This window comes from Longispora fulva, from assembly GCF_015751905.1.
Classification (GTDB): Bacteria; Actinomycetota; Actinomycetes; order Mycobacteriales; family Micromonosporaceae; genus Longispora; species Longispora fulva.
Genome location: NZ_JADOUF010000001.1, coordinates 4,518,327 through 4,574,566 on the forward strand (window position 1 = coordinate 4,518,327; position 56,240 = coordinate 4,574,566).

Here is a 56,240-nt window from a genome sequence, read left to right on the forward strand (position 1 = left end):
CTGCTCAGGGCCTTGTCGCTGATCGAGCACACCATGCCGAACCGCTCGGCCCGCCGGCGGGCGAACTCCGTCAGCGCCGGCGTGTCGGCGTAGTCGAGGGCGAACAGGTCGATGTCGAGGTGCAACAGCCGCTCGGCGTACTGCGCGTGCACCTCCAGGGTGTCCGGCGGCCAGGGCGCGTACCCCTCCGCAGTCCACCGGGCGGAGAACGACTCGAACAGCACCCCGTCGACCAGCTCCCCGAGCTGGGGCAGCAGCTCGAAGCCCCGGTTGGCGAGCAGGTACGCGTCCGGCGCCCCGGCCCGCAACGCCCCGATCAGCGCCAGGGTGTGCGGCAGGTCCTCCGGGTAGGTGAACTCGACGTTGAGGCAGTCGAGGAACAGCCCGTGGAACCCGGCGTCGAGGGCCGCGGACGCCTGGCGGAGGACGTGCGCCACCCAGCCGGGGTGCCCGACGTGCACGAAGTGCCCGCCCCAGTCCGGGTTGCGCGACGGCCGGTGCCAGGGCGCCGGGTCGAGGTCGACGTCCTCGGTGACGCTGAGGTAGCCGAGCAGCCGGACCCCGCCGGCGGCGAGCTGGGCGAGCTCGGCCGGGGAGTAGAAGTCGGGCTGCAGGACGGCGCACCGGTAGCCGGTGAGCTTGTCGAGTTCGCCGTCGCCGTAGTAGAAGACGATGTCCCGGCCGACCGCGTCGCGGCCGGCCAGCTCGTCGCTCACCCGTTCTCCCGGTACCAGTCGAAGGTGCGCCGGACGCCGTCCTCCAGGGACACCTTCGGCGAGTACCCGGTGAGGGTGCGCAGCTTCGTCAGGTCCGGGCACCGGCGGGCCACGGAACCGGCCGGCGCGGGCGCGATCTCCAGCGCGGGACTGACCCCGGCGATGCCGTGCACGATCTCGACCAGGTCGCCGATGTTGGTCTCCTGGGTGTCGTCGCCGATGTGCACGATCTCGCCCACCGCCTCGGGGGCGGCCATCAGGAGCACCATGGCCTCGACGGCGTCGTCGATGTAGCAGAAGGCGCGGTGCTGCTCGGACCCGTACACGATGAAGGGGTCCTCGCCCTTCAGGGAGCGCAGCGCCAGCTCGGGGACCACGTGGTCGGCGCCCATCCGGGGGCCGTAGACGTTGTGGAACCGGCCGATGACGTAGGGCAGGCCGGAGTGCGCGACGGCGGCCTCGCCCCACAGCTTGGAGATGGCGTAGGTGAACCGGGGCGCGGTGACGTCCTGGATGTGGAGTGGCACCGTCTCACCGGTCGGGACGGGGACCACGCCGGCGGTCACGCCACCGGCGTAGGCCTCGCTCGTCGAGGCGAAGAAGAGCTTCGTCCCAGGTTTGTCGTGCGACCGCGCGCCAGGCTGGCCCAGCCAGTCCAGCAGGTGGGACAGAGCCAGGGTGTTGATCCGGAGCACCCTGGCCGGGTCCTTCTCCACGTTGCGCACGCCGACGACGGCGGCCAGGTGGTAGATCTGGTCCCAGCCGTGCGGGATGCGCTCCCACGCGGCCGGGTCGGTCAGGTCCGCCTGGATGATGTCGTAGCCGAGGTCGTCGCGGCCCCGGGAGAAGTCGTCCACCACGGTGACGGCGTGGCCGTCGGCGACGAGCCGGCGGGTCAGGTGCGCGCCGATGAAGCCGGCGCCGCCGAGTACGAGGATCCTCATCGGGCCACCGCCGAACCGGGAGTCGAGGCGACCTCGTAGCCCAGGCCCACGTAGGACACGCCGAAGGACTCCACGACCGCCTCGTCGAGGATCCGCCACGAGTCGTAGACCAGCTTCGGGGTGCCCTCGGCGAACAGGGCCGGCAGGTCCAGGGCCCGGTACATCGGGTGGTCGGTGATCACCAGCACCGCGTCGGCGGCGGCGAAGCCCTCCTGCAGGGTGACCGGCCGGCCGCCGTACTCGATGATCACCTCGGGGGTGACCAGCGGGTCGTGGCCCAGCACCTCGACGCCCGCCGCCTGGAACACCGGCTGCATGGCCGCGATCGGCGTGCCCCGCATGTCGTCGGTGGGCGGCCAGCCCTTGTACGCCCAGCCGAGCACCAGCACCGACTTCAGGTCCTGCACGAGCGACAGCAGCCGGTGCGCGACGTGCACGGGCAACTCCTCGTTGAGGGCCCGGGCTCGGCCGATCAGGTAGGGGGTGTGCCCCTCGCGCTCGGCGGCGGAGATCAGGATGTACGGGTCCTTGGACAGGCACCCGCCGCCCACGTACCCGGGCTTGGCGATGTCGGGGCGCGGGTAGTCGAGGTTGGTGGCCCGGATGACCTCGAGCGGGTCGAGCCCGAACCGCTCGGCGAGCAGCGCGACCTCGTTGCCGAAGGCGTAGATCACGTCGGTGTGGCAGTTGTTGGTGAGCTTGACCATCTCGGCGGCCTCCATCGAGGAGACCGGCACGAGCTGGTTGGCGAGCCCGCCGAAAAGCTCCAGGCCGGCGTCCAGCGAGGCCTGGTCGAGGCCGCCGACGACCTGGGGCAGCTCGACCAGCTCGCGCAGAGCCTGACCCTGGATGGTCCGCTCGGGGGCCATCACGAGCTTCGCCCCGGCCCACAGCTCGGGCAGCACGACCCTGCGGCTGGTGCCGACCGGCACGGTGCTGCGCACGACGACCAGGGTCTCGGGGCCGCAGGACGCGGCGATCGCCCGGGCGGCGGCGGCGAGATTGCCCAGGTAGGGCTCGTGGGTCGACAGGTCAACGGGGGTGGACACGCAGATGATGGCCGCGTCGACCCCGTCGGCGGGCAGCTCCGGGCCTACGTGGATGGTCTTCCCGATGTACTCGGCGAAGACCTCCTCACAACCCGGCTCGAAGATGTGCGGCTTGCCGGCCGCGAGGGACTCCAGCACGGCCGGCTGGGTGTCCACGCCGAACACCGTGAAGCCCTTGCGGGCCAGCGCGGCGGTGAGGGTGAGCCCCACGTAGCCCATGCCGATGACGCCGATCCGTTTCATTCGCAACTCCTCGTGATGGTGTCGAGTGCTCGGGTGGTGACGTAGCCGGCGAAGTCCTCGGCCGCGTAGCTGGCGCACGCCTTCTTCACGTTCTCGGGGCGGGTCGCGTAGTCGACGGCGAGCACGGTCTTGCCGGCCTTGCGGAGCGCGCGGGTCTCCGTCAGGTTCTCGGGGCAGAAACTCTCGGCACAGGGCTTGTCGGTGGCGAGGAAGAAGAGCTCTTCCATGCCGATCCCGTCGACCGCCTCCGTGTATCCGGAGTATTTCCGCAGCTCAGGGGAGTTCTGCGGGAAGACCAACAGTGGGCTGTACTTCGCGATCCGCACGATCAGGTCGGCCATCTTCCGCCCGAGGGACTCCCGCGACTCGCCCTGCACGGTCTTGAGGTCGATCTCCTCGTACGCCAGCGGCGTGTCGAGGTAGACCCCGTCGAAGCCGGACCGGGCCGCCTGGTCGAGACGCGGGCGGACGACCTTGTCCCACCACGCCTGCTCCCAGTAGCGGACGAAGAACTCCTCGGGCCAGTCGTCCCAGCGGTTGAGGACGAGATCCTTGACCGACGGGTACTCCGGCCGGAAGTTCTCGATGGACCCGATCTCGAAGTACGCGAGGACGGTCTTGCCGCTCCTCTTCAGCGCCGCGACCTCCTCCGCCCGGAAGTAGTCGCTCCTGGCGTCGCGGGCGAGGTCGATGACGGCGAGCTGGCCGGGGGCCTTGGCGACGTCGTCGAGTTTCCCGCCTGGGTAGCCCTGGAGCTGGTACACCCAGGAGGTGATCTTTCCCGGGGCCGACGGCTTCGCCGGGCCGGGGCTCATGTTGCCCTGGTCGGACGGGTTGGCGCCGGACGCTGGCGGGTCGACCGCCGTCGGGCTCGCCCGCGGGGTGCCGCCGGCGGCGGAGGTGCACCCGGCGACGCTCAGGACGAGCAGGAGGGCGAGGCAACGGCGCATGTCACATCCCTGTGGGCGTTAACTAACCGCGACCACAGTCACACTCACAGCGTCCCCGGGCAACTCTCGAACCAGACATAAGCGCTGCAATGACCTGTCGGAAAGACGGCAGCCCGGCATTGAATAGATTGGGCACATGTGGCGTAGCTGGGAACGGGTGCACGAGACCGTCGAGCCGGTGTTCTGGCGTGACGGTCACCTCGTCGTGGCCGGACCCGCCGAGGTCAAACGGGTGCTCGCCGATCCGGACACCTACCGGCCGGACAACGCCCTGGACGCCCTCACCCCGATGTCGGTGGCCGTGATGCGGGTCCTGGCGAAGTACCGCTTCAAGCTGCCGGCCACCCTCGCCAACAACGGCACCGACACGCACCCGATGATCCGGGGCGTCGTGTTCGACGCGATGCACCCGAGCCGGGTCGAGGCGCTGCGGCCGTGGCTGACCGGCATCGTCCGCCGTCGGGTCGGCCAGCTGACCCGCCGGCTCCGGGCCGGGGAGGCCGTCGACCTGCACGCCTCGCTCACCACGGACCTGCCGCTGCTGGTCCTCGCCCGGCTGATCGACCTGCCGGTGGCCGATGTCCGCCGGGTCAAGGACTTCTCCGCCGCCGCCCTCGAACTGTTCTGGGCCCCGCTGTCCCTGGAGCGGCAGCTGGTCCTGGCGGAGAAGGTCGGCCAGTACCACCGCGAGCTGCGGGAGATCGCCCGGACCGGGCCGGGTCTCGCCCGGGACCTGCGCGAACACGGCCGCACCGAGAACGAGGTGACCGCCGCGCTGTTCTTCCTGCTCGTCGCCGGGCAGGAGACCACGTCGCAGTTCCTCACCCTGCTGCTGCACCGGCTCACCGAGGAGGGCCTGCCCGACGGGTACGACACCGCCGACGTCGTCGAGGAGGGCCTGCGCCTCGACCCGCCGATCCCGACCTGGCGCCGGCTCGCCGCCGTGCCGTCCACCCTGGGCGGAGTCGAGGTGCCCGTCGGCACGTCCGTGCTCCTCTGGCTCGGCGCCGCCGGCCGCGCCGTGGCGGCCGACCCGCACGCCATGGTCCCCGGCCAGCGGGGCTCCCGCCGGCACCTGGCCTTCGGGGCCGGGGCGCACCGGTGCGTCGGCGCGCAGCTGGCCCGGATGGAGGCGGCGGTGGTCCTCGACGAGGTGGCGCCCCTGCTCCGCCGATCGACCGTCGTCACCGCCCCGACCTTTCCGGCAAACCTCTCCTTCCGCATGCCGGACACCCTGGTCGTGCGGCTCAGCGATAGAGTCGGATAGGCGCACGAGGGGGGTCCGGTGCACGATTTCTGGCAGCCACCGTACGAGTACGAGATCACCGAACCGCACCCGGCCCGGATGCGCGACTACTACCTGGGCGGCCGGATCCACTACCAGGTGGACCGGGACGCGGCCGACGCGGCGGTCGCCGCCGGCGATCCCGAACCGCTGATCGCCTGGGAACAGCGCGAGTTCCTCCGCCGGACGGTGCCCGCCCTGGTCGACCGGGGGGTCACCCAGTTCGTCGCGGTGGGGGCCGGCATCCCCCGGCAGGACGCCGTGCACGAGATCGCCCAGCGGCACGACCCGCGGTGCCGGGTGGTCTATGTGGACGACGACCCGTTCGTGCTGGACTGCTCGCGGTTCCTGCTCGCGGACACGCCCCGGACCGCCGTCGTCGAGGGCACGGCCGCCACGCCGGAGGTGTTCCTGGCCGATCCGGTGCTCCGCGACCTGCTCGACATCGACCGGCCGGTCGCGGTGGCCCTGCTGGCGACGCCCCCGGCCCTTCTCGCGACCGATCCGGCGGTCCTGGCGACCGATCCGGCCGATCCGGCGGTCCTCGCGGCCGATCCGGCAGTCCTGGCCGCCGGCCCGGCGGTGATCGCGGCGGCGCTGGCGCCCGGCAGCCATCTGCTCGTCCCCCGCGCGTGGGCGGGGCCCGGCGCCGACGGGTGGGCGTGCGTCCCGGTCGGGCGGGTGCCCCACGAAAGTTAGGGAGTGTCTTGTGGATCTCGTCGCGCCGAGGCGGAGTCCAGAGGTCGAGATGCAAGCCGCTGATGTGTCCGAATACCGGTGTTGTATTCGGGCGGATCTGCGGCGCCGCAGGTCGGGCTCTGGGCCCGCCACAGGCCGGCGAAGATCCTCGAGACACGACCTTAGACGCGTGCCGCACCCGAGGGAGCGGGTGCGGCACGCGGCGGATTGGGCGGGGACTCCGGAATCCCCGCCCAACCCTGTGGCAACCGAGCTACACCCCTACCCCTCAGTGGAAGCGCGCTCGGTGACCGACCCGGCGACACGCAACGCCGGGCTCATCTCCGCGATCGGTCGGCCACCGGGACCGGCGGTGGTGCCGTGATCGCGGCGAAGGACGGCAACAGCCTGGCCACCTGGACCAGGGCGGGCCACAACGACACGGTGCTGACGACTGGGAGAAACGCCGGCACCGGAACTCGATCGTCCGGTGCGGAACGGGGCCACAGCATGTTCCGCCTCCTATCCGATCTTATTGGACGAACTGTCCAACGAGATTGGACACTACTGGGCCATGTCGTCCGCCCGCAAGGGGTCTACAGGAGTAACCTTTGTTATCTGCTAATCGAGTCGGCATCCCGAGGCCCCGTTGAACGCATTGCAGCAGCTCATCCGCTCAAGGATGGAGGATCGCCGATGGTCGTACGGCGATGTCGCCCAACGCGGCGGCCTGCCTCGCTCCACCGTGCACCACATCGCGACCACTGACCGACTCACCCGCCCCCCTAATCCGACCACACTCGAGCGCCTGGCCATCGGCCTGGAGGTGCCGCTCGACACCGTCCGCGCGGCGGCAGCCGACGCCGCCGGTCTGAGCACCTGGCACCAATCGGTGACCGATCCCGAGATCGACGTCCTAGTGGCAGGACTCACACAACTCAGCCCACAGGACCGCAGGCATGTCCAGGCGCTGGTGGAGTCCCTTCTGGATGACGAACGCCGCCGCAACGATCTTCCCTGACACCGATTTCACGCGGGTAACCCTTACGTAACAACCCGTTATGGGCTTACGGTAGTCGGTGTGAGCGCCGATCTCCGTTAGGGGGAGCCGATGCGGGTCGTGCGCTGTTCGACATTGCCCGTGCTGGTGCGGATCGCCGACCGGGATGACGTCCTGGTTTCCGTACCGGCATGTCTGTCGACAGAGGACGTACTGTCGCTGGCCTTTCTCGTGCTGTGCCGCGAGGAGTACTGCGAGTTGAGCCGAGAGCTCGCCCTGGGAGTGGGCGAGCTCGTGTTGGGACGGGCGTCAGAGTGACCGCAGGTCGAGGAAGTGCCAGACGAGGGACTCGTGGTCCCCTGTCGACCAGCACAGGACGCCGTCACGGACCAGAACTCCGTAGGCCGTGGACTCCACGAGCACGGCCCTGCGGCGCCCGATGTCGTACAACCAGACCTTGAGGGCGCTGCCGGTCGCGTTGGACACCCCGGGGGTCGAGTACACCTCGTAGCGGTCCAGCGGGGCCGGACCGAAGCCGAGCGGCTGCGCGTCGGGTCCACCGATCCGGCGCGCGTCCGTGCCGTCCGTCCGGCGCAGCTCGAAGTCCCCACTGCCGTCCATCGTGGTCGTCACCGACCGGCACCACGCCGGTGAGCAGGTCAACTGCCGGCCCGGGACCTCCGCCTCCGGCCGCCGCTCGCCGGTCGCCAGGTTGCGCAGCTCCATCGGCCGGCCCGGCGCCGCCACGGTCCACGGCCACGCGGACAACACCACGTTCCCAGGGACCGGCAGCCGGGTCACCGCCCCGCCGCCGACCGGCACCGACCGGATCTCCGTGTCCGCCTCGCCGACCGCCGACGCCCACCGGACCTGGCCCTCGGCGACCTGGATGTCGTAGCCCGTGCCGTAGATCAGCGGACTGCCGGTGTCGGCCGTGAGCTGCCGGGCCGGCCCCCCGGCCCGCGCGGCCGTCCACACCGTGTAACTGACCCTGCCGTCGCCGCCCGACGCGCTGCGCAGCCAGAACAGCCCCTCGGCCGTCGCCGTGACCGCGTCGACGGACGACGCCCGGTCGGCCGGGGCCAGCTCGCGGTAGCCGCCCGGGGAGCGGAGCACGAACGACGGCGCCGCCGCCTCCACGGCCAGACTCCCCACCGAGTTCTCATGATCGAGAAACAGCATCGGCGTGTACGACTGCCCGTCGGCCCCCATCGCCGGCAGCGCCCCCGTCACCGCCTTCGGCCACACGGAGGCCACGGTCGCCGGGCCGGCCGGGGCCCGCCGGGGCGACTCCGAGGTCGGCAGCGCCAGCAGCGCCCCCACGGCGGCCACCGCCGCCACCGTGCCCAGCCGCAGTCTGAGGTCGGTCACGTGCGCGAAGCCCGGTCCAGCATGCCGCCGAGATTACCTGGGAAAAAGAGTTGGCAGCGGCTGGGGCGGCGGCATAACGTAGCCATCGAGACGTTGAGAGGAGGTGGTCCAGAGTTGAGTAAGAATCGGACACATGAGGTGGCTGTTTCTTAGCCGCGGTCCTTCTGGACTCTCGATGGTCGCTGGCCGGACGCGGTGCGGCGACAGAGACAGCCATCTGATCCCCGGGGTGCCGGAGCTTGTCCTCCCGGCCCGTGCCGCAAGGCGCGGAAGCACCCCGGGGATCACCCTTTTCCAGATCACAAACTTTTTCTGTTACGGCGACACCCGGCCCGGTCTCCAGCGGCACGATCCCTACCAGAGTGGGGCATACCGCTCGGCGAAGACGCCCGGTAGCCCGCCGGTGTGCAGGAAGACCGTGGTGGCCTCCGGATCCAACTCCCCGTCCCTGACCCCGGCCGCGAGCGCCGCCATGGCCTTGCCGGTGTAGACCGGGTCGAGGATCAGCCCCGTCGTCCGCGCCGTCAGCCCGATCGCCGCGAGGGCCTCACGGGTCGGCACTCCGTAGCCGCCGCCCAGGTGGCGCTCGTCGAGCACCAGCTCCCCCGCCGGGGCCGGCCGACCCGCCAGCGCCGCCGCCTCCCCCGCGAGCCGCCGCACCCGGTCGCGCAGGTCCGCGAACTCCGTGACCCGGACGCCACCGACCAGCCCCCAGTCGCCGAACCCGGCCGCGAGCCCGGCGTGCGTCCCCGCCGAACCCGTCGCCGTCACGACCAGCCGCACGTCGGGCACCTGCGCCCGGAGTTCGTCGGCCGCCCGGACGTAGCCGAGCGCACCCAGCGGGGAACTGCCGCCGAACGGGACCAGGTAGCCGCCCCGGGCCGCCGTCGCCGCCGCGATCGCGTCCTCCAGCGGGCCGGTGGTCCACTCGACCGTGGCCCCGAGCAGCCGGTCGAGGACCAGGTTGCCGCTGGCCTGCGCCGGCGGATCCCCGGCGAGCACCAGATGACATCCGAGCCCCAGGTACGCGGCAGCCGCCGCCGTCGCCCGGGCATGGTTGCTCTGCGGGCCGCCGCCGGTGACCAAGAGAGTGTGGCCGGCCGCCTGGGCATCGGCGCACAGATACTCCAACTTGCGGGCCTTGTTGCCGCCCCCGGCCAGGCCGGTCAGGTCGTCGCGCTTGATCCACAGGGCGCCGGGGCGCATGCCGATCGCCGCGGCCAGCCGGTCGGCGCGCTGCACCGGGGTCGCCCCCGACGTGAACTCCACCCTCGCATCCATCCGCCATGTGTACCCGAAAGTCAGTCAACGGCGAGCAGAATCGCCTCCGCCGGCTGGGTCGCCGGGTCCAGCCGCCGCTGTAGCAGGCTGGCCCCGGCGGCGGCGGCCCGGAACCGCTCGGGCAGGTCCTCCCCCGGCCCGTGGTGTCCGCTGCCGGTCAGTTGCTCGGCCTCGGCGGCCAGGCACAGCGCCCCGACGCGGATCTGGGTGATCATCTCGGCCCAGACCGACCGCTTCCAGGTGAAGAGTTCCCAGGCCATGGTGTCCAGCCGGGCGGTGGCGGCGTGCACCCACGGGGACGACGTCCGGGCCGCCGCGAGCGCCCTCAGGTCGAGGCAAGCCTGCCGGGTGATGTCAGCCAGGTCCTCCAGATCGACCGTCCGGCTCTCGACCACCGGGTCCACCGCCCGGCCCATTCCCCAGAGGAACCCCATCGACAACAGCTGCTCGGGGGTGTTCACATGGCCCTCTGGTCGACTCGCCCTGAGCAGCCCTGCCTCCACGGCGCCGGCGGTGACGTGCCCCATCGCCCCGACCCGGGCGAGGCCGAGCAGGCGGTCCACCTTCCGGGTCCGGACGGCGTCGAGTTCCTCCTCGCTGACGGGGTGGGCCAGGGCCTGACCCAGTTCCTCGAGGTCAGGGGCGAGGACCGCCGCGAGTGGCGAGGGCAGCCGCACGATCTCCGCGTAGGCCGACAGGAGGTCGAGGACGACCGTGTCGCCGAACCGTTTCCAACCCTGCGACCGGATGTCGCCGTACGCGTCCCAGACCCGGGTGGAGATCCGCTTCAGGGCGTCCGTCTCGGACCGGGCGCTCTGCGGCAGGACTCTTCGCGCCATGGAGAGGGCGAAGCCGAGACCGAGGTTCCCGAGGAGCGCGTCCGTGACGGGCCACACGGAGGCGTCGTCGGTCTCCTCGGCGTGGGCCAGGATCCGCAGGTCCGAGAGCACCCGCACCAGCACGAGTCCGGCGATCGCGATCTCGGGGTCGGCCAGATCCGCGTCCCAGTCTGCGCGCACCAGCTCGCGCGGGACCGCCCAGGGGTGCGACAGCCGCGGTGACGTCCACAGCGCCGGCCGACGCGCACCGGGCTCGGAAGTCCACAGGCTCGGCGGACCGACCGGATCTCCCGTGCCGCCGGACCACGCGCCGGACAGCAGCTCCTGGACCATGCCGTCGGCCACCTCGTCGCCGGTGGGCAGGCGGCACGACGTTCCGCCGGTCACCGCGTTGACCCACTCGACGAACTCGGCCGCGCGACCACCGAGGACGCCACGAACCGGCTTGTCGGTGGAGCCGGACGAGAGGATCACCATCGCGGGGTCGGGCGACATGTCCTGCAAGGCCTCCAGCTGGAACATCCGGTAGAGCGTCGCGGGGACCAGCCGCGCGCAGATCGCCTGGTCACGGGCGGTGTGCACCACGTTCCGCAGGTGTCGGGTGGCCATCACCCCGGCGAACAGCCGGCGTTGCGCGGCATACGCGTCCCCCACCATCGGCGTGACCAGGAGCAGTTCCAACCGTGCGGCGAGTCCGCGGTCGAGTGGCCGGGTGGGCGGCGCGTCCTCGGCGCAGTCGAAGGCCAGATTCCAGGCGGTGACGGTGTCGCGCGCCAGGCACGCGCGGACCACCTGGTCGGGGCCGGTGATCAGGGCGTAGAAGAGCAGGGTCTCGTGCCACCAGGGGTCGTTCACCGGAAGCTCGTCCGGGGCCGACGCGGCCAGGGCGACGGCTGACAGGTACTCCTGGAAGGTGCGGTGGGTGAAGGCGTAGCGGCCGATGCCGCTCTCCACGAACAGACCGTGCAGGCCGACCAGGTCGAGGAAGCTCTCGGCCGCGACCGGGAGCGCCACCATCTGTGGCCGGAGCTGGTCGAGGACCTGGGCCCGAGTCCAGGTGGTGGCGCTGCCCTCACGGGTCATGGCCAGGGCCAAGCCGCTGAGCAGGGCCTCGGACCGCTCGATCGGGAGCGGGACCACGATCCGCTTGTCCTTCTGGCGGTCCTCCAGGACCGTGCGGCAGATCTGCCGGTACAGCTCCAGCCGGCTCGCCGGCAACGAACCGTGGTCGCGGTGCACGAAGAACAGCATGGTCAGCAGCAGCGGGTTGCGGGTCAGCGGCCGGAGCCGGGACGCCGCGCCGAGCTGTCGGGACAGGTCAGCGGCCCGCTGGGCGGCCTCGCGCGAGGCCAGCGCGTCGTACGCGTCGACGACGAAGGCGTTCACCTGGTCCGTGGTGAACGGTTCGACCTCCAGGACGTCGGCGTCGTCGAGGCCGCCGGCCCGGTAGCCGTCGGGGCGGGAGGACAGCAGGTAGTCGTTTCCGTGGTAGCGGAGGATCTGGGTGTTGGCCCAGGTCACGATCGCTGATCGTTCCTCCTCGGTGGCCACCTCGTCGAGGCCGTCGAGGAGGACGACGCACCGGCCGGCGAGCAGGAGTCCCTCGAACCAGTCCACCAGGGCGTCGACCCGGCGCGGTTCCGGGGCGAGGAGGCCGGGCACCGTCCCGCCGGTGAGCAGCGGGGCCTTGGCTCGGCCAACCAGGGTCGACAGCCGGATGGCCGGGTCGGCGGCGATCGTGGCGGCGTGTTCGCGCAGCGCGAGGAAGAGCGGGGTTCTGCGGCCGCGGGCACCGGGGTTCAGGTACGCCTGGCGCGCGATCCTGCGGAGCAGCGTGCTCTTGCCGCTGCCCGGGCCGCCGAGGACCACCAGGACCGAGGGGCCGTCGGTGTTCAGGAAACTGGTGATGTCCTGGCGGCGGTCGCCGTCGGCGCGGCCGTCGCGGACCAGGTGCGGGGAGGCGCTGCGCGGGGCGCGGGAGACGAGGCTGACGTCGACGTACACCCGGTCGAGGTCCAGGCCCCGGGCCACCAGGCCGCCGAAGCCCTCGCGGCCCATGGAGCGGGAGTCGGTGAGGACGACCCGGCGGTACCACGGGCCGAAGCGGGAGAACCAGCGCACCAGCAGCAGTTCCAGCCACGCGGCGAGCCGGGGCCGCACGTGGCCGAACCCACCGGCGGCCAGCTTGCCGAGGCCGGTCACCGCGAGGGCGACACCAGCCACCACCGTGGGGCCGAGGTAGCGGTGGTGCACGGTGACGTTGATCCAGGGGCCGACCACTGGGACCGAGGTCAGCCCCGCGCCCAGCGCGACCAGCCAGGACGGGAGACTCTTGGGACTCGCCACCCCAGCATTATGCGCCGGCCAGGCCATCCACTAGGGACACCGACGTTTGACGGAGAGCCGACAGGACGGTGGGGCCGCGACGGCCGGCGCTGCCGGGTCGGGCCCCTCCGTAACCGTCAAGGTCTTATGGGGTGAACCAGGTGGGGGCGGCGGTGCGGAAGGCCGTCGGGCTCAGCGACCCGGCACCCTCCGGGACGACGCCGGTCACCGGCGGCAGGTCGTCGCGGTTCGTGCGGTGCGCCAGCTCGGGTTCGCGCGGCCAGGAGCCGATCACCACGTCGGCGGTCAGGCTCCGGCGGGCGATCGCCTCCAGGGTCAGGGCCGTGTGGTTGAGGGTGCCCAGGCCGGCGCGGGCGACGACGACGAGCGGGGCGTCGAGCGCCGCGGCGAGGTCGGCGATGGTCCAGCCGTCCTCGCCGAGCTGGACGAGCAGGCCGCCGGCGCCCTCGATCAGGACCAGGTCCCCGTCGAGGTCGGCCACGGCGTCGACGACGGTCCGCATGGCGAGTTCCGGCAGGCCGGAGGTGCGGGCGGCGGTGCGCGGGGCGAGCGGGTCCGGGTAGCGGACCAGTTCCACGGTGCGCACCCCGGCGAGCCGGGCCACGGTCTCCGCGTCGGACTCCTCGCCGGGGGTCAGGCCGGTCTGGGCCGGCTTGACCATCACCACCCGCTCGCCCCTCGCCACGGCCGCCGCCGCGAGCGCGGCGGTCACGATCGTCTTGCCGACACCGGTGTCGGTCCCGGTCACAAGGACGGTGCGCACGCGGTCACCACCTCCAGAGCTCGATCGAAATCATGCCGGGGTACGCCGGCGTTGATCGTCAACCGCAGCCGCGCCGTGCCGTCCGGGGTGGACGGTGGCCGGAAGCAGCCCACGGCGACGCCCTTGTCCCGGCACGCGGCGGCCCAGTCCACGGCGGCCTGCGGCGAGGCGGCCGGCACGGACAGGACCCCGCCGGCCGGTACGCCCGGCAGGTCCAGCGCCTCCGACGCCGTGGCTGCCCGGGACCGCAGCTCGTCGCGGGCGAGGTCGAAGCCCCGGGCGAGTCCTACGGCGGCCCGCGCGCCCGCCATCACGGCCGGCGGCGGGGCGGTGTCGTAGATGAACGTGCGGCCGGTGTCGACCAGGTGCCGCCGGACCGCGGCCGGGGCGAGGACGACCCCGCCGGCCGCGCCCAGCGACTTGGACAGCGTCGCGGTGACGATCACGTCGGGTTCGCCGGCGATCCCCGCGTCGGCGGGGCCGCCCGCGCCGCGCGGGCCGATCACGCCGAGGCCGTGCGCGTCGTCCACGAGGAGGATCGCTCCGGCGTCCCGGCAGGCGCGGTGCAGTTCGGCGAGGGGGGCGAGGTCGCCGTCCACGGAGTAGATGGACTCCACGATGACGAGCGCGCCGGCCCGCAGGTTCGCCGCGATGTACGCGACGTCGTTGTGCGGCGCGACCAGCGGGGTCAGGCCGGTGGCGCGGACGCCGTCGATCAGGGAGGCGTGCGCGTGCGCGTCGATGACGAGGTGGGTGTCCCGGCGGGCCAGGGCGCGGATCACGCCGAGGTTGGCCAGGTAGCCGGAGGAGTAGACCAGGGCCGTCTCCGCGCCGGTCCAGGTGGCCAGCTCGGACTCCAGGCGCTCGTGCTCCGGGGTGCCGCCCCGGACCAGGCGGGAGCCGGTCGCGCCGAGGCCGTAGTCGGCGAGGGCCTGGGCGGCGGCCTTGAGCACGACGGGGTGGCGGGACAGGCCGAGGTAGTCGTTGCCGGCCAGGTCCACGGCCTGGGGGTCGCGGGCCGTGGCGGTGCGGCTGAGGCCGGCCTTGGCGCGGAGTTCGGCCTTGCGGGTGAGGCGGGCCCAGGTCACTCGGGGTCCCCTGACGGGCCGCGCCGGACGCCGTCGGCGCGCACGCGTCTACCGGCGAGCGGGCTGGCGGCGTGGGCGGTGCGCCGGGTACCGCTGTGGGTGTGGCCGGGCGTGCCCCGCAGCGCGACGGGGATCTCCGCGAGCGGGGTCACGTGGTCGCCCGCCCGGGGGCGGGGCACGGCCTGACCCGTGGCCGCGTGCGTCGTGCTCATCGGACGACCTCGTCGATCGCCTCGGCGAGGGCCTCCACCATCAGGTTCTGTTCCGCCTCGCCCAGGGTCAGCGGCGGCATCAGGATGACCGTGTCGCCGAGGGGCCGCAGCCACACGCCGCGCTTCCGCGCCGCGCGGCACACCTCGAATCCGGTCCGGTGCCGCACATTGGCGACCTCGACGCCGATCATCGCACCGAGCTGGCGGATCTCCACGACGCTGTCGCGGTCGCCGACCGGCTTGAGCAGGTCCGCGAGCCGCGCGCCGAGGACGGCCACCTGGCCGGGCAGGTCGCGCTCGACGGCCAGGGTGAGGTTGGCGTTCGCGGCGGCGCAGGCCAGGGGGTTGGCGGTGTAGGTGTGGCCGTGGAAGAAGGTCTTCTCGGGGGCGCCGAGGAAGGCCGAGTACACCTCGTCGGTGGCGAGGACGGCCGACAGCGGCAGGTACCCGGCGGTAATGCCCTTTCCGCAGGTCAGCAGGTCGGGGGTGATCCCGGCGTGCTGGTGCGCCCACATCGGGCCGGTCCGGGCGATGCCGGTGGCGACCTCGTCGACCATCAGCAGTGCGCCGTACTTCGTCGCCAGCTCACGGGCGGCGCGCAGGAACGACGCGTCGTAGGTGAGCATGCCGGCGGCGGCCTGGACCATGGGTTCGAGCACGATGGCGCACACCTGGTCGCCCTGCGCGGCCATGACGGCTTCGAGCTCCTTGATGACCTCGGCAGCCCGCTCGACGGGCGTCTGACCGGGGGCCCGCAGGCCCGGCGAGCCGACGGTGGCCGTCTTCAACAGCAGTGGGCGGTAGGTCGCGTGGAACAGCTTCATGCCCCCGACGGACACCGCCCCGAGGGTGTCCCCGTGGTAGGCCTCGGACAGGTGCACGAACAGCGGCCGGGGCTGCCCGGACTGCACCGAGTACTGGTAGGCGATCTTCAGCCCGGCCTCGACGGCGGACGAGCCGTCGCCGGCGTAGAAGACCTTGTCCAGGCCCGGGGTGAGCGCGAGCAGCTTCTCGGCGAGCTCGATGCCCGGGGTGTGCGTGGCGCCCAGGAAGGTGGAATGGTCGAGTTTGCCCAACTGCGCGATGATCGCGGCGTCGATCTCCGGGGTGCGGTGCCCGAAGGTCGTGACCCACAGCGACGAGACGCCGTCGAGGTATTTCCGGCCGTCCGTGTCGTACAACCACGGACCCTCGGCCCGGTCGACTACGGTCGGTTCATCTTCCAGCCACATTCCGTGCTGAGTGAAGGGATGCCAGACGCTCGCGGCATCGCGACGGAGCCAATCAGACACAGGTGCCCCCAGTTGTGTGCTCCCCACAGGATCGCTTGTAGGGTAACGCCATGTCTGATGTCCTCGCGCGGGCCCGCCGCGAAGTACTGCCCACCGGCGTCGGCCTGGACGAGGCCGGTGTCCTCGAGGTCCTCGAGCTGCCCGACGACCAGCTCCCCGACGCCCTCCAGCTCGCGCACGAGGTGCGGATGGCCTGGTGCGGCCCGGAGGTCGAGGTCGAGGGCATCGTGTCCCTCAAGACCGGCGGCTGCCCCGAGGACTGCCACTTCTGCTCCCAGTCGGGGCTGTTCCAGTCCCCCGTGCGCAGCGTGTGGCTCGACATCCCGGAGCTCGTGAAGGCCGCGCAGCAGACCGCCGCGACCGGCGCGACCGAGTTCTGCATCGTCGCCGCCGTGCGCGGCCCCGACGCGAAGCTGATGAAGCAGATGCGCGACGGGGTCAAGGCCATCAAGGAGGCCGTGGACATCCAGGTCGCCGCCTCCCTGGGCATGCTCAACCAGGAGCAGGTCGACGACCTGGTCGACATGGGCGTGCACCGCTACAACCACAACCTCGAGACCTGCAAGTCACACTTCCCGAAGGTGGTCACCACCCACTCGTGGGAGGAGCGGTGGGACACGCTGAACATGGTCCGGGCGTCGGGCATGGAGGTCTGCTGCGGCGGCATCCTCGGCCTCGGCGAGTCCCTGGCCCAGCGCGCCGAGTTCGCGGTGCAGCTCGCCGAGCTCCAGCCGCACGAGGTGCCGCTGAACTTCATCAACCCGCGCCCCGGCACCCCGCTCGAGGAGTTGCCGCTGGTCGAGACCGCCGATGCGCTGCGGGCCATCGCGGCGTTCCGGTTGGCGCTGCCGAAGACCATTCTCCGGTACGCCGGCGGGCGCGAGCTCACCCTCGGTGACCTGGGCACCCGCGACGGCCTGCTCGGCGGCATCAACGCCGTGATCGTCGGCAACTACCTGACGACGCTCGGCCGGTCCGCCGACGAGGACCTGAGCCTGCTCGTGGACCTGAACATGCCGATCAAGGCCCTGAACACGACGCTGTAAGGGGTGACCATGTGGTGTGACCACTGTGGCGGTGACCTGGCGCTCGGGGAGCACGACTCATGCCGGGCGGCCCGGACCATGGAGCCACCCCGGTTCTGCCCGGAGTGCCGGCGGCGGATGAAGGTCCAGGTGCTACCCACCGGTTGGTCCGCATCCTGCGTGGAACACGGCGTGACCAGCGACACTGGCGTTTCCTGAACGACGCACGAGGCGTGGCGGCTCCCCTAGGATGACGTCATGCCTCGTGCCCGTTTCGCCCTCGCTGTGGGCTCCGCCGCCCTGCTCGCCCTCGCCGGCTGCGGTACCGCCGCCGACAAGAAGTCCGACACCAAGCCGGACGCGTTCGGGTGTACGGCGGACAAGCTGCCCACCCTCGCCAAGGGCAAGCTGACGTTCGGCACGGACAACCCTGTCTACGGCCCGTGGTTCGTCGACAACAAGCCGGAGAGCGGCCAGGGCTTCGAGTCGGCCGTGGCGTACGCGGTGGCCGACAAGCTCGGCTTCCCGAAGGACCAGGTCGTGTGGACCAGGGTCACCTTCAACGCGGCGATCGCGCCCGGCCCGAAGGCGTACGACATCGACATCAACGAGTTCTCGATCACCGAGGACCGCAAGAAGGCCGTCGACTTCTCCACCGGGTACTACGACGTGAAGCAGACCGTCATCGCCCTGAAGAGCTCGAAGATCGCCGGGGCGACGTCGATCGCGGCGCTCAAGGGCGCCAAGCTCGGCGCGCAGGTCGGCACGACCAGCTACAAGGCCATCACCGACGTGATCAAGCCGACGGACAAGCCGGGCGTGTACAACAACAACGACGACGCGAAGGCCGCGCTGGCCAACGGCACCCTCGACGGCCTGGTCGTGGACCTGCCGACCGCGTTCTACATGACCGGGGCCGAGATCAAGGACTCCGTCATCGTCGGCCAGCTCCCGCCGCTGCCGGGTGTGCAGCAGGAGCAGTTCGGCCTGGTGCTGGACAAGGGCTCGAAGCTGACGGGCTGCGTGAGCCAGGCCGTCGACCAGCTGCGCAGCAACGGCAAGCTCGCCGAGCTGGCCAAGCAGTGGCTGGCCGGCGCGGACGGCGCCCGCGAACTGTCGTGACGTACCAGCCCAGCGAGCTCCAGCTCGAACGGGTCGCCTACAAACGCTCCCGGGCGGTCCGTTCGGTGCTGATCGCGGCGGCGTCCACGGCCGTGCTCGGCACCGTCCTGGTCGTGGCCGTCACCGGCTCCCCCGGCTGGCAGAAGGTCAAGGAGACGTTCCTCGACCTCGACACCGCCCGGTCCTCGCTGCCGGCGATCCTCGACGGCCTGGTGCTCAACCTGTGGCTGCTGCTGTTCTGCGCTCTGGGCGCGCTGGCGCTCGGGCTGCTGGTCGCCGTCGTGAAGACCCTGCGCGGGGCGGTGTTCTTCCCGGTCCGGGCGCTGGCGACGGCGTACACCTACGGGTTCCGGGGCATGCCGCTGATCATCGTGCTGTACGTGCTCTGCTACGGCGTACCGGGCCTGCGGTTCTCGTGGACCCCGCCCGTCGTGGTGCTCGGCGGGATCGCGATCGTGGTGACGTACGCGGCGTACATCGCCGAAGTGTTCCGGGCCGGCATCGAGTCGGTGCACCCGAGCCAGCGGGCCGCCGCGCGCTCCCTGGGCCTCACGTACTGGCAGACGATGCGGCACATCGTGCTCCCGCAGGCCGTGCGCCGGGTGACGCCCGCGCTGCTCAACGACCTGGTCGCGTTGCAGAAGGACGTGGGGCTGGTGTCCATCGCCGGGGTGATCGACGCGGTCCGCGCCGCCCAGATCGAGGTCGCGACGAGCTACAACTTCACGCCGTACATCATCGCGGGTCTGATCTTCGTTCTGCTGGCCATCCCGCTGATCGCCGTCACCGACTGGGTGACGCTGCGGGCCGCCCGGCGGCAGTCGGCGGGAGGCACGTCGTGAACCCGGTGCTGAGCTGCGTGGACGTCCGCAAGACCTTCGGTGCGAACGTGGTCCTCGACGGCCTGAGCCTCGACGTCGGCGAGCACGAGGTGGTAGTGCTGATCGGCGCGTCCGGCTCCGGAAAGTCCACCCTGCTGCGGTGCGTGAACCTGCTCGAGGACATCGACGACGGCGCGATCCGGCTCGACGACGAACACATCACCGACCCGCGGGTGAACCCGGACAAAATCCGGCAGAAGATCGGGATCGTGTTCCAGTCGTTCAACCTGTTCCCGCACATGAGCGTCCTGGACAACATCACCCTCGCACCGGTCCGGGTGCACGGCCTGTCCCGGCGCGACGCCGCCGACAAGGCCCGCGAGCTGCTGGCCCGGGTCGGGCTCGCCGACCGGGCGGGCGAGTATCCCGACCGGCTGTCCGGCGGCCAGCAGCAGCGGGTCGCGATCGTCCGCGCCCTGGTCAACGCGCCCCGGCTGCTGCTCCTCGACGAGGTCACCTCCGCGCTCGACCCGGAGCTGGTCGGCGAGGTGCTGAGCATGGTCCGCGACCTGAAGAACGACGGCATGACCATGGTGATCGCCACCCACGAGATGGGTTTCGCCCGGCAGGTCGCCGACCGGGTGTGCTTCCTGCACCAGGGCCGGGTGCTGGAGTCAGGGCCGCCGGCGCAGGTGTTGGGCGCGCCGACCGAGGAGCGGACCCGGCAGTTCGTGCGACGGATCATCGAGGCGGGAAGACTGTGAAGCTGAAGCTGGATCTGCACGACATCTTCAACAAGGGCCGCGACATCGAGCGGTCGCTGCAGGACATCATCAACCAGGCCGTCGAGAAGAAGGCCACCAGCGTCGAGATCATCCCGGGGAAGGGTTCCGGGGCGCTGAAGAAGACCGTGCTGCGGTTCCTGGAACGCAAGGACATCAAGGCGCTCTACCACCGGGTGGAGAAGGACTCCGACAATTTCGGTCGGCTCTTCGTCCATTTCAAGTGGAAGGGCAAAGGCCACTAGCCAGGTACGACCCGAGCGGCGTCAGCCCTGGATCCGAGTCACGACCACGGCCGTGCCCATCACGCAGAGAATCCTCTCGCTCGTGGTGAGCTTGACGTCGATGATGGCGTTCGCCCGGAAGCCGTTCGCCTGTTCGATGATGGTCTGGATCATCGTGGGCAGGTTACCGCCGCCGATACTGCCCGGGAAGCAGTCGGCGAAGACCAGGCCCCGGATCTCGAACGTGTGGCCCGGGACGTCCGGGAGACTCGACACCAGCATGCGGTGATCCTAGATCGCCGGGGCCCGCGCGTGGGGCCCCGTCGCGCCGGCTAGCGCAGGGCGCCCCGGCGGGCGGCCGGGGTGCCGATCCGCAGGGTCTCGCTGATCACCTCGCGGAGCACGGCCGGTGCCGGGGCCTCGGCGAACACGGTCACCGTCTGGCTCGTGCCGTCCAGATGGGCGACCGTGACCTCGTAGTTGAACCGGTCGCAGCACAGGTCCGGGCTGCTGTAGCTCGGGGCGAGCGCCTGGAACTCACGGCCGCCGGCCAGGTCGAGGACCCGGGGCGCGTCGAGGTGCGGGGTCCAGCGGCTGACGGTGACGGTGCGGTCGACGCCGCCGAAGCCGCCGGTCTGGCGGACGGCGACCTGGAAGGCCACGGTCTCCCTGGCCACGGGGCGCAGCGGCGAGGCGGGCGCGGGGGCGGCGACGCCGATCAGGAGCAGGGCGGCCACGGCGGTCACGATACGGGCGATCATGCCCGGTATAACCGGATTACTGCGGCGGGGACACGGCCTCGGACGCGGGTGCCAACGCCGATCGATCCTTGGTCATGGCGTGTGGGTGCTGGCATGATCGGCCGATGCGCCGGGTCCTCCTCCTCTCCGCCACCGTCCTGGTGACCCTGCTCGCCGGGCTCGTGAACCTCCGGCTGTACAGCCCCAGCCCGCTGGAGCGGCGGTCCGACGACGTGGCGGCCGAGGCGGTGTCCCGGCTGGAGCACCTGAGGGACACGTTGGACGGCGGGGCGGCCGAGGAGGCCCAGGGGCTCTTCCCGGAGGGCTACTTCTTCTCCTACGAGCTGTACGGGCTGAGCTGGGTCAACGTCGGCCTGCGCTCGCCGGCACACCAGAAGAGGGCGCTCTCCGAGGCGCGGTGGGCCCTGGAGCACGTGGACTCCGACGCCGGCCGGGCACCGTTCTCCGCCAGCCTGTCCCCCGCGTACGGCGCGTTCTACGTCGGCTGGTCGAACTGGCTGCGCGGCGGGATCGTGAAACTGTCGGGTGATCCCTCGGCACCGGAGCGGCCGAAGCTGAGGGCCGAGACGAAGAGCCTGTCGGAGGCGCTGCTGGCGAGTCCGACGCCGTTCCTGCAGTCCTATCCGGGGCAGGCGTGGCCGGTGGACTCGGTGGTGGCCGTGGCGTCCCTGGCGCTGGCCGAACAGGTCGGCGAGGGCGACTACGCCGGCGTGGTCGGCCGGTGGCTGGCGGCGTCCGACGAGCACCGCGACCCGGCGACCGGGCTGCTGCCGCACCGCACGTACCCGGCCGACGGCCGGCCCGTCGAGGGCGCGCGGGCGACGTCGCAGGTGGTGGCGCTGCGGTTCCTCGCCGAGCTGGATCCGGCCCGGGCCCGCAGGGACTGGACGACGTTCCGGGACCTGTTCGCCTCGACCCTGCCGGGTGCGCCCGGGATCCGGGAGTTCCCGCGCGGGGCGTCCGGCGGCAGGGACGTGGATTCCGGGCCGCTGGTGTTCGGGCTGTCGGCGTCGGCGAGCGCCGTGGGGCTGGGGACGGCCGTGCTGTTCGGGGACCAGCGCACGGCCGCGGAGCTGTCCGGGCTGGCGGAGGCGACCGGGTTCCGGGTCGGGGACAGCTATCTCGGCGGGCTGGTGCCGATCGGGGACACGTTCATGGTGTGGTCGCTGACCACGACCGGGTGGGTGGCCGGGGGCGCAGCGGTCGAGGAGCGGCCGGAGCGGAACTGGCGGTGGCCGTGGCAGCTGGTGTCCGTGCTGGTGGTGGGACCGTTGTCCGTGCTGTCGTGGCGGTCGGTGCGCCGCCGCCGGGCCGGAGGCGGGGCCGGCCCGACGCCTGGGCCGTCAGCGGATGTTGCTGGTGTGCCCGAGTGAGTAGCGCCCCGGCTGCGGCCAGTACGTGAGCCCGTGCGGCCCCGAGCCGACCGGGATCCGTTTGACCAGCTCACCACTGGTGGTGTCGAAGACGTACACCTCGTTGTGGTATCTGCCGGAGACCCAGAACCGGGTGCCGTCGGCCGACAGCGAACCCATGTCCGGACTGCCCCCGCCGGGGATGGTCCACTTGCCGGTCTTCGCTCCGGTGACCGGGTCCAGCACCGTGATCGTGCCCTCGCCCCGGTTGGTGACGAACATCCGCTTGGAGTCGCGGGAGAAGTAGACGGCGTGCGCGCCCCGGCCGGTGGGGATGAAGCCGATCTGCCTGTCGGCGTTGCCGTCGAAGACGTACACCCCGTTGGCCATCATGTCGGCGACGTAGAACCGTTTGCCGTCCGGGGACAGCCGGGAGTCCTGGGGCATGCCGTTGGCCACCTGGTCGAGGGTGAAGCTGCCGACCTGCTCCATCGTGGCCACGTCCACGACGATCATCTTGTTGGCGAACTCGCACGTCACCAGGGCCCGCTTGCCGTCGGCCGTGAAGTCCATGTGGTTGACCCCGGCGCACTCGGGCACGGAGAGCTTCTTGTTCGGCTTCCACGACGGGTACTCGTAGAAGTCGAGCCGCTTGTACGCCTCCGCGACCACGATCGCGAACCGCCCGTCCGGCGTGAAGTACAGGTTGTACGGGTCCTGCACATGGATCACCTCGCCGGGCTTCCCCGTCTTCGGGTCGATCGGCGTGAGGCTGCCGCCGGGGATCTCGTCGGCCGTGGCGTAGAGCGTCCTCATGTCGTACCCGGGCACCACGTGCTGGGGTTCCTTGCCCCCGTCGAACTTGTCGATCACCTGGTACGTCTTCGGGTCGATCACCCAGATGTCGTGGCTGCCGTTGTGCGGGACGTAGACGAGTTCGCGCGCCCCGGCGACGGCGGCGCTGAACGTGTTCGTCGCGGCGTACACGTCGGCGGTGTCGATCGGCGGCGGCATGCCCGGCAGCAGGTCCATGGTCGGGGTGGGCGGGGCGCTGGTCACTGCCGGGGTGGGCACCGGCTCCGGCTGGGCCTGAGGTTTCGGATCGGCCTGGCCGCAGCCGGCGAGGGCGGTGACGGCCACCAGCATTACCCCAAAAATACGCTTTTTACCCACATTGCTCAGGGTACCCGGACGACTACCCAGCTCGTGCGCCGCCCGCTACCGTGAACGCCATGGCTCTCGGCATAGCGCTACTCATCGATGTGTTGCGGGTGTGGCTGCCCTCCCTGATCACGGTGTACGGCGCGGCCGGCAGCACCCCGGCCGAGCAGATCGGCCTGTTCGCGCTCCTCGTGTTCAGCGCGGCGTGGCTCGCCGTGCCGCTGGCAAGGAAAGCCGGACCGGACCGGTTCGCGATGACGTCGGTGATCGGCCTCGTCGCCGCCCGGGTCCTGTTGCAGGCCACCCACGGCGGCACCGGCCAACTGGTGCTGGCCACGGCCGGGCTCGTGTTCGGACTGTGGTGGATCGTGGCCCTCGCCGTCGGCGGACTCGACGGCCGGCGGGCCGTGACCGGGATCGTCGGCGGCTTCGCGATCAGCACCACCGGGCACGCCCTGCTCGGCGGCGTGGACCTGATGTGGCGGCACGGCTGGTGGGCCTGGGCGGTGCTGGTCGTCGTCGGCCTCGGGACGCTGGCCGCCGCGGTCCGCACGGACCTCGACTCCCCCGCCGCCGCCCCCGCCCCCGACCGGTTCTGGTTCGCCGTCGGGCCGGCGCTGCTCGTGTTCGGCGTCCTCACCGGATCGACGGCCCGTGCGGGAGCGCTGACCGGGGTGTGGGGCGTGGCGCTGGTCGCCGGTGCCGGCATCCTCGCGGTCCGGCTGGCCAGGGTCGGACACGAGGCCAGCGCCTGGTTCGGCAGGTCGGCGTGCCTGGTGCTGGTCGTCGGCGTGGACGCGGTCACGCACGGGGGTTGGCGCGGCGTGCTCCTCACCGTGGCGACCACCCTGGCCCTCGGCCCCGCGCTAGGCCTGGCGGCCCGGCCCGCGCGGAACCGCCACCCGGGACAGCTGGCCGCCGCCGGACTGCTCGTCTTCGTGGTCCTGTTCTTCCTGTACTACGCGGCCTACGACCTCGACCTCCCGTTCGGCAACGACATGGTGCTCCTGGCCGCCCTCGCCTGCGTCGGCGTCGCCGCCCTGCTCGGACGGGACGGCGGCCCGGTCCAGCGCGACCGGCGGCCCTGGTCCCTGTTCTGGGCCGTGACGCTCAGCTTCGACGCCGTCCTGTTCGGAGGGCTGGCGCTGCTGGTCGCCGTCAACGGGCAGCCGGTCGTGGCGGACGCGACGCCGCCGGGAACGGTGCGGCTGGTGTCGTACAACATCAGAATGGGTTTCGGGCTCGACGGGCGGTTCTCCGTGGACGCCCTCGCCGACACGATCCGGAGCCAGAATCCCGACGTGGTGCTCCTCAGCGAGGTCGACCGGGGCTGGTTCCTCAACGGCGGCCACGACACCCTCGGCCTGCTCGCCCGGCGGCTCGGCATGCGCTACGTCTTCGCCCCGGCCGCCGACCAGGTCTGGGGCGACGCGATCCTGACCAGGGCCACGATCGTGTCCTCTCGGTCCGTCACGTTGCCGCGGGAGGGTCCGACCGGGGCGCAGGCGCTGGGCGTCGTACTCCGGGTGGCCGGCGGCCGGGAGCTGGCCGTGGTGTGCACCCACTTCCAGCCGGCCGGCGACTCCCCGGCCCTCAGCCAGGCGGTGGTCGCGGCCCGGCTCGTCAGCCAGCTGGCCGCCGGCGGCCGGCCGGTCGTCCTGGCCGGGGACCTGAACATCGAGCCGGGCGCGCCGGCCTTCGCGCCCCTGACGACGGCCGGGCTGACCGACGCGCTCGCGCCGAGCCGGCCGGTGCCGACGTTCCCCGCCGACAGGCCGACCCAGCAGATCGACCACGTGCTGATCACGACGGGGCTGACGGCGATCGGGGTGGTGACCCCGGACAGCCGGGCGTCGGACCACCGGGCGGTGGCGGTGTCCCTCCAGGTGGGATAGCCCGGCGGGTGGCGGCCCGGTCGCTCGCCTCAGCGCGGTCCGGGCGTCCCGGGCAGGGTCGCGGCGACGCCGTCGAGGAGTACCCGCAGGCCGAACTCGAACGCCCGGGACGGATCGTGCGCCGCCTGGTACTCCTCGCCGGACGCCGAGCCGACCCTGGCCGCCAGCGGAAAGCGCTCCGCGTCGAACACCCGCTCCAGCAGCGGCCCGTTCGCCTCCCACCACTCCTGGTCGGTGATGCCCGTGCTGCCGAGGGCCTGGGCGTCCTCGACGGCGCCCCGGACCGCGCCGTGCACGTAGTCGTTGACGAGCTGGACGAGCAGGTCCATCTCGATGTCCGTGAGCCCGAGCCCGTCGACGGCCCCCAGCTCCCGCTCGTACTTGGCGATGGTGTGCGGGCCCAGCACCGGCCGGCTGGAGGCGACCCGCAGCAGCCAGGGGTGCCGCAGGTAGAGGGCCCGGTTGTCGCGGGCGACCCGCTCCAGCCGGGTCCGCCAGTCCCCGGCCGCGCCGGGAGCCGTCCCCGCGCCGCCCGGGGCCGGCTCCGCGCCGACGGCGACCCGTTCGTCGTCGCCCGTGGCCAGCTCCGCGTACACGGAGTCGAGCATCAGGTCGAGGAGTTCGCCCTTGCCGGGGACGTAGTTGTACAGCGACATCGCGGTCACGCCCAGCGCGTCGCCGACCTTGCGCATCGTGAGCACGTCCAGGCCCTCCGCGTCGGCGATCGCGACCGCCGCCGCCGTGATCCGGGCGACCGTGAGCTTGGGCTTCGGGCCCCGGCGCGGCTTGTCCTGGACGCCCCAGAGCAGTTCCATGCTGCGGGCCGGGTCGCCGGTGCCGCTGTACTCGATGCTCACCCCGTCATTGTGCACGCCGGACCGTGCGAGCAGGGCCACAACTCCATACCTGGTAAACTATTTACAGCGTATGGATATAATCGGGCTCTGACGAGAGGAGCACAGGTGACCACATTCGACGCGGGCGCCGAGTTCGACCGGCAGGTTCAGGGGCTGCTCGACCTGGGGTATCCGGCGCTGGCCGGGCTGACCGCCGGGGAGTTCGCCACGCTGGTCGCCCCGGCGCGCGAGACCGTCCTCGCCCGGGGGCCGATGGGGCCGGCGACGGCATCGGCCGTGCCGTTCGCGCTGGTGGTGCGGGTGGACCCCTACCGGTCCGTGCCGCTGCTCACCCTCGCCGGGAAGAAGAAGCCGGGCGTGGTGGACCGCAACTACGCGGAGGGGGAGGTGGCCAGGTTCGTACCCGTCGAGGATCTGGGGGTCCCGGACGTGGCGGCCTATGTGGTCTTCGACGTCGAGCGCGGCGAGGAGTTCTGCGACGTGCGGCCGCAGGAGGCGATGGAGACGATCGCCGGGCGGGGGCGGACACCGCTCACGATCGAGGAGGGGATCGCCGTGGCCACACACTTCCCGGCGACGCTGGAGAAGAACAAGTGCTTCATGCTGGGCGGTTCGCGGTGCGGCGACCGGCGGGTGCCGGCGCTGTGGATCAGTGCGGGCGCGCCCAAGCTCGGCTGGTGCTGGGCGGGCAATCCGCACACCTGGCTGGGCACCGCCTCGGCCGGGGCCCGGGCCTGACCCCTGAGGCCCGGGCTGGCCTGACGGCGTGCCGGGGAGGCGTCCCCTCCCCGGCACCTTCCGTTACGGCAGGGGCAGTCGGACGATCTGCGGGTCGTGGTCGCTGACCTGCACGGCGAACTCGGAGTTCACGTGCACGACGTCGTACCCGTAGGACTTCGCCGCCAGGTACGGCGACACCAGGATGTGGTCGAGGAACTGAGAGTTGCCCTCGTACACGTAGGAGTAGCGCTCCGCGTCCGGCAGGGTCGACGGCAGGTCCGTCATCCCGGCCGTGATCAGCTTGCCGACGGCGACGGAGAACTCGAAGTCGTTGAGGTCACCGGCGACCACGATCCGGGCCTGGGAGTCCACGGCCAGGATCTGGGACACGAACGCGGCCACCACGTCGCCCTGCTGGCCACGCTTCACCTCGCTGGAGTGCACCGGCGGCTGGTTGCGGCCGAACAGCGGGTCGTCGCCGCCCTTGGAGCTCCAGTGGTTGGCGATCACGAACAGCGGGGCACCGGCGTACCGGAACTCCCCGACCAGCGGCTTGCGGGTCGCCGCCCACGCCGCGTTGCCCGGGTCGACCCGGCCCGGGTTGAGGGTCAGCCCAACCTTGTCGGCACCTCCGACGTTGACGACCCCGACGGCCGTCGTCGAGTCGCCGGCCGTGCCGGGCACGAAGGACAGCCCGATGTCGGTCCGGAACAGGAAGCCGACCCGGATGTTGCCGCCCGGCTGGCCGCCGTCCTGGTCGTCGACCGGGTTGATCGACCGGTAGTCGTACGTCGGGCCGCCGGCCGTGCTGATCGCCGCGATCAGCTTCGCCCAGGTCTGACTGGCGTCGACCACGGCGCTGTTCGTCGCGCCGTCGTTGTCCTGGACCTCCTCAACCACGAGGATGCCCGGCTTGGCCAGGTTGTTCACGATCACGTTGGCCAGTCCGTCGTACTTGGACTGCGGGTCCGACGGGGCCAGGTTCTGCACGTTGAACGTGGCCACCGACAGCTGGCCGGCCGGGGTCGCCGCCGTGGTCTCCGGGGTGAGCCCTCCGGACACCCGGGTCAGCGCGCCGGTCAGGTCCAGCTTGTAGTTGCCGGCCGAGTAGTCCATGATCCCGACCGCGGGGCCGGTGAACGTGTCGCCCACGTTCACCCCGGTCGGGGTGGACCCGGCGAGGATGTAGTCGTCGAGGATCACCCGCTCGGGGTTGAAGTCACCCGACCGGATCATGATGCCGCCCCGGTTGGTGCGGACCGTGCCGGTGTCGCCGATCACCGGGATCTCGCCGTTGCTGTTGGACGGGCCGACGGCCTTCGGCGCGGTCACCTGGACCCGCATGCCCTCCATGGACTCGTAGAAGTCGATCCCGTCGGTGGTCGCGTCGAACGTGCCGGACGTCTCCACGTCCCCGTTCGCGTCGTCGTCGATCACGGTGGCCGGCGGCACCCGGCCACCGGAGCCGATCACGGTCGCGGCCGGCACCGGCTTGCCCGAGGCCACCACGCTCACCGTCGGGGTGGCGATCTCGGTGACGGTCAGATTGGTGCTCGACGCGCCCCCGGACCGGTACTCGCTCACCGTGCCGTCCACGGCCACGTCCTGGCCGACGACGGCGGAACCGGCGGCGTTGGTGAACACGTACAGGCCCTCGGAGGTGGCCGGGTTCGCGTCCGGGCACGGGTCCTGGAACCAGAAGCCCTTGCTGCCCACCGCGGTCACGACGCCCCGCACCCCGGACACGGCCTGGCCGTTCTTCGGGGAGATGTGCGCGGCGCCCTGGATGTCGCGGATCCGCGGCGACGGGTACCCGCAGGTGTCGCCCCCGCCCGAGGTGGTGTTCTTCGGGCTCGGCGCGGCCGTCGCGAACTCGGTCGCGTTGTTGTCGGCGTCGGCGGCCGGGTTGGTCCGGTTCACCGACACGGTGTTGCTGCCGGCCGGGGCCGGGGAGGTCTCGGAGTCGTTCGCCGAGCCGTAGCCGAGGAAGTCGCGGACGCCGGTCGCCGTCGCGCAGTTCGACCCGCAGGTCAGGGCGCTGGTCGAGGTCACGAGGGCGACCTTGCCGGAGGTGGCCGACATGTTCGTCGTGCCGGTGGCGTCCGGGGTGGGCAGGGCCGCGCCGCCGCTGGTGCCGGCGGCGAGCTTCACCAGGTAGTAGCCACCGGGGGCGACGCTGCCGGTCAGCGCGGTGGTCAGCCAGGTGGTGCCGGACGCTGAGGCGTACTGCACGCTCCAGCCGGCGACGCTGACCGCGCTGGTGCCGCGGTTGTACAGCTCGACGAAGTCGTTGGCGTAGGGGGCGCCGGTGTTGCCGCCCCCGCCGTACACCTCACTGAGGACGATGTTCGGCGACGCTGCCTGGACGGGACTGGCGACGGCCACCGCCGCGAGGCCGAGCCCCACGGCCAGCGCGCCGGCTATCCGGTATCTCATCACTTGGTCTCCCAAAGGGTGGGATGGGCGGGTCCGGGGCTGACTGTAGCGTCCGGACACCCGACCACGGGGAGAATCCAAGATGAACGGCAGTGGCCCGCCCCGATACCGGGGCGGGCCACTGTGGAGCGGTGACTAGGCGACGTTGAGCGCCACGTCGTCGATCACGAAGCTGGTCTTGAGGCTCGAGTCCTCAACACCGGTGAAGGAGAGCGTCACGGTCTGACCGGCGAAGGCCGACAGGTTGAAGCTCTTCAGGACGTACCCGGCCGCCGCGTTGGCGTTGCTGTAGGTGGCCAGGGTGGTGGTGCCGACCTTGACGGTCAGCTTGTCGTACGCGGTGGTGCCGGTCTCCGCGGTGTCGATGTGCACGTAGAAGCTCAGCGTGTACGTCGAGCAGCCCGCCGGCACCGTCACCGACTGGGTGAGGGTGTCGGTGTGCGAGGAGCCGTAGCCGTTCAGCCAGGCCTTGTAGGAGCCCGCGTGCGCCGGCTGCGAGGTGCCGTTGTCGATCACGCCGGAGGACGCGGTCCACGAGGCGGCGCCGGACTCGAAGCCGCCGTTGGCGACCTTCTGCGCGGCGGTGCAGCCGCCACCGGTGCCGTTGATCGTCCAGGTGAAGGACGCGGTGCCGGAGGCGTTGGTCTGGTCCTTGACCGTGACGACGACGTTGTAGCTGCCCGCCGTGGTCGGGGTGCCGGAGATCAGACCGGTGGTGGAGGCGATCGACAGGCCGGTCGGCAGGCCGGTGGCCGAGTAGGTCAGCGTGGCGCCCGACGCGGAGTCGGTCGCGCTGATCTGCAGGCTGGCGGCGGTGCCCACGGTGCCGGTCTTGGCGCCCGGGTTGGTGACGGTGACGGTGTTGGTGCCCGTGCCACCGGTGGCGCAGGCGGCCTCGCCGGTCTGGACGGCGACACCGACGGCGAGCCACGCGGCCTTGACGCCGGCGCACTCGGCGCCGTTGCCGGTGCCGTACAGGTCGTTGGCGGCCTTGATGGTGTCCTTACGGGCCATCGGGTAGGTCTCGGTCGACGTCATGTAGGTCGACAGCGCCCGGTACCAGATCTTCGCAGCGGTCGTGTGGCCGATACCGGTCACCGCGGGGGCGCTGTTGCAGACCGGGCTGTTGTACGACACGCCGTTGACGGTCGAGGCGCCCGAGCCCTGGCTGGCCAGGAAGTACCAGTGGTTACCCACGCCGGAGGAGTAGTGCGGGTCGAGGTTCTTGGTGCTGGTCGTCCAGCAGTCCACCGAGCCCCGGCCGTCCTTGGACGGCTTGTCCATGTACCGCAGCGGCGTGCCGTTGGCGTTGATGTCGATCTTCTCGCCGATGAGGTAGTCCGGAACGTCGCCCGGGATGTTCGCGTTGAACTCGACCTCGGTGCCCATGATGTCGCTGTTGGCCTCGTTGATGCCACCGACGTCACCGGAGTAACCCAGCGCGGCGGTCGCGGCGGCCACACCGTGGCTCATCTCGTGACCGGCGACGTCCAGCTCCGTGAACGGCTTGGAACCGACGTCACCGTCGCCGTAGATCATGCACGAGCACGTGTCAGACCAGCCGGCGTTGCCGTAGTTGACGTAGTAGTGCACGTAGGAGATGACGCCCACGCCGTCGTTCTTGATGCCGTTACGGCCGATCACGTTCTTGTAGTAGTCCCACGTCGCCGCGATACCGAAGTGCGCGTCAACGCCCACCGTGGCCCGGTTGTTCAACGTGTTGTCACCGAACGTCGTCGTGGTCGACGTGAACGCCGCCGAGGACGCGACCGTCGGGTCGGTGTTGCCGTTCGCGTCGCCCTTGTTCAGCGCGTCGCGGGTCTCGCCGTTGCCCCGGTTCGGGTCCTTCATCTCGTAACCGCCGGAGATCGAGTTCACTCCGATGGTGACGTCGCCGACCTGGTAGCCCTTGCCATTGCCGGACGTGGCGACCGGGGTGACAGCGGTGGCAGCCCCGGGCTTCGTCTTGCCGCGCGCGATGAACGTGCGCAGGGTGTCCTCGGCGTTGCGGATCGCACCGGTCTGCGCGTCCACGAGCACGGTGAGCCGGTTCGGCGTGTTGTCGGACGCGGTGCCGAGCACCGTGACCTTCCAGGCCAGCGCCGCGGACTCCTGGGTGGCGTCGACGACGAGGGCCGGGGATGAGCTCGCCGGCTTGCCTGCGAAGCCGCCGGCCGCCAGCTCGGCCGCCCGCTGCGCGGTGACCTTCGGGCTGGTCGACACGTTCAGCGGGGCCTGCAGGCCGACGCTCGCGTCGGAGAACTGTCCGTTGGCGGCGCTGTGCACGACCACGTCACCGCCGAGGACCGGCAGGCCCTTGAAGGTGCGGTTGAAGCGCACGTGCCGGTTGCCGTTGGCGTCCACGCTGCTGCCGGTCGCGGTGAACGCGTCGGAGCCGGTGGCCCGCAGGGCCGCACCGTGCGAGGACAGGCTGGCCTGGGCGTCCGCGACGGCCAGGGCCGGCGAGGCGTGCGGGGCGGTCTGGGTGGTCGAGGCGGTGGCGGCGACGGCCGGGAGGCCGAGCAGCCCGGCGACGAGCGCGAGCCCGGCACCCGCCTTGACAGCGCGCTTTGGATCGAAGGGGACCATTGTCAATCCTCCGGAGGGGTGGGGATACCGCTGTAGCGGTAGTGCGGAGTATTGAGATCAACGACTCAAGGGGAACCCAAGGTTAAAATAAAACTTACTTAAATCACGTGTTATGTTAACTGCCCTTATCAATATCTTTACCCGTGAGTAACCCCATGATGTCCTGCGGTGATCATTCCACAGGCGGCAGGGTCAGGGTGACCACCAGACCACCCTCGGGCCGGGCCTCGGCCTCCACCGACCCGCCGTGGGCCCGCGCGACCGACCGCACGATGGACAGCCCGAGGCCCACCCCGTCACCCCCCAGTCGGGTGCGACTGCCCCGATGGAACGGCTCGAACAGCTGCCCGAGCAGCTCCGGCTCGATCACGGCTCCGTCGTTGACGACCCGCAACCCGCCGGCCCCCGAGGTGACCCGGACCGAGCCGCCGCGCACGTTGTGCCGGACGGCGTTCTCCACCAGGTTCTCCACGGCCCGCGACAGCAGCGCCACGTCGCCGCGCACCGGCACCGACCCCAGGTCGGCCGTGATCGTCACGGCGTGCCGGGCCGCCTCGCGGCGCACGGCGTCCACCGCCTCGGCAGCCAGGTCCCCCAGGTCGTCCAGCTCGCCGCCCCGGACCTCCTGCTCGCTGCGGGCCAGGGTCAGCAGGCTGTCGATCAGGCTCTCGGCGCGCAGGGTCGCCGCGCGCACGTCCTCCCCCATCGCCCGCAGCTGGGCCTCGGACGCCGACTGCTTGGCCAGGGTGACCTCGACGGCGGTCCGGGTCACGGCCAGCGGGGTACGCAGCTCGTGCGACGCGTTGGCCACGAACCGCCGCTGCCCCTCGAAGGAGGCGTCCAGCCGGGCGAGCATCGCGTCGAACGTGTCGCCCAGCTCCTTGATCTCGTCGCGGGGTCCGGGCAGGTCCAGGCGCTCGTGCAGGGTGTTCTCCCCGGCCCGCTTGGCGGCGTCGATGACCTGGCGCAGCCGGTTCAGGGTCCGCCCGGCGATCCACCAGCCGGCCCCGCCCGACAGCAGGACGAGGACGCCGAGGACGCCGACGGAGTTCAACGCGAGCTGCTCGAGGTCGTCGTCGCGCAACTGCCGGCGGATCCGCTCCTCGGCGGCCACGGCGGCGTTGTCCGGCGGCGCCGGCGTGCCGGCCTGGGTGCTGGCCTGGTCGTGCAGCTGCTCGGTGGTCGGCTGGTTCAGGATGTCCGAGCGGACGGAGAACACCATGATCGCGATGAGCATCAGGCCACCGAGCAGGAACACCGTCCCGTAGAGCAGGGTGAGCCGCGAGCGGATCGTGAGCCGTCCGCTCACGGCAGCCGGTATCCGGCCCCGACCAGGGTCTCGATGACCGCAGGGTCACCGAGCTTGCGGCGCAGCCGGTTCATCGTCACCCGCACAGTATTCGTGAACGGGTCGGTGTTCTCGTCCCAGACCCGCTCGAGCAGGTCCTCGGTGCTCACCACCGCGCCGTCGGAGACCATCAGCGCCTCCAGGACGGCGAACTCCTTGGCCGTGAGCCTGATCACCCGGCCGTCCCGCCACACCGCCCGGCGCAGGGTGTCCATCTCGATCGAGTCGCGGCGCAGCAGCGCCGACTGGCTGCGGCCCCGCCGCCCCAGGGCCCGGACCCGCAGCACCAGCTCGTCGAACGCGAACGGCTTGCCCAGGTAGTCGTCCGCGCCCATCGCCAGCCCGTCGAGCCGGTCGGCCAGCTCCACGAACGCCGTGAGCATGATGATCAGCGGCGCGTCGGCCCGGCCGGCCAGCGCCCGGCACACGTCGTCGCCGTGCAGGACGGGCAGGTCGCGGTCGAGGACGAGGACGTCGTACGCGTTCACGCCGACCTTGGCCAGCGCGTCGGCGCCGTCGGGGGCGACGTCGACAGCCATGCCGGCGTCACGCAGCCCGTCGGCGATGTGCTCGGCGAGTGTCGGTTCGTCCTCGGCTATCAGTACGCGCATGATGACTACCCTGCCTGGTGGCGCATAACACCAAGGTTACAGATCCCCGCCGTGGATACAGTGCGAAGCATGAGTACCGAGCGCGTCACCGCCGATATGTGGTTCGACCCGTCCTGCCCGTGGGCGTGGGTCACCTCCCGCTGGTTGCTGGAGGTCGAACAGGTCCGCCCCGTCGACTTCCGGTTCCACGTCATGAGCCTGTCCGTGCTCAACGCCGGCCGCGACCTGCCGCAGAGTTACACCGACTTCCTCGCCAGAGCCTGGGGCCCGGTGCGGGTGTGCGTCGCGGCCGAGCAGCGGTTCGGGAACAAGGTCCTGCTGCCCCTCTACACCGCCCTCGGCAACCGGATCCACACCCCGGACAAGGGCACCCAGGAGGAGATCATCCTCGGTGCGCTGGCCGAGGCCGGGCTGCCGGCGGACCTCGCGGAGGCCGCGCACTCCGACGCGTTCGACGCGGAGCTGCGGGCCAGCCACCACGCCGGCATGGACCTGGTCGGCCAGGACGTCGGTACCCCCGTGATCCATGTGCCCGGGGCCGACGGCGAGACGATCGCGTTCTTCGGGCCGGTCGTCACGCCCGTGCCGCGCGGGGAGGCCGCAGCGCGGCTGTGGGACGGCGTGCTGCTGGTCGCCGGCACGCCGGGCTTCTTCGAGCTCAAGCGGTCCCGGGGCGACGAATCCCCCCGGCTGTTCTAGAACCTTTTTTCACCGGTTACGGTGGTTCCTGTTCCGGTTTCCAGCGGTTGTCCGGGGCGCGCGGAGTTCGGGGCGCGTTCCGGGCGGCCGGCGGGTGCGCGGGTCGCCGCCGGTCGCCGGCGCGGATCGTTCCCGGCCGGCGCACCGGTGGCGGTCGCCGGTGGTGTCAGCTGACATTGCCGTCGACGTCCGGCCAGAGTGGTTTGGGCCAGGTGTCGACGTAGAGCAGTTGGGCGCCGCCCAGGGCGTGCTTGTAGATCCGGCGGGCCGCCGGTCCGGTGTAGAGCCAGTCGTCGCAGTCGTCGTAGACCACCCGGTGCCGGCCCGACGCCTCGTCGACCCCCAGGTCCGAGGTGGTCCAGCCGACCAGCGCCGCCCGGCGGAGCAGCAGACCCGGCCGGGGCAGCACCCACCACACGCACCACCAGGACACGTTGCTGCCCCGGCCCTCGTACGCCCAGTAGCTCAGGAGGCGGGGGAAGCGGGTCTCGTGGCGGTACCGCAGGCCGGTGGCTCTCTCGTCGCCGGTGAGCAGTGCCCGGAGGTGTTCGTACCGTTCGTCCACCTCGCTCGACATCACCCCACGAAACTAGTCCCTCACGGCCAGTCGGGGCAACGCCGTGCGCGAGGCGGCGCGGTCGGCTTTCCGGCGCGGTGGCGTCAGACGTGGACCGGCTTCTTCTCGGCCAGGGACCAGACCCGCGCCCTCGGGCCGAGCGCCTCGGCGAACAGCTCGCGCCAGCTGGTGACCCTCGGGTGCTGTTTGCGCAGGGCGCGGCGCTCCCGGTCGGTCATTCCTCCCCATACGCCGTGTTCGTCCCCGGCGTCGAGCGCCTCGGCGAGGCAGCGGTAGCGGACCGGGCAGTGCTCGCAGATCCGCTTGGCCTCGTGCTGGGCGGCCCCGTCGACGTACAGCGCCTCCGGGTTGCTTCCCCGGCAACTGGCCCGCAACGTCCATTCCATGTCGATCGTCATGTTCGGCCCCCTTAGCCATCGGGGACGGGGCCGGGCGCGCCACCCCCTGGCGCTACCCGTGGCCCCTCCCCGCCGGCGCCGCCCTCAGACCCCCCTCGGGGGCGCCGTAGGACATCGACGCTAACGATGTCAACGCCTGGTGTGAATACGTCAACCTCCCCATTTCTTGTAAGAACTTCGTCGGATCGACGTCCTTGACACCGGGGGCCTGACCTGGGCACTCTTGCCGCACAGCACAGGGGGGAGGCGCCCGTGTGGCAGGACGCGCTGGTCGAGATCGGCTGCGTGACGGGTGGGACAGCCGACCCCGCGCAGGCCGCCGCCGAAGCCCTGCGCGTGATCCACCGGATCGTTCCGTACGCGGCGGCGTGCCTGAGCCGGTACGACCCGCTGACCGGCGAGCACCACACCCTCGCCAACGACGGGTACTCCGACCAGGTGCTGCGTTTCCTGGACACGCACTTCGTGGACGACGACGCCGCGTACAGCCTGATGCGGGGCGAGGACACCACGCCGATGCGGTGGCGGGACTTCCCCGGCGCGGTGCCGTACCGCGAGACCCGCTCGGCCGTGGAGACCTTCGCGCCCAACGGTTTCGTCGAGGGCGTGACCGTGTGCCTCTACACCCGGTCCGGCCGCTACACCGGCAGCCTGCACCTGTCCACGGACAGCACGGAGCATCCGTCCGACGACGCGGTGCCGGCGCTGGTGACCCTGCAGACGATGCTCGCCGGGGTCGCCGACGTGATGCGCACCGCCACCGACCCGCTGACCACGCTGGGACCCGGCGACAACGCCGCGATCGTGAGCCGGGAGGGCCGGGCGGTGCCGGTCCCCGGCTGCGAGATGGGGCCGCAGCTCGCCCGGGGCGAGGGACTCGTGGCCGACGTGGCGCACCACCTGGCCGGCGGGTACCTGCCGCCCCGGTTCTGGTGGCCCGACGACAACGGCGGCTGGCACCAGGTCCGGATGTACCCGGTGGCGGGCGGGGCGGTCGTGGTCGAGAACCCGGCCCGGCTGCCGTACGAGCTGACGGCCCGGGAGTTGGACGTGCTGCACCTGATGGTCGCCGGCTACACCAACCCGCAGATCGCCGTCGCGCTCACCGTCGCGCCGAAGACCGCCGCCAAGCACGTCGAGCACCTGCTCGCCAAGCTCGGGTGCGGCTCGCGGACCGAGGCGGCGGTGCTGGCGATCCGCGAGGGCCTGATCCGGCTCCCGGACGAGCGGATCCCCCGGCTGCGCGCGGCCGCCTGACCACCGGGGTGATACCTGGGGGCTAGCTTCCAGGACGGATGTGGGCGGCCCGGGTGGTCCGTAGGCTGCGACACCATGAGGGAGTTGTTCCAGGAGGCCGGCCGGGCGCTGCTGCGCGCGGTGTGGTCCGGCAACGAGGGCCCGGTGCCGAACAACCGGTCCCGCGGGGCGCTCCTGACACTGTCGGTCATCGGGGCGGTCCTGGGCGCCTGGTCCAGCTACGCCGTCCTCGCCTCGGACACCGCCGGCGGCGAGTTCCGGATCACGGTGGCGGCCGTGCTCGGCGCGCTGCCGCTCGTGCTCGTGACGCTGAGCCCGCTGTGGGCGTGGCGGCTCGGGCTGGTCGGGATGGTGTTCGGCGGGCTGGCCAAGACGTACCTCGGCGGCCAGCCCTGGCCGTGGACCCCGGTGCAGATCATCGCCATGATGATCGTGCTGTTCGTGGTGGCCCTGCGCAACACGGCCGGCGTGGTCGGCTGGATAGCCCTGCTGACGATCGTCCCGATCGGTGTGTACGTCCGGCCGCAGAACGGGCCGGGCGCCTCGGTGGCCGTGTTCGTGCTCCTGCTGCTCGGACACCAGATCGGCCGCCGCCGGCAGGCCCAGCGCCGGCTGAAGGTCGAGGAGGGCCGCACGGAGGTCGAGCACGCCCGGCGCGCCGTCCTGGAGGAGCGGACCAGGATCGCCCGCGAACTGCACGACGTGGTGGCGCACCACCTGTCGATGATCACGGTGCGGGCGCAGACGGCGCCGTACCGGATCCCCGATCTGCCGGAGGCAGCGACCACCGAGCTGGCCGAGCTGGGCGACGCGGCCCGGGAGGCGCTGAACGAGATGCGCAGACTCCTGGGGGTACTGCGCAGCGAGGACTCCGCCGCCGAACGCGCCCCGCAGCCGGGCCTCGACGCGCTGCCCGGGCTGCTGGACACGGCACGGGCGGCCGGGATCCGGGTCGACGCGACCGTGCTCGGCGACGCGGCGCTGCCGGCGGGGGTGAGCCTCACCGGGTACCGGATCGTGCAGGAGGCCCTGTCGAACGCGAGCCGGCACGCGCCGGGTGCCGCGGTGCGGGTCGAGGTGCGCAGGGAGGCGCGGGCACTGGTGCTCGACGTGCACAACGGAACGTCCCCGCACGGCGCCACGACCCACGCCGGACCGGGGCACGGTCTGGTCGGGATGCGCGAACGGGTCGGCATGCTCGGCGGCGAGCTGGCGGCGGGTCCGACAGTCGACGGGGGGTGGCGGGTGAGCGCCCGGCTACCGTGTACCGATGATTAGGGTCATGATCGTCGACGACCAGGCGATGGTGCGGCAGGGCTTCGGGGCGCTGCTCGCGGCACAGCCCGACATCGAGGTTGTCGGCGACGCGGAGAACGGGGCGGCGGCGGTGGCCGTGGCGAAGCGGACCCTCCCCGACGTGGTGCTGATGGACGTGCGGATGCCGGTGATGGACGGCATCGAGTCGACCCGGATCATCCTGGACCAGACCGACCGGGGCGGCGCCGGTGGCCGGGCCGCCGGTCGGGCCGGGTCCGGCGACCCGGAGACGCACCGTGTGCGGGTGCTGATCCTCACGACGTTCGACCTGGACGACTACGTGTACGAGGCCCTGCGCGCCGGAGCCAGCGGCTTCCTCCTCAAGGACGCCCCTGCCGCCGAGCTGATCGCCGCCGTCCGGGTGGTCGCGGCCGGCGACGGGCTGCTCGCGCCCCGGGTGACGGGCCGGCTGATCGCGGAGTTCGCCCGCCGGCCGAGCGGTCCGCCGCCGGCGGCGCTGGGCGCGCTGACCGCCCGGGAGACCGAGGTGCTGGTGCTGATCGCCCGGGGGCTGTCCAACGGGGAGATCGCCGCCGAGCTGGTGATCGCCGAGCAGACCATCAAGACGCACGTCGGGCGGATCCTCGGCAAGCTGGGGCTGCGCGACCGGGCCCAGGCGGTGGTCGTCGCGTACGAGAGCGGGCTGATCACCCCGCAGGGCCAGGCCTGACGCCCCCCGCCCGCCGGGGTGCGTGAAGATCACCGTGCCCGGGCCAGGCGTGTGCGCGGCTCCACAGTGGGTGGACACCTATCACGCCCGGGGCCGGAGCCGTAATGGCCGACTCGTTCCATCTTCGTCATGGCGAATTGGTTGACGTCGACCACTCGGCCGACCCCCGTCACGCGACATCCATGGATATGATCCGGCTCAGTTATCCGTGCGCCGCAAGCATTGGACTCTCCAATCATGATCGACCATGACGAGATCATTGCCATCTCCCGCATCGTGATCGCTGCTGACCTGGCGAAACGTCCGACCATGAAAGAAGGCTCGACGAAACGGGGAAATTGGTTGGCACAAGCTGAGTTGAATGTTCCCCACGGCTCCCGATATTTACTTCCCGATGACAAAACATTGTCCTCTCCTGAATATCCGCCACCATTGGGCGACGAAGTCGTGACCTCCACCGGCGAACTCGCCCGACTGCGGGGTGCCGCCTGATGGAGGTGATCGGCATCGATCTCGGCACGACGTACTCGGCCGCGGCAGTGGTCACTGGCGACGGCCGGCCCGAGATCCTGGTCAACCGGGACGGCGAGCGGCTCACCCCCTCCGTCGTGCTGTTCGACAACCCCGACGCCGTGCTCGTCGGCACCCTCGCCCGGCGGTCCGCCACCAGCCGGCCCGGCGACTGCGTGCGGTTCGTCAAGCGCCGGATCGGCGAGGCCGCGCCGGTGCACGTCGGGGCGGACGGCCGGGAGTACCGGGCGGAGGAGGTGTCGGCGTTGCTGCTGCGCCGACTGGCCGAGGACGCCGGGGCAGCGCTCGGCCGACCGGTCCGCGACGTGGTGATCACGGTCCCCGCGTACTTCGACGACGCCCGGCGCACCGCCACCCGCGACGCCGGCCGACTCGCCGGGCTCACCGTGCACCGCCTGGTCAACGAGCCCACGGCCGCCGCCGTCGGCTACGGGCTGCGGTCCGGCGCCGACGGGCACTACTTCGTCTACGACCTCGGCGGCGGCACGTTCGACGCGACGGTGCTGCGCGTGGTCGACGGCGACTACGAGGTGCTGGCCACCGACGGGGACCGCAACCTCGGCGGCTACGACTTCGACAACCTCCTGATCGGGTACCTGGCCACCAGGATCCACGAGCAGGGCGGCCCCGACGTCACGGCGGACCCGGTCCTGTCCGCCGAACTCCGCGAGCGCTGCGAGGCCGCGAAGCACCAGTTGTCCACCGAGGAGGTCGCGCCGGTCCGCCTCGTGGCCCGGGGCCGGACGTACGCGTTCCAGGTGACCCGGACCGAGTTCGAGGACCTGGCCGCCGGGCTGCTGTACCGCACGGAACTGCTCGTGGAGTCCGTCATGGACGAGGCCCAGCTGTCCTGGCGCGACATCGACCGGGTGCTCCTCGTCGGCGGCTGCACCCGGATGCCCATGGTCCGCGAGCTGATGGGCCGCCTCACCCACCGGGTCCCGGAGCCGGGCGTGCACCCCGACGAGGCCGTGGCGCTCGGCGCGGCGGTGATCGCCGCGGCGCTCACCGAACAGCACCCGGCCGTGACGGTCTCCGACGTCACCTCCCAGGCGCTGGGCACCATCGCCCTGGACGCCGACACCGGCCAGCTCACCAACTTCGTCATCATTCCCCGGAACAGCCCGGTCCCGTGCCGGTACGAGGAGACCTTCGTGACGGTCCAACCGCGACAGAGCCGCCTGCACGCCTCGGTCACCGAAGGCGAGGACTCCGATCCCGACCACGTCGCCGTCCTGCACCGCAGCGTCCTGGACCTGCCGCCGGGCCTGCCCGACGAGGCCCCGATCCGGGTGGTGATGTCCTACGACGCCGACGGCGTGGCGCACGTCGAGACCATCGACGCCACCCACGGCCGGTCCCTCGGCGCCGTCGCCCTCGACCGGCCGGCCAACCTCGACGGCGACCGGCTCGCCGCCAGCCGGGCGGCGCTCGCCCACCTGGGGGTGCGGTGACCGCCCCCGCCGACGTACTCGCCCGGCTGGAGGAGCTGCGGTCGCTGGCCAGGATCGTGCACCGCCTCGACCGGTACGACGGGCCCGACCGGGGGTTCGTGGGCGCCGTGCGCGACGAGTTGGTGGAGGCGCTCGCCGGGCGCGGGGTGGGCCGGGTCGACGTGGTGCCACGGGGCGATCGGCCGTTGGCGGAGCGGGCTGTGGCGTGGGGGTGGGGTTTCCTGCCGGTGCAGGTGGCGGTCGGCCGGGGGGAGGAGTCGTCCGGGGAGGACGTGGTCGGATCGGGGTGACGGCTGGCTGGGGACTGCGGGCGCTGGTCGGGGCTCCGGGGAGCGGGTGAACGTGTCGGGTCGTAGGCTCGGCGGATGTCCGTGATCACTGTCCGGCCCGACGATGTGCCCGGGTGGCCCACCCGGGTGAGGTACGGCCATGCGTGAACTGATCGTGCTGGGCACCGGTTCCCAGGCGCCGACCCGGACCCGCAACCACAACGGGTACCTGCTCCGCTGGGACGACCAGGGCCTGCTGTTCGACCCGGGCGAGGGCACCCAGCGGCAGATGCAGTACGCCGGGGTGGCCGCCAGCGACATCACCCGGCTGTGCGTCACCCACCTGCACGGCGACCACTGCCTCGGCGTCCCCGGCATCGTGCAGCGGCTGTCCCTCGACCAGGTGCGCCACCCGGTGACCGCGCACTACCCGGCATCGGGCGCGGAGTACTTCCACCGCCTGCGGTACGCGTCGGCCTTCCACGAGCGCGCGACCCTCGTCGAGGCGCCGGTGCACGCCGACGGCCCGCTCGGCGGCGGCCTGTCGGCGGTCCGGCTGGACCATCCGGTGGAGGCGTTCGGCTACCGTCTCGTCGAGCCCGACGGGGTACGGATGCTCCCGGAGAAACTGGCGGCGAAGGGCATCGCCGGGCCGGCGGTGGCCGCCCTGATCCGGGACGGCGGCCCGCTGCTGGCCGAGGTCAGCGAGGTGCGGCGCGGCCAGCGGTTCGCGTTCGTGATGGACACCCGGCTGTGCGACGGGGTGTACGCCCTCGCCGAGGGAGCCGACATGCTCGTGATCGAGTCGACGTTCCTGGACGACGAGGCTGGGCTGGCGCACGAGGCCGGGCATCTGACGGCCCGGCAGGCCGCGCGGGTCGCCGCGGAGAGCGGTGTGCGGACGCTGGTGCTGACGCACTTCTCCCAGCGGTACACCGAGTTGGGGTTGTTCGAGGAGGAGGCGCGCCGGGAGTTCTCCGGGGAACTGCACATCGCCCGGGACCTGGACCGGATCCGGGTGCCGTCGCGGGCGACGCCCACGGCCTGACGGCCCGGCGGAGGGCCCCTCATCGCCGGCGCGTTGCCGGAGGTGTTCGACAAGGACACCGACGCGGCGTTCGAGACGGGTCTGCGTGTCGTTCTCACCGGCCTACGGGCCGTCCTCAACGGATAGAATGCGGCCCATGGTCACGCTGCACGGCTCCGGCGAGCACAAGGTCATCGCGCTGCACGGCTGGTTCGGCAGCGGCGACGAGTGGGGTTCGCTCCCCCGCTACCTCGACGGGACGGCGTTCAGCTACGCCTTCCCCGACTACCGGGGCTACGGCGCCCGCCGCGACGAGACCGGCGACTACACCCTCGCGGAGATCTCCGCCGACGTGCTCGCCCTCGCCGACGACCTCGACTGGGACACGTTCTCCCTGATCGGGCACTCGATGGGCGGCGCGGCGGCGCAGCGGATCCTCGCCGACGCCCCCGACCGGGTCCGCAAGCTGGTCGGCGTCGCGCCGATCCCCGCCTCGGGCTTCCCGTTCGACGAGGCCGGCTGGGCGCTGTTCTCCGGCGCGGCCGACTCCCCCGACAACCGGCGGATCATCATCGACTTCACCACCGGCAACCGCAACACCGGCACCTGGCTGGACGCGATGGTCGCCCACTCGGTGGCGAGTTCGTCGCGGGACGCGTTCGCGGCGTACCTCGCCGAGTGGGGGCGGGCGGACTTCGAGGCGGAGATCATCGGGAGTCCGGTACCCGTCAAGGTGATCGTCGGCGAGCACGACCCGGCGGTCGCCCCGGCTCTGATGGAGGCCACGTTCCTCGCGCACTACCCGAACGCCGAGCTGTGCGTGGTGCCCAACGCCGGCCACTACCCGATGCACGAGACCCCGGTGCACCTGGCGACGGAGCTCGAAGCCTTCCTCGCCTGAAAACCTCAGACGGCTACGGAGAAGCCTGACCCCGCCCCGTCGGCCGATCGGCCGGGGGCGTCGGCGTGCCCCGACCCAGATGATGGGTTGGTCTGAGTCTGTGCAACCGGGCGGGGCGTGCCGTGTGTATGACTGCGTAGACCGACAACAGGACGGCGCGCATGAGCGGAACGGAAAGCTTCGACCAGTTCTACCGGGACACGCACCGACGGGTCCTGACCTATCTGTACGCCGTGTGCGGCGACCTGAGCACCGCCCAGGACGTGACCCAGGAGGCGTACGCGCGGGCCTGGCAGCGCTGGGGCCGGCTCGCCGGCTATGACGACCCCGAGGCGTGGGTCCGCACCGTCGGCTGGCGGCTGGCCGCCGGGAACTGGCGGGCGGCCAGACGGTGGCTCGTCGCCCGGGTCCGGCTCGCCCAGCCGGACGTGAGCGCCGGGCCCTCGCCCGACAACGTGGCCATCATGGCAGCGCTGGCCCAGATCCCGCCGGCCCAGCGCGAGGCCGTGGTGCTGCACCACCTGTGCGGGCAGTCCGTCGCCGAGATCGCGCTGGCCACGTCCTCGCCGGCCGGCACGGTGAAGGCCCGGTTGTCGCGGGGCCGATCGGCACTCGCCGTCCTGCTCACCGACTCATGGGAAGCGACCGAAAATGTCTGAGAACCTGACTGATGCCCTCGGTGGCCTCGCCCACGACACCGAGTCGGTACTGATGCCCGGGGCCGCGGCGATCCGCCGGCGGGGAACGCGACGGACCCGGCGGACGGCGATCGCGGCGGGGGTCGCCGTGCTCGCGCTGGTCGGCGGGGTGGCGTTCGGGGTGACGTCGTTCTCCGGCGGGAACGCCCAGGTGCCGACGCCACCGGGGACCTCGGTCGCCCCGTCACCGAGTGCGAGCCCGACTCCGACTCCGACTGCGAGTCCCACGCCTTCGGTGGACACGTCGTGGATCCCGGACGCCGCGATGCTGCGGGTGGCCGACCTGAAGCTGGGCTCGGCGGCGGCGGGGATCGACCCCAAACCCATCGACGAGTACGGGGCGATGGACCTCGCCATGTGCGCCGGCGGACTCCCCAGCAGCGCGCAGGTGGCGCGGGCCCGGCGGGACTCGGGGCACGCCTCACTGCCCGACGCCCTGGAACGCCAGGGGCAGGGCACCGTGACCTCGGTGCAGGAACGCGTGCTGGTCCACGCGCAGGGCGGGTCCGTCGCGTTCATGGCCGAGGTGCGCGACCAGGTGGGACGCTGCCCGGGTGACGCCGCCTCGACGTCCGGCGCGTGGCGGAACCTGGGGTCGGCCGGGCTGGGCGACGAGTCGGTGGTGCTGAGCAACACGCGGCAGGTGCGACCGATTCCCTCCATGCCGGCCGTGGAGCAGCGGACCTACGCCGTGGTGGTCCGGATCGGGGACGTGGTCGTGATCGTCGCCGATCTCGGCTGGGAGTCCGGGAGCGGGCACGAGCAGGTGACCCGGCAGCTGGCGAAGGTCGCGGTGCAGCGGGCGGGGGTGCTGCGCTAGCCACGCTGCGGCCCGGGCCGTCAGTGCGGGGGCGGCGACTTCGGTGAAGTCGCCGCCCCCGCGCCGTCAGAGCGCGAACCGCGCCCCGTGCCGTTCCGCCAGCTCCGCCGCGCGGGCCGCGAACTCCGGCGTCTGGTCGCGGAACCGCAGCGGCCCGCCCGTCCACGGCGGGAAGCCGATCGACAGGATCGCCCCCACGTTGACGTCCGGCCCCGCGGCCACCACCCCCTCCTCGACGCACCGGATCGTCTCGATCGTCTGCGCGTACAGCAGCCGGTCCGCGATCTCCGCGAAGTCGCAGCCCGGGCCGGTGAACGCCGACAGCCCCGGCCACAGCGTCTTCGTCTCGTCCTCGGGGTAGTCGTAGAACCCGCCGCCCGTCGAGCGGCCCTTCCGGCCGAACTCCTCGACCATCCGGGTCAGGACCGCCTCGCCCGGGTGGTGCGGGTAGTCGAACCCGTCCCGCTCGGCGGCCTTCAGGGTCTCCTGCCGCAGCTTGTACGGCAGGCTCAGCGTCACCTCGTCGAGCACGGCGAGGGGCCCGACCGGGTACCCGGCCTGCTGGGCGGCCTGCTCGATCGTCGCGGCCGGTACGCCCTCGCCGAGCAGCGCGAGCCCTTCGAGCACGTAGGCCCCGAACACCCGGCTGGTGAAGAAGCCGCGCCGGTCGTTGACGACGATCGGGGTCTTCCTGATCTGGAGTACCACGTCGTAGGCGCGGGCCAGGGCCTCGTCGCTGGTCTTCTCCGCCCGGATGATCTCCACGGTCTGCATCTTGTTCACGGGCGAGAAGAAGTGCAGGCCGACGAAGTTCTCACTCGCCCGCACGGCCGTGGCGAGTTCCGTGATCGGCAGCGAGGACGTGTTGGAGGCGAGCAGCGCGCCGGGCGCGACGATCGGCTCCAGCTCCGCGAACAGCCGCTGCTTGAGCGCCGCGTCCTCGAAAACTGCCTCGATGACCAGGTCGCAGCCTGCGAGGTCGTCCAGGGAATCGGTCGCCAGGACCCGGTCGAGGATCTCCGGGGTCCGCCGGGCCATCTTCGCCACCGCGTCCCTCCCCCGGGTGGCCGCCTCCAGGGTCACGTCCTTGAGGACGACCTCCATCCCGGCCTTGGCACACGAGAACGCGATGCCCGCGCCCATCATCCCGGCCCCGAGGACGGCGGCCTTCGTGGCCTTCCAGCGCGGCGGGCCCGCCGGACGCGAGGCCCCGCTGTTGATCGCCCGCAGGTCGAAGAAGAACGCGCCGATCATGTTCCGGGCGATCTGACCGGTGGCGACGCTGACCAGGTACCGGCTCTCGATCCGCAGCGCGGTGTCGACGTCGACCTGCGCGCCCTCGACGGCGGCGGCGAGGATCGCCCGGGGCGCGGGATAGTCGGCCCCCTTGAGTTCGCGGCTCAGCGTCGCCGCGAAGGCCGGCAGGGTCGCGGCGAGCTTCGGGTCGGCCGGGGTGCCGCCGGGCATCCGGTAGCCGGGCCGGTCCCAGGGCTGGGAGGGCTCCGGGTCGGACAGGATCCACTCCCGGGCTTTCTGGGTCACCAGAGCGGCCGGGGCCAGTTCGTCGATGATCCCGGCCTCCAGGGCCGCTTCCGGCCGGTGCCGCTGGCCACGCAGCAGCACCTGCATGAGCGCGTCGGCGAGCCCGAGCATCCGGACCGTCCTGGTCACCCCGCCGGCCCCGGGGAGCAGACCGAGCATGACCTCGGGCAGCCCGTACTCGGCGCGCGGGTCGTCCGAGGCGATCCGGTGGTGGCACGCCAGGGCCAGCTCCAGGCCGCCGCCGAGCGCCGTGCCGTTGACGGCCGCGACGACGGGTTTACCCAGGGTCTCCAACCGGCGCAGGTCGGCCTTGACCTCGGTGAGCATGTCGAACAGCGTCTGCGCGGTGCCGCCGCCGAGGAACTCGGTCAGCTCGGCCCCGGCGAGGAACGCCTTCTTGCGGGAGGTGACGATGACGCCGCGCAGGTCCTCCTCGGCGACGAGCCGGTCGAGGGAACCGCGAAGCGACGCGCGGAACTCGGCGTCCATCGTGGGCACCGGGCCGGCGTCGTCCAGGGCCAGGGTGACGATGCCGTCGGAGTCGCGGTCGTAGTGGAAGAAGGTCATCCGTCAGATCCGTTCGATAATCGTCGCGACGCCCATGCCGCCGCCGACACAGAGGGTGATCAGTCCGAAGCGCTGGCCGCGCCGTTCCAACTCGTCCAGGACCGTGCCGACGAGCATCGCGCCGGTCGCGCCCAGCGGGTGGCCGAGCGCGATCGCCCCGCCGTTGACGTTGACCTTGTCGGGGTCGAGTTTCAGATCCCGGATCACCTTCATGGGTACCGCGGCGAACGCCTCGTTGATCTCCACCAGGTCGATCTGGTCGATCGTCATGTCCGCCTTGGCGAGGGCCTTCTCGATGGCGGGGATCGGGCCGGTGAGCATGATGACCGGGTCGGCTCCGCTGACCGCCACGGACACCACCCGGGCGCGCGGGGTCAGGCCCAGTTCCTGGCCGGCGCGGGCGCTGCCGACGAGGACGAGGGCAGCGCCGTCGACGATGCCGGAGGAGTTGCCGGGGCCGTGCACGTGGTTGATCCGCTCCACGTGCGGGTACCGCTGCAGGGCCACCGCGTCGAAGCCGCCGGCCTGGCCCATCACCTCGAACGATGCCGGCAGGTTGCCGAGGCCCTCCAGGGTGCTCTGCGGCTTGATGAACTCGTCGTGGTCGAGGATGGTGAGCCCGTTGCGGTCGAGCACCGGGACCAGTGAGCGGTCGAAACGACCTTCGGAGCGGGCGAGAGCGGCTTTGCGCTGGGACTCCAGGGCGAAGGTGTCCACGTCGGTGCGGGAGAACCTCTCCATGGTCGCGATCAGGTCCGCGCCCACCCCTTGGGGGACGAATCCCACCTGGTGGCTGGTCTCCGGGTCCGCGTACCAGGCGCCGCCGTCCGCGCCGATCGGCACCCGCGACATCGACTCGACGCCCCCGGCGAGGATCAGCTCGTCCCAGCCGGAGCGGACCTTCTGGGCCGCGATGTTGACGGCCTCCAGGCCCGAGGCGCAGAACCGGTTGAGCTGGGTGCCGCCGACGGTCACCGGCAGCCCGGCGGCCAGCGCCGCGATCTTCGGCAGCACGCTGCCCTGGTCGCCGAGCGGGGAGACGATGCCCATGATGACGTCGTCGATCCGGGCCGGGTCGAGCCCCGGGTTGCGTTCCAGGGCCGCCTGGAGCAGGCCGACCGCGAGGGTCACCGGCTTGACCTCGTGCAGGGAGCCGGACTTCTTGCCCCGGCCGCGCGGGGTGCGCAGCGCGTCGTAGATGAATGCCTCGGTCATCACAGAAACCTCGCTATGAGTTCTTTCATGATCTCGTTCGTCCCGCCGTAGATCTTCTGCACCCTGGAATCAACATAAGCCTGGGAGATCGGGTACTCGGCCATGTAGCCGTAGCCGCCGAACAGCTGGAGACACGCGTCGACGATCGTGCACTGCTGCTCCGTGGTCCAGTATTTCGCCATCGCCGCCGTCTGCAGGTCCAGCTCGCCGGCCAGGTGCGCCCGGACGCAGTCGTCGACGAACACCCGGGCGATCCGGGCGGCCGTGGCGCACTCGGCCAGGGTGAACCGGGTGTTCTGGAACGTGAAGATCTTCCGGCCGAACGCGTCGCGCCCCTTCGTGTAGTCGATGGTGACGGCGAGCACCGCCTCGATGACGGCCACGGCGCTCACCGCGATGATCAGGCGTTCCTGGGGCAGCTGGGTCATCAGCTGGGCCATGCCGTCGCCCTCGTCGCCGAGGAGGTGCCCGACCGGCACCCGGACGGCGGAGAAGGCCAGCTCGCAGGTGTCCTGGCCGTGCATCCCGATCTTGCGCAGCGGCTGGCCCCGGGTGAACCCCGGCAGCGGCGCGCCCTCGGTGCACGTGCCGGGCGACTCGACCACCAGCAGCGACAGGCCGCCCTCGCACTGGGCCACGACGATGACCAGGTCGCACAGGTACCCGTTGGTGATGAACATCTTCGAGCCGTCGAGGACGTACTCATCCCCGTCCCGAACGGCCCTGGTCGCCACGGCTTGGAGGTCCGAGCCCGTGCCCGGTTCCGTCATCGCGATCGCGCCGACCAGCTCCCCGGACGCCAGCCCCGGCAGCCACCGCAGCTTCTGCTCCTCGGTGCCGTACGCCAGTAGGTAGTGCGCCACGATCCCGCTGTGCACCGCGTTGCCGAAGCTGGAGTCCATGGCCCGGGCCTGCTCCTCGAGGACCACGGCCTCGTGGGCGAACGTGCCGCCCCCGCCGCCGTAGGCCTCCGGGACGCTCAGGCACAGCAGCCCGGCCGCGCCGGCCCTGCGCCACAGGTCGCGGTCGACGTGCCCCTGCTCGGCGAACCGTTTCTGGTGCGGGGTCGACTCCCGGGCGAAGAACTCCCGGGCGAGGTCCCGCAGCTGGTCGAGGTCAGACACAGAGCGCCTCGACCACGATCCGCGGCCCGGCGTGGGCCTCTTCCGGTTCCATCCACGGTCTCCTCATCGATTTGCAAACAGTCTAGACTGCATGTGTTTTCTAGCACAGGCCGAGCCACGGAGGAAGACATGCCAGGACCCCTCGCCGGATTGAAGGTCGTCGAACTCGCCGGGATCGGCCCCGCGCCGTTCGCCGCGATGCTGCTCGCCGACCTCGGCGCGGAGGTGCTCCGCCTGGAGCGGCCCGAGGGCGGCCTCCGCCTCGGCGAGCCCGAGCACGACCTGCTCAACCGGGGCCGGCGGTCCGTGGCCGTGGACCTCAAACACCCCGACGGGGCCGCCCTGGTCCTGGGCCTGGCCGCGAAGGCCGACGTGCTCCTGGAGGGCTTCCGGCCGGGCGTCGCCGAACGGCTCGGCGTCGGCCCCGACGCGTGCCTGGCCGCCAACCCCCGGCTCGTCTACGGCCGGATGACCGGCTGGGGCCAGGACGGGCCGCTCGCGCACACCGCCGGGCACGACATCACCTACCTGGGCCTGACCGGGGCGCTGTCCGGGATCGGCCGGGCCGGCGGGCCGCCCCAGGTGCCGATCAACCTGCTCGGCGACTTCGGCGGCGGGGCGATGTTCCTCGCCGTCGGCGTCCTGGCCGCCCTGTTCGAGGCGGGCCGCTCCGGGCGCGGCCAGGTGGTCGACGCCGCGATCGTCGACGGCTCGGCCCTGCTGACCACGATGGTGTACGGCCTGCTGCACGGCGGCTTCTGGCAGGACGAGCGGGGTGCCAACCTCATCGACACGGGCGCGCCGTTCTACGACGTCTACGCGTGCTCCGACGGCGGCCACGTGGCCGTGGGCGCCCTCGAACCCCAGTTCTACGCGGCGTTCGTCGCCCGGCTCGGGTTGCAGGACCCGCCGGACCGCCACGACCCCGCGGAGTGGCCGGCGTTGCGCGCGGCGATCGCCGCCCGGTTCGCGACCAGGACCCGCGACGAGTGGGCGGCGGTGTTCGCCGACACCGACGGGTGCGTGGGCCCGGTGCTCACGTTCCTGGAGGCCCCGGAGCATCCGCACCTGGCGGGCCGGGGCACGTTCGTGGAGCACGACGGGGTGCTCCAGCCGGCCCCGGCGCCCCGGTTCTCCCGCACGCCAGGCGCGCTGGGGCTCCGCCCGGCCCGCCCCGGCGAGCACACGGTCGAGGCCCTGACGGAGTGGGGCGTCCCCGACATCGAGGGGCTGCTCACCAAGGGCGCGATAACCCAGACCTGACGGTTACGAGTGGGGCCCGACCCGGCAGCGGCGGTCGTCCGGAGCACCCGGCGGGGTCCGCCCCGGCCGCGGTGCCCCCGTCAGGCGTCGAGCGCCGCCACCGCCATCAGCTTCCACGTCTCCAACAGGTGCGCCCGCCGCTTCGGATCCCCGCCGAGCAGCTCGTCCACCGCGATCCCCCGGTGCAGGTCGATCGTCAGCCACCCGATCGTCTCGACCACCTTCGGGTCGGCCCCGCCCGAGTACTTCCGGCACAGCTCCAGGGTCGCGTGCGCCAGCGTCCGGTCCACGGGCAGCATCACGGCCCGCAGCTCCGGGTCGTTGGCGCACGCCACCCACAGCTCGATCGACGCCTTCGCCAGGGGGCCGGAGAAGCCCTCCCACATCAGGTCGATCAGGGCCGCCATCCGCCCCGGCCCTTCGGGCAGGTTCTCGCCGACGGCGAGCACCCGTTCCGTCTGCTTGCGGGTCAGGTGCGCGATGGCGGCGGCCATCAGGCCGGCCTTCGTCGGGAAGTGGTGGAGCTGTGCCCCGCGCGACAGCTCCGCGCGGGTGCACACCTCCTGCATGGACGTGCGGGCGTACCCGATCTCGATCAGGCTCTCGACGGTGGCGTCGAGGAGCCGTTCGCGGGTCCGCTCGCTGCGTTCCTGCCGGTTGGACGTCATGCCCGTCAGTATTACGCGGCGACCGCCGAGCGCACCCGCCGCGCCGCCACGTCGTCGGCCGGGCAGCGCCCGCGCACCGGGTACCGCTCGGCGAACTCGGCCACCGCCGCCATGATGTCGCCGGGCGCACCGAGGCGCTCCAGGCCCTCCAGGGCGAGCGAGAAGCAGGCGGTGGCCGCCTCGGCCAGGCCGGGCTCGCGCAGGCCGCGCCGGGCCGCCGTCACCCAGTCGTGGTGCCGGCGCAGCGACCGCAGCGGCGCGACGACGGCCGCGGCCCGCTCGGCGGTCACCGGGTCGTCCATCAGGCCGGTGACGAGCGCGACCGGGACCACCCAGTTCTCGCCGTCCTGCTGGTCGATCATGCGGAACTCCAGGTAGCCGCGCGGCCGGACCGGCGGCACCAGGGTGCCCAGGTGCATCTCCAGGTCGATGTACGTGACCGGGCGCGGCCCGCCGCCCCGCAGCCAGTCGCGCATCGTCAGCCCCTCGGGGGCCGTCCAGTCCTGGCCGTCCTCGGACGCGACGACCGACACCTTCGCGGCGAGCGCGTAACGGGCCCACTCCTTGCGGGGGTCGTCGGTCATCCGGGGCGCGCGGGTCCGGCTGGGGTCCATCGCGAACCGGAGCACCTGGCGGGTGGAGCGCCACCGGTGCCCGCCGGCCGTACCGGGCGAGTTGGCGAAGATGGCCAGCAGCAGCGGGCCCATCGCGTCGGCGAGCCACCAGCGCCGCTGGTAGCCGAGCCAGCCGTCGGAGTCGTCTCCGGAGTCCAGGCACACCTGCACCGAGGCGGAGTTGCACGCCACGACCCTGCCCTCGGGGCCCGAGCGGTCGTTGAACCGCTCCAGGGCCTCGTACCGGGGAGTGTCCAGCACCCGGAACGCCGGCCGCAGCATGTCCAGCCCGCCGCCCTCGAGGCGCAGCCCGGCGGTCTCCACGGCGGCGGTGAGCAACGCCATGTCCGCGCGGGTGTCGGCGACGCACTCGCCGAGCGAGGCCCCGACCCCGGAGCTGAGCTCCAACTGGCCGCCCGGCTCGATCGTGATCCTGCCCCCACCGGGCAACGGATCGGGCAGGTCGCGCACCGCCTCACGCAGCCGGTCGGGCATCGGCCGGGACAGCGGGGCCGCGGGGTCGCGTACCACCCATTCCAGCTCGGTGCCGACGGAACCCACAGAACCGGCGCGGAACCCCGCGCTGGCCACATAGGCCGTAGCTTCTTTCTCGGACAGCATGTTCTGAATGAGCACTGCGTTCACCGCCCCCTCCTGCGGACCGACCTGATGCGACGACATGACGCCTCACGGCACACGACGTGAGAGGTGTGCTCTATTAGCGGGCTCGGAAGCCATTTTGTCCAGCGACGCCGCCGATTACGGCGCGTCCCCGGTTCGTGCCCTCAAGAGTCGCTCGGTTGGCACTGCCCGGCCACCGTCACGCCACTAAGAAAGAACCACGAAACTGTAAACACCACGTGCCTGGCCGCCGCCCCGGAGGTGTCCCCGAGGAGGCGTCACCGACCAACCCACAACGATCCAGCGGACCGAACGGCACGGCTGCCGGATGAGTCCGATTCGCCGGCCGACCGCCGGACATCGAACCTGTCGACCGTTCCTGGCCCTTGGGATAGTGTCACCCCAATGCCTCCGCCCGACAAAGATCGAGTCGGCCGATTGGTTATGTCGGCGCGCCAGCGTACCTTGCCAGAATGAGACGCAGGTTCGTGCTGGTGGCTCTAGCGGTGGGGGCTCTCGTCACCCTCGCCTGGGCTGTGCCGCTCGCGGCCGTCGCGTACCACTCGACCCGCACCCAGGTGCTGTTCCAGGCCGAGCGGGATGCCGACGCCCTGGCACAGTACGCCCAGACCACGACAGATCCTGCGGAACTCCGCAAGGCGCTCGCCGCGGTGCCCGCCGAACGCCAGTCCCGGCTCGGCCTGACCCTGCCGAACGGCACCACGATCGGCGGTGGCCGGCACGCCTCCGAGGAGGACTTCCTCCGGGCCCGGGTCAACCACGGCGCGATCACGGTGTCCACCCCGAAGGGCACGTCGTATCTGACCGCCGCGGACGGCGTCGTCATCGAGGGGTACGTGCCCTCGGCCACCCTCACCCACGAGATGCGCACGGCCTGGGGCCTGCCGGCCCTCCTCGGCCTCGTCCTGCTCGTGATCGCGTGCTTCGTGGCGTCCTGGATGGCCCGGGGCGCTGTCCGGGCCAGCGAGGAGCTGGCGTTCGCCGCCCGCAGGCTCGGGGCCGGCGACACCCATGTCCGGGTGGTCCCGGGCGGGCCGCCGGAGATCGCCACCGCCGGGGCGGCGTTCAACGAGATGGCCGAGCGGCTGCGGATCCTGCTCGCCAACGAGCGCGAGCTGCTCGCCGACCTGTCGCACCGGCTGCGCACCCCGCTGACGGCCCTGCGGCTGAACGCCGAGGCGCTGCCCCCCGGCCTCGAACGAGACCGGGTGCTCGACGCCGCCCGGCAGACCGAGCACGAGCTGTCCTCGATCATCGAGGAGGCCCGCGAGCCCCTGCACGACGTGGAGCCGGCCCGGTGCGACATCGCCGCGGTGGCCGCCGACCGGACGAAGTACTGGGCGGTGCTCGCCGCCGACCAGCACCGCGCCTGGCGGGGCAAGGGCCTCACCGGACAGGTCCCGGTGGCCGTGGGCCGGGCGGACGCCGCCTCGGCCCTGGACACGGTCCTCGGCAACGTCTTCCAGCACACGCCGCCGGGCACGGCCTACCAGGTGTCCGTGCTCGCCGGGGAGGACCGGGTCCGCCTCGTGGTGGACGACGCCGGCCCGGGGATCGGCACCCCCGACGAGGCGATGCTGCGCGGGGTGAGCGGCGGGGAGTCGACCGGGCTGGGCCTGGACATCGCCCGCCGGGTGGCCGAGTCGACGGGCGGGGCGCTGACCGTGGGCCCGAGCCCGCTGGGCGGCACCCGGATCACCCTGGCCTTCCGCCGCTAGCGGCTACTCCGGAGCCACCAGCTTCACGCCCACGCCGCGCACCGTGTGCAGGTACTTCGGCTGGGCAGCCGACTCCCCCAGCTTCCGGCGCAGCCACGACACGTGTACGTCGATGGTCTGGTCGTCCCCGCCGTACGGCGTGTGCCAGACCTCGGTGAGCAGCTCGCGCCGCCCCACCACCCGACCGGGCCGGGCCGCCAGGTACGCCAGCAGGTCGAACTCGCGCTTGGACAGCCGCAGCGGGGTGCCGTCGAAGCTCGCGTCGCGGGCGCCGAGGTCCAGGCGGAGCCCGCCGACCTCGATCAGCTCGGCGGCGTGCTCACGGGGCGTGGCCCGGCGCAGCACGGCGGAGATCCGCGCGGCCAGATGGTCGGCGGAGAACGGTTTGATCAGGTAGTCGTCCGCTCCGGCGTTGAGCATCCGGATGATTTCATACTCTGTGTCACGGGCTGTCGCAATCAGCACCGGCACCCTCGACACCGCGCGGATCATCGAGAGCGTGACGGAACCGTCGAGATCGGGCAGCCCCAGGTCCAGCACGACCACATCGGGATCCCATCCGGTCACCTCCCGGATGCCCGTCATGGCCTCACCGACAGCGCGCACAACGTGATCACGCTGAGTAAGGGCACGAACCAGCGCCACGCGGATCTCCGCGTCATCCTCAACCAGCAGCACCCGGGCCATAATGTGACCGTAATCTAGGGTTGCCTTTGGGCCAAGGTTCGGGAGAATAACGACGTGCGTCGTGCTCTCGGCATTGTCGCCGCCTGGTCCTCCGTCACCATCGTGGCGGTGACCGTGGCGTGGCTCGGCGTGCGCGCATCCCGACCGGCCACCCTGGCAGATGTCCCGAATTTTCCGATTCCGGCCGCCAGGCCTTCACTTAAAGTAGTCACAACACTTCCACCGGTAACGCCTCCGGATGCGAGGATCGCGCCCACCGGGCACCCGACGCGGACTCCCGGACCACCGTCCGCGTCCGCTGGCCGGACGCCAGGATCGACCGGTGGCCCGCAGCCGACCCCGAACATCATGATCGACACGGTGCCGACCCCCGAGCGGCCCATCGTCCCGTCGCCCACGCCGACCCCGACGAACCCTTCGCCGCCCACGAACAAGACGACCCCGACCGCCGAGGCGACCGTCGGGCCGAACCGGGCGACCACCGCCCCGACGTCCACGGCCCCGAAGCTGCGCACCGCGACCGCGAGCGGCGGCCAGGCGATGTTCTACTACACGGCCGGCCAGGTGGACCTGCTCGACCTGTCCCCCTGCTACGGGTACAGCTACGAGGCCTACCGCCTGGAGAACGACTACATCGTCGTCCGCTTTGTCGGGTACGGCCACGTAAGTACGATATATGCGTATTGGTCGAAGTCGCGCCAGCCGACCCTTTCAGTGTACGAAGAGGACTATTAGTCCAGTTTCTCAGCCAGTGATGTTTTTGCCACGCCCCGTGACTTCCCCGGGTGCGGCCCGTTGGTCCCCGTGATCAACAATCGCCTGCCCTGGAGGTCTGTCCCATGTCGACGGTCCGCGTCCGTCGTACCGCCCCGGCGCTGCTCGTGCTCCTCAGCGGTGTGATCGCGACCCCGGCCTCCGCGCACGCCGCCACCCCGGTGTGCCACCCCGCCCCCTACACGGCCTCGGCCGACGCCACCCTGCTCCGCCTCGGCCTACTCGACCTGCGCCCGCTGGGCGTGGGGCTGCCGCCCCTGCTCGACGCGCGGGTCGGCCTCGCGCACGCCGACGTCGACAGCACCCGGCGGACCACCACGACCGCCGAGGCCCGGTACGCCGACGCCGCCCTGCTCGGCCTCGCCGTCCCCCTGCCCGGCTCGGTGGCCCGCCAGACGGCCCCGGCGGACAACCCGACACCCGCCACCACGGTCGCCAGGACGCTCGACGCCGGTGGGCTCGTCGGCGCGACGGTCGGGGAGTCCACCGCCTCGGCCCGCTGGCAGGACCGGTACGGCTGCGGCGAGGTCGCCCGGCTCAGCTCCGCCGACACCGCCGTGACGAGCGCCGAGGTACTGCCCGGCGACGCGCCGCACCTGCCGCTGGTCGAGAGCCTGCTCGGCGGGACGACCCGGGCCACGCCCCTCGTGCGGGTCGCCTCGGTGGCCAGCGCCCGGGCCGGCACCGAGACCGTGCGGCTCGACGGCGGCCGGGTAGGGGTCGCGGCCACCGCCGCCGCCGGGATCGCCGACGTGGCGCTGTTCGACCAGATCCGGGTCCGGGTGCTGCACCAGCCGAGCCTGACCGTCGTGTCGGCGGCCAGCCGGGCGGACGCCGCCGTCCGGTACGACGCGCCCCTGCTGGAGGTCACGCTCCCCGGCGGGCGGGTGCAGCGGCTCGACACCCCGAAGGCCGCGGTCGACGCCACGGTGTACGCCCGCGCGCTGCCCGGTCGGATCGACTCCGGTCGCGCACCGGCGGCGCTCGGCGTGCGGCTGAGCATCGGGGAACTCTCCGCGACGGTGACCGAACGGGGCGCGGTGCGCG

At 71.9% G+C, this 56,240-nt stretch carries 55 protein-coding genes (2 of these 55 cut by a window edge); 28 read left to right on the top strand and 27 right to left on the bottom strand.

Annotated features, from left to right (window positions below; translation table 11 throughout):
- The 4 genes in view from IW245_RS20005 to IW245_RS20020 are tightly spaced (each overlapping or abutting the next) and all read right to left on the bottom strand, a layout consistent with a single transcriptional unit that may run on beyond the window.
- Positions 1-716, bottom strand: partial view of a putative glycoside hydrolase gene (locus IW245_RS20005; RefSeq protein WP_233473027.1) — the 5' portion only. Its footprint begins 7 nt before the window's first position; only the first 716 of its 723 coding nucleotides appear in the window; its start codon is at positions 714-716; its stop codon lies off the left edge, out of view.
- Positions 713-1,660 carry an NAD-dependent epimerase/dehydratase family protein gene (locus IW245_RS20010; protein WP_197004700.1) on the bottom strand — a complete coding sequence of 316 codons (948 nt, stop codon included), beginning with the start codon at positions 1,658-1,660 and terminating at the stop codon, positions 713-715. The genes IW245_RS20005 and IW245_RS20010 overlap by 4 nt, the downstream gene beginning before the upstream one ends.
- Complete coding sequence (locus IW245_RS20015; protein ID WP_197004701.1) at positions 1,657-2,952, bottom strand: nucleotide sugar dehydrogenase; 1,296 nt, start codon at positions 2,950-2,952, stop codon at positions 1,657-1,659. Before IW245_RS20015 ends, IW245_RS20010 begins: the two co-directional genes overlap by 4 nt.
- Positions 2,949-3,902, bottom strand: coding sequence for a glycoside hydrolase family 191 protein (locus IW245_RS20020; protein ID WP_197004702.1), 954 nt, complete (start codon positions 3,900-3,902; stop codon positions 2,949-2,951). Before IW245_RS20020 ends, IW245_RS20015 begins: the two co-directional genes overlap by 4 nt.
- 136 nt (positions 3,903-4,038) lie before the next feature.
- Here IW245_RS20020 and IW245_RS20025 point away from each other — a divergent pair, with 136 nt between their 5' ends.
- From IW245_RS20025 to IW245_RS20040, 4 genes are all read left to right on the top strand, one after another.
- Positions 4,039-5,169, top strand: coding sequence for a cytochrome P450 (locus tag IW245_RS20025; RefSeq protein WP_197004703.1), 1,131 nt, complete (start codon positions 4,039-4,041; stop codon positions 5,167-5,169).
- A gap of 18 nt (positions 5,170-5,187) precedes the next feature.
- Positions 5,188-5,886 carry an SAM-dependent methyltransferase gene (locus IW245_RS20030; RefSeq protein ID WP_197004704.1) on the top strand — a complete coding sequence of 233 codons (699 nt, stop codon included), beginning with the start codon at positions 5,188-5,190 and terminating at the stop codon, positions 5,884-5,886.
- A gap of 628 nt (positions 5,887-6,514) precedes the next feature.
- Entirely contained in the window at positions 6,515-6,886 is a 372-nt protein-coding gene (locus IW245_RS20035; protein WP_231398873.1) for a helix-turn-helix domain-containing protein, read from the top strand.
- A 90-nt stretch (positions 6,887-6,976) separates the two neighbouring features.
- The gene (locus tag IW245_RS20040) at positions 6,977-7,183 is read left to right on the top strand and encodes a hypothetical protein (protein ID WP_197004705.1); all 207 of its coding nucleotides are present in this window, start codon (positions 6,977-6,979) and stop codon (positions 7,181-7,183) included.
- Here IW245_RS20040 and IW245_RS20045 read toward each other — a convergent pair.
- The 7 genes from IW245_RS20045 to bioA form a co-directional block, all read right to left on the bottom strand.
- Positions 7,175-8,236 carry a hypothetical protein gene (locus IW245_RS20045; protein WP_197004706.1) on the bottom strand — a complete coding sequence of 354 codons (1,062 nt, stop codon included), beginning with the start codon at positions 8,234-8,236 and terminating at the stop codon, positions 7,175-7,177. The genes IW245_RS20040 and IW245_RS20045 overlap by 9 nt on opposite strands.
- Positions 8,237-8,590: 354 nt before the next feature.
- Positions 8,591-9,517, bottom strand: a complete 927-nt coding sequence (locus IW245_RS20050; protein ID WP_197004707.1) for a pyridoxal-phosphate dependent enzyme — start codon at positions 9,515-9,517, stop codon at positions 8,591-8,593.
- Between the two features lie 20 nt (positions 9,518-9,537).
- A complete protein-coding gene (locus tag IW245_RS20055) occupies positions 9,538-12,702 on the bottom strand; it encodes an NACHT domain-containing protein (protein ID WP_197004708.1) in 3,165 nt (1,054 codons plus the stop codon).
- 124 nt (positions 12,703-12,826) lie between these two features.
- Complete coding sequence (gene bioD, locus IW245_RS20060; RefSeq protein ID WP_197004709.1) at positions 12,827-13,465, bottom strand: dethiobiotin synthase; 639 nt, start codon at positions 13,463-13,465, stop codon at positions 12,827-12,829.
- Complete coding sequence (locus tag IW245_RS20065; protein ID WP_197004710.1) at positions 13,447-14,553, bottom strand: 8-amino-7-oxononanoate synthase; 1,107 nt, start codon at positions 14,551-14,553, stop codon at positions 13,447-13,449. The genes bioD and IW245_RS20065 overlap by 19 nt, the downstream gene beginning before the upstream one ends.
- Entirely contained in the window at positions 14,550-14,765 is a 216-nt protein-coding gene (locus IW245_RS20070) for a hypothetical protein (protein WP_197004711.1), read from the bottom strand. The genes IW245_RS20065 and IW245_RS20070 overlap by 4 nt, the downstream gene beginning before the upstream one ends.
- Complete coding sequence (bioA, locus tag IW245_RS20075) at positions 14,762-16,084, bottom strand: adenosylmethionine--8-amino-7-oxononanoate transaminase (protein ID WP_307788899.1); 1,323 nt, start codon at positions 16,082-16,084, stop codon at positions 14,762-14,764. The genes IW245_RS20070 and bioA overlap by 4 nt, the downstream gene beginning before the upstream one ends.
- Before the next feature lie 23 nt (positions 16,085-16,107).
- Between bioA and bioB the strand changes: the two genes are divergently transcribed.
- The 6 genes from bioB to IW245_RS20100 are packed head-to-tail and all read left to right on the top strand — an operon-like array spanning position 16,108 to position 20,052.
- The gene (gene bioB, locus IW245_RS20080; protein WP_197004713.1) at positions 16,108-17,103 is read left to right on the top strand and encodes a biotin synthase BioB; all 996 of its coding nucleotides are present in this window, start codon (positions 16,108-16,110) and stop codon (positions 17,101-17,103) included.
- A 9-nt stretch (positions 17,104-17,112) separates the two neighbouring features.
- On the top strand, positions 17,113-17,301 hold the full coding sequence (gene bsaP, locus IW245_RS42810) for a biotin synthase auxiliary protein BsaP (RefSeq protein WP_231399925.1): 189 nt from the start codon (positions 17,113-17,115) through the stop codon (positions 17,299-17,301).
- 39 nt (positions 17,302-17,340) lie between these two features.
- On the top strand, positions 17,341-18,204 hold the full coding sequence (locus IW245_RS20085) for an ABC transporter substrate-binding protein (RefSeq protein ID WP_197004714.1): 864 nt from the start codon (positions 17,341-17,343) through the stop codon (positions 18,202-18,204).
- On the top strand, positions 18,201-19,046 hold the full coding sequence (locus IW245_RS20090; RefSeq protein WP_197004715.1) for an amino acid ABC transporter permease: 846 nt from the start codon (positions 18,201-18,203) through the stop codon (positions 19,044-19,046). The genes IW245_RS20085 and IW245_RS20090 overlap by 4 nt, the downstream gene beginning before the upstream one ends.
- Positions 19,043-19,789 (top strand): amino acid ABC transporter ATP-binding protein, encoded by a 747-nt coding sequence (locus tag IW245_RS20095; RefSeq protein WP_197004716.1) that lies wholly within the window; start codon positions 19,043-19,045, stop codon positions 19,787-19,789. Before IW245_RS20090 ends, IW245_RS20095 begins: the two co-directional genes overlap by 4 nt.
- Positions 19,786-20,052, top strand: coding sequence for a Smr/MutS family protein (locus tag IW245_RS20100; RefSeq protein WP_197004717.1), 267 nt, complete (start codon positions 19,786-19,788; stop codon positions 20,050-20,052). Before IW245_RS20095 ends, IW245_RS20100 begins: the two co-directional genes overlap by 4 nt.
- A gap of 21 nt (positions 20,053-20,073) precedes the next feature.
- On the opposite strand, the gene IW245_RS20105 is transcribed toward IW245_RS20100, so the two are convergent.
- The gene (locus IW245_RS20105; RefSeq protein ID WP_197004718.1) at positions 20,074-20,313 is read right to left on the bottom strand and encodes a hypothetical protein; all 240 of its coding nucleotides are present in this window, start codon (positions 20,311-20,313) and stop codon (positions 20,074-20,076) included.
- 50 nt (positions 20,314-20,363) lie between these two features.
- Positions 20,364-20,792 (bottom strand): protealysin inhibitor emfourin, encoded by a 429-nt coding sequence (locus IW245_RS20110; protein ID WP_197004719.1) that lies wholly within the window; start codon positions 20,790-20,792, stop codon positions 20,364-20,366.
- Positions 20,793-20,896: 104 nt separating this feature from the next.
- On the opposite strand from IW245_RS20110, the gene IW245_RS20115 reads away from it, so the two are divergent.
- Entirely contained in the window at positions 20,897-22,165 is a 1,269-nt protein-coding gene (locus IW245_RS20115) for a hypothetical protein (protein ID WP_197004720.1), read from the top strand.
- Here the strand turns inward: IW245_RS20115 and IW245_RS20120 are convergent.
- Entirely contained in the window at positions 22,136-23,290 is a 1,155-nt protein-coding gene (locus tag IW245_RS20120) for a YncE family protein (protein WP_197004721.1), read from the bottom strand. The genes IW245_RS20115 and IW245_RS20120 overlap by 30 nt on opposite strands.
- Positions 23,291-23,376: 86 nt before the next feature.
- Here IW245_RS20120 and IW245_RS20125 point away from each other — a divergent pair, with 86 nt between their 5' ends.
- On the top strand, positions 23,377-25,200 hold the full coding sequence (locus IW245_RS20125; RefSeq protein WP_197004722.1) for an endonuclease/exonuclease/phosphatase family protein: 1,824 nt from the start codon (positions 23,377-23,379) through the stop codon (positions 25,198-25,200).
- A gap of 29 nt (positions 25,201-25,229) precedes the next feature.
- On the opposite strand, the gene IW245_RS20130 is transcribed toward IW245_RS20125, so the two are convergent.
- On the bottom strand, positions 25,230-26,057 hold the full coding sequence (locus IW245_RS20130; RefSeq protein ID WP_233473029.1) for a TetR/AcrR family transcriptional regulator: 828 nt from the start codon (positions 26,055-26,057) through the stop codon (positions 25,230-25,232).
- Between the two features lie 105 nt (positions 26,058-26,162).
- Between IW245_RS20130 and IW245_RS20135 the strand changes: the two genes are divergently transcribed.
- Positions 26,163-26,795 (top strand): DUF5701 family protein, encoded by a 633-nt coding sequence (locus IW245_RS20135; protein WP_233473030.1) that lies wholly within the window; start codon positions 26,163-26,165, stop codon positions 26,793-26,795.
- A 63-nt stretch (positions 26,796-26,858) separates the two neighbouring features.
- Here IW245_RS20135 and IW245_RS20140 read toward each other — a convergent pair whose 3' ends face one another.
- The 4 genes from IW245_RS20140 to IW245_RS20155 form a co-directional block, all read right to left on the bottom strand.
- Complete coding sequence (locus tag IW245_RS20140) at positions 26,859-29,213, bottom strand: DUF8508 domain-containing protein (protein ID WP_197004723.1); 2,355 nt, start codon at positions 29,211-29,213, stop codon at positions 26,859-26,861.
- Between the two features lie 135 nt (positions 29,214-29,348).
- Positions 29,349-31,802 (bottom strand): M4 family metallopeptidase, encoded by a 2,454-nt coding sequence (locus tag IW245_RS20145; RefSeq protein ID WP_197004724.1) that lies wholly within the window; start codon positions 31,800-31,802, stop codon positions 29,349-29,351.
- 172 nt (positions 31,803-31,974) lie between these two features.
- Positions 31,975-33,111 (bottom strand): sensor histidine kinase, encoded by a 1,137-nt coding sequence (locus tag IW245_RS20150; protein WP_197004725.1) that lies wholly within the window; start codon positions 33,109-33,111, stop codon positions 31,975-31,977.
- Complete coding sequence (locus tag IW245_RS20155) at positions 33,108-33,761, bottom strand: response regulator transcription factor (RefSeq protein WP_197004726.1); 654 nt, start codon at positions 33,759-33,761, stop codon at positions 33,108-33,110. The genes IW245_RS20150 and IW245_RS20155 overlap by 4 nt, the downstream gene beginning before the upstream one ends.
- Before the next feature lie 69 nt (positions 33,762-33,830).
- Here IW245_RS20155 and IW245_RS20160 point away from each other — a divergent pair, with 69 nt between their 5' ends.
- Positions 33,831-34,460: a DsbA family protein gene (locus IW245_RS20160; protein ID WP_231398874.1), complete on the top strand. Its 630-nt coding sequence runs from the start codon at positions 33,831-33,833 to the stop codon at positions 34,458-34,460.
- 166 nt (positions 34,461-34,626) lie between these two features.
- Here IW245_RS20160 and IW245_RS20165 read toward each other — a convergent pair whose 3' ends face one another.
- Together IW245_RS20165 and IW245_RS20170 are read right to left on the bottom strand one after the other, a co-directional pair.
- Positions 34,627-35,040 (bottom strand): hypothetical protein, encoded by a 414-nt coding sequence (locus IW245_RS20165; RefSeq protein WP_197004727.1) that lies wholly within the window; start codon positions 35,038-35,040, stop codon positions 34,627-34,629.
- Positions 35,041-35,120: 80 nt separating this feature from the next.
- A complete protein-coding gene (locus tag IW245_RS20170) occupies positions 35,121-35,435 on the bottom strand; it encodes a WhiB family transcriptional regulator (RefSeq protein ID WP_197004728.1) in 315 nt (104 codons plus the stop codon).
- Between the two features lie 252 nt (positions 35,436-35,687).
- Between IW245_RS20170 and IW245_RS42280 the strand changes: the two genes are divergently transcribed.
- From IW245_RS42280 to IW245_RS20220, 10 genes are all read left to right on the top strand, one after another.
- Complete coding sequence (locus IW245_RS42280) at positions 35,688-36,692, top strand: response regulator transcription factor (RefSeq protein WP_197004729.1); 1,005 nt, start codon at positions 35,688-35,690, stop codon at positions 36,690-36,692.
- Positions 36,693-36,767: 75 nt separating this feature from the next.
- Positions 36,768-37,970, top strand: coding sequence for a sensor histidine kinase (locus IW245_RS20180; RefSeq protein ID WP_197004730.1), 1,203 nt, complete (start codon positions 36,768-36,770; stop codon positions 37,968-37,970).
- Positions 37,963-38,679 carry a response regulator gene (locus tag IW245_RS20185; protein ID WP_197004731.1) on the top strand — a complete coding sequence of 239 codons (717 nt, stop codon included), beginning with the start codon at positions 37,963-37,965 and terminating at the stop codon, positions 38,677-38,679. The genes IW245_RS20180 and IW245_RS20185 overlap by 8 nt, the downstream gene beginning before the upstream one ends.
- A 237-nt stretch (positions 38,680-38,916) precedes the next feature.
- Positions 38,917-39,171 (top strand): hypothetical protein, encoded by a 255-nt coding sequence (locus tag IW245_RS20190; protein ID WP_197004732.1) that lies wholly within the window; start codon positions 38,917-38,919, stop codon positions 39,169-39,171.
- Positions 39,171-40,664, top strand: a complete 1,494-nt coding sequence (locus IW245_RS20195; RefSeq protein ID WP_197004733.1) for an Hsp70 family protein — start codon at positions 39,171-39,173, stop codon at positions 40,662-40,664. Before IW245_RS20190 ends, IW245_RS20195 begins: the two co-directional genes overlap by 1 nt.
- Entirely contained in the window at positions 40,661-40,954 is a 294-nt protein-coding gene (locus IW245_RS20200; protein WP_197004734.1) for a hypothetical protein, read from the top strand. Before IW245_RS20195 ends, IW245_RS20200 begins: the two co-directional genes overlap by 4 nt.
- Before the next feature lie 139 nt (positions 40,955-41,093).
- Positions 41,094-41,981, top strand: a complete 888-nt coding sequence (locus tag IW245_RS20205; RefSeq protein WP_197004735.1) for a ribonuclease Z — start codon at positions 41,094-41,096, stop codon at positions 41,979-41,981.
- A gap of 136 nt (positions 41,982-42,117) precedes the next feature.
- Positions 42,118-42,861, top strand: coding sequence for an alpha/beta fold hydrolase (locus IW245_RS20210; RefSeq protein ID WP_231398875.1), 744 nt, complete (start codon positions 42,118-42,120; stop codon positions 42,859-42,861).
- A 161-nt stretch (positions 42,862-43,022) separates the two neighbouring features.
- Positions 43,023-43,520 (top strand): RNA polymerase sigma factor, encoded by a 498-nt coding sequence (locus IW245_RS20215; protein WP_197004737.1) that lies wholly within the window; start codon positions 43,023-43,025, stop codon positions 43,518-43,520.
- Complete coding sequence (locus IW245_RS20220; RefSeq protein ID WP_197004738.1) at positions 43,513-44,379, top strand: hypothetical protein; 867 nt, start codon at positions 43,513-43,515, stop codon at positions 44,377-44,379. Before IW245_RS20215 ends, IW245_RS20220 begins: the two co-directional genes overlap by 8 nt.
- Before the next feature lie 66 nt (positions 44,380-44,445).
- Here IW245_RS20220 and IW245_RS20225 read toward each other — a convergent pair whose 3' ends face one another.
- The 3 genes from IW245_RS20225 to IW245_RS20235 are packed head-to-tail and all read right to left on the bottom strand — an operon-like array spanning position 44,446 to position 48,827.
- Positions 44,446-46,488, bottom strand: coding sequence for a 3-hydroxyacyl-CoA dehydrogenase NAD-binding domain-containing protein (locus tag IW245_RS20225; RefSeq protein WP_197004739.1), 2,043 nt, complete (start codon positions 46,486-46,488; stop codon positions 44,446-44,448).
- A gap of 3 nt (positions 46,489-46,491) precedes the next feature.
- Positions 46,492-47,703 carry an acetyl-CoA C-acetyltransferase gene (locus tag IW245_RS20230; protein ID WP_231398876.1) on the bottom strand — a complete coding sequence of 404 codons (1,212 nt, stop codon included), beginning with the start codon at positions 47,701-47,703 and terminating at the stop codon, positions 46,492-46,494.
- Entirely contained in the window at positions 47,703-48,827 is a 1,125-nt protein-coding gene (locus tag IW245_RS20235) for an acyl-CoA dehydrogenase family protein (RefSeq protein WP_197004741.1), read from the bottom strand. Before IW245_RS20235 ends, IW245_RS20230 begins: the two co-directional genes overlap by 1 nt.
- 129 nt (positions 48,828-48,956) lie before the next feature.
- Between IW245_RS20235 and IW245_RS20240 the strand changes: the two genes are divergently transcribed.
- Positions 48,957-50,090: a CaiB/BaiF CoA transferase family protein gene (locus IW245_RS20240; RefSeq protein ID WP_197004742.1), complete on the top strand. Its 1,134-nt coding sequence runs from the start codon at positions 48,957-48,959 to the stop codon at positions 50,088-50,090.
- 80 nt (positions 50,091-50,170) lie between these two features.
- Here IW245_RS20240 and IW245_RS20245 read toward each other — a convergent pair whose 3' ends face one another.
- Both IW245_RS20245 and IW245_RS20250 read right to left on the bottom strand, forming a co-directional pair.
- Complete coding sequence (locus tag IW245_RS20245) at positions 50,171-50,758, bottom strand: TetR/AcrR family transcriptional regulator (protein WP_197004743.1); 588 nt, start codon at positions 50,756-50,758, stop codon at positions 50,171-50,173.
- 11 nt (positions 50,759-50,769) lie between these two features.
- Complete coding sequence (locus tag IW245_RS20250) at positions 50,770-52,017, bottom strand: glutamate-cysteine ligase family protein (protein WP_197004744.1); 1,248 nt, start codon at positions 52,015-52,017, stop codon at positions 50,770-50,772.
- A gap of 449 nt (positions 52,018-52,466) precedes the next feature.
- Between IW245_RS20250 and IW245_RS20255 the strand changes: the two genes are divergently transcribed.
- Complete coding sequence (locus IW245_RS20255; RefSeq protein WP_197004745.1) at positions 52,467-53,732, top strand: sensor histidine kinase; 1,266 nt, start codon at positions 52,467-52,469, stop codon at positions 53,730-53,732.
- Between the two features lie 3 nt (positions 53,733-53,735).
- On the opposite strand, the gene IW245_RS20260 is transcribed toward IW245_RS20255, so the two are convergent.
- Complete coding sequence (locus IW245_RS20260) at positions 53,736-54,419, bottom strand: response regulator transcription factor (RefSeq protein WP_197004746.1); 684 nt, start codon at positions 54,417-54,419, stop codon at positions 53,736-53,738.
- A 348-nt stretch (positions 54,420-54,767) separates the two neighbouring features.
- Between IW245_RS20260 and IW245_RS20265 the strand changes: the two genes are divergently transcribed.
- Positions 54,768-55,154: a hypothetical protein gene (locus tag IW245_RS20265; RefSeq protein ID WP_197004747.1), complete on the top strand. Its 387-nt coding sequence runs from the start codon at positions 54,768-54,770 to the stop codon at positions 55,152-55,154.
- A gap of 104 nt (positions 55,155-55,258) precedes the next feature.
- On the top strand, positions 55,259-56,240 hold the 5' portion of the coding sequence (locus tag IW245_RS20270) for a hypothetical protein (RefSeq protein ID WP_197004748.1). The gene runs 365 nt beyond the window's last position; the window shows 982 of its 1,347 coding nt (coding positions 1-982); its start codon is at positions 55,259-55,261; the stop codon falls past the right edge of the window.

Excerpts from the sequence above, each read along its gene's own strand:
- IW245_RS20215 (WP_197004737.1), top strand. The coding sequence starts at position 43,023 with ATGAGCGGAACGGAAAGCTTCGACCAGTTCTACCGGGACACGCACCGA.
- bioB (WP_197004713.1), top strand. The coding sequence starts at position 16,108 with ATGTCTGATGTCCTCGCGCGGGCCCGCCGCGAAGTACTGCCCACCGGC.
- IW245_RS20225 (WP_197004739.1), bottom strand. The coding sequence starts at position 46,488 with ATGACCTTCTTCCACTACGACCGCGACTCCGACGGCATCGTCACCCTG.
- IW245_RS20170 (WP_197004728.1), bottom strand. The coding sequence starts at position 35,435 with ATGACGATCGACATGGAATGGACGTTGCGGGCCAGTTGCCGGGGAAGC.
- IW245_RS20255 (WP_197004745.1), top strand. The coding sequence starts at position 52,467 with ATGAGACGCAGGTTCGTGCTGGTGGCTCTAGCGGTGGGGGCTCTCGTC.
- IW245_RS20220 (WP_197004738.1), top strand. The coding sequence starts at position 43,513 with ATGTCTGAGAACCTGACTGATGCCCTCGGTGGCCTCGCCCACGACACC.
- IW245_RS20260 (WP_197004746.1), bottom strand. The coding sequence starts at position 54,419 with ATGGCCCGGGTGCTGCTGGTTGAGGATGACGCGGAGATCCGCGTGGCG.
- IW245_RS20015 (WP_197004701.1), bottom strand. The coding sequence starts at position 2,952 with ATGAAACGGATCGGCGTCATCGGCATGGGCTACGTGGGGCTCACCCTC.
- IW245_RS20025 (WP_197004703.1), top strand. The coding sequence starts at position 4,039 with ATGTGGCGTAGCTGGGAACGGGTGCACGAGACCGTCGAGCCGGTGTTC.
- IW245_RS20245 (WP_197004743.1), bottom strand. The coding sequence starts at position 50,758 with ATGACGTCCAACCGGCAGGAACGCAGCGAGCGGACCCGCGAACGGCTC.
- IW245_RS20020 (WP_197004702.1), bottom strand. The coding sequence starts at position 3,902 with ATGCGCCGTTGCCTCGCCCTCCTGCTCGTCCTGAGCGTCGCCGGGTGC.
- IW245_RS20105 (WP_197004718.1), bottom strand. The coding sequence starts at position 20,313 with ATGCTGGTGTCGAGTCTCCCGGACGTCCCGGGCCACACGTTCGAGATC.
- IW245_RS20230 (WP_231398876.1), bottom strand. The coding sequence starts at position 47,703 with ATGACCGAGGCATTCATCTACGACGCGCTGCGCACCCCGCGCGGCCGG.
- IW245_RS20210 (WP_231398875.1), top strand. The coding sequence starts at position 42,118 with ATGGTCACGCTGCACGGCTCCGGCGAGCACAAGGTCATCGCGCTGCAC.
- IW245_RS20195 (WP_197004733.1), top strand. The coding sequence starts at position 39,171 with ATGGAGGTGATCGGCATCGATCTCGGCACGACGTACTCGGCCGCGGCA.
- IW245_RS20050 (WP_197004707.1), bottom strand. The coding sequence starts at position 9,517 with ATGGATGCGAGGGTGGAGTTCACGTCGGGGGCGACCCCGGTGCAGCGC.
- IW245_RS20120 (WP_197004721.1), bottom strand. The coding sequence starts at position 23,290 with ATGCTGGTGGCCGTCACCGCCCTCGCCGGCTGCGGCCAGGCCGATCCG.
- bsaP (WP_231399925.1), top strand. The coding sequence starts at position 17,113 with ATGTGGTGTGACCACTGTGGCGGTGACCTGGCGCTCGGGGAGCACGAC.
- IW245_RS20205 (WP_197004735.1), top strand. The coding sequence starts at position 41,094 with ATGCGTGAACTGATCGTGCTGGGCACCGGTTCCCAGGCGCCGACCCGG.
- IW245_RS20160 (WP_231398874.1), top strand. The coding sequence starts at position 33,831 with ATGAGTACCGAGCGCGTCACCGCCGATATGTGGTTCGACCCGTCCTGC.
- IW245_RS20125 (WP_197004722.1), top strand. The coding sequence starts at position 23,377 with ATGGCTCTCGGCATAGCGCTACTCATCGATGTGTTGCGGGTGTGGCTG.
- IW245_RS20085 (WP_197004714.1), top strand. The coding sequence starts at position 17,341 with ATGCCTCGTGCCCGTTTCGCCCTCGCTGTGGGCTCCGCCGCCCTGCTC.
- IW245_RS20155 (WP_197004726.1), bottom strand. The coding sequence starts at position 33,761 with ATGCGCGTACTGATAGCCGAGGACGAACCGACACTCGCCGAGCACATC.
- IW245_RS20110 (WP_197004719.1), bottom strand. The coding sequence starts at position 20,792 with ATGATCGCCCGTATCGTGACCGCCGTGGCCGCCCTGCTCCTGATCGGC.
- IW245_RS20040 (WP_197004705.1), top strand. The coding sequence starts at position 6,977 with ATGCGGGTCGTGCGCTGTTCGACATTGCCCGTGCTGGTGCGGATCGCC.
- IW245_RS20010 (WP_197004700.1), bottom strand. The coding sequence starts at position 1,660 with ATGAGGATCCTCGTACTCGGCGGCGCCGGCTTCATCGGCGCGCACCTG.
- IW245_RS20265 (WP_197004747.1), top strand. The coding sequence starts at position 54,768 with ATGATCGACACGGTGCCGACCCCCGAGCGGCCCATCGTCCCGTCGCCC.
- IW245_RS20180 (WP_197004730.1), top strand. The coding sequence starts at position 36,768 with ATGAGGGAGTTGTTCCAGGAGGCCGGCCGGGCGCTGCTGCGCGCGGTG.
- IW245_RS20070 (WP_197004711.1), bottom strand. The coding sequence starts at position 14,765 with ATGAGCACGACGCACGCGGCCACGGGTCAGGCCGTGCCCCGCCCCCGG.
- IW245_RS20185 (WP_197004731.1), top strand. The coding sequence starts at position 37,963 with ATGATTAGGGTCATGATCGTCGACGACCAGGCGATGGTGCGGCAGGGC.
- IW245_RS20190 (WP_197004732.1), top strand. The coding sequence starts at position 38,917 with ATGATCGACCATGACGAGATCATTGCCATCTCCCGCATCGTGATCGCT.
- IW245_RS20145 (WP_197004724.1), bottom strand. The coding sequence starts at position 31,802 with ATGGTCCCCTTCGATCCAAAGCGCGCTGTCAAGGCGGGTGCCGGGCTC.
- IW245_RS20140 (WP_197004723.1), bottom strand. The coding sequence starts at position 29,213 with ATGAGATACCGGATAGCCGGCGCGCTGGCCGTGGGGCTCGGCCTCGCG.
- IW245_RS20240 (WP_197004742.1), top strand. The coding sequence starts at position 48,957 with ATGCCAGGACCCCTCGCCGGATTGAAGGTCGTCGAACTCGCCGGGATC.
- IW245_RS20115 (WP_197004720.1), top strand. The coding sequence starts at position 20,897 with ATGCGCCGGGTCCTCCTCCTCTCCGCCACCGTCCTGGTGACCCTGCTC.